This is a genomic window from Cupriavidus sp. D384, from assembly GCF_001652915.1.
GTDB lineage: Bacteria > Pseudomonadota > Gammaproteobacteria > Burkholderiales > Burkholderiaceae > Cupriavidus.
Window position 1 is genome coordinate 1 of record NZ_BBQI01000010.1, and the last position, 56,744, is coordinate 56,744.

Consider the following 56,744-nt stretch of genomic DNA (forward strand, 5'->3'; position numbering starts at 1 on the left):
TTTCGTCAACAGTTTTTGCAGAACTTTTTTCTGCCGGTCAGCGCTGCAAACCCTCGCAACCCCAACCCCCTGCCAACCCCGCAACCCTTGTCGCTGCTGCGTTTGCAGCGCGCTTCGTGTTGCGAGGGGGCGAATATTAGATGGCTTTCGACGGGTGCGCAAGCCCTTTGTCACAAAACCGTTAAATAAGCAGAAAAGATTCGATTAAGGCACTCCGTGCGCAGGCATCGGCGCGCGTGTATAGAATCAGGACTCCCCCGGGCCATAAGGCCTTCCCTTTGACAGGAACCCAGGAACACTAGCGATGACAATCCAAGCCAAATGGCTGGCCGACTCCGGCTCAAGCGTCTGCGAACTCGGCAACGGCACGGCGCAATGGCAGGCTGACCTCGATGCGCCGATGGGCAACCCGTCGATTCCAAACCCGCACGACCTGCTGGACTCCGCCCTGGCTGCCTGTACGACGCTGACGCTTCAGATCTACGCGAAGCGCAAGGGTTACGACCTTCAGGAGATCCAGGTCAGCGTGGCGCACGAAGAGACGCCGGGATCCTACAAACTGATCCGCCATATCGAATTGCGTGGCGACCTGACACCTGACGTACGCGAGGATCTGCTGCGCGTGGCCAACAAGTGCCCGGTTCACAAGTCACTCAGCGCCCAGATCACCATCGACACCACGCTGGCCGCCTGATCTGCTCCCCCTGAAAGGTTGACGACACAAATGATAATGGTTATCATTTGTGCTCTCGGGTTTTGACACGACCTGAGTCAGCAAATGGGTTACCGGACACGTTCGTGTCCGGCCTTTTTTTCTCCCGCCTCAATCCGTTCCCCCCGATTCGACACGCCGCTATCGGCGGCCCGTCATCGTCTTGCCCCGCAGCGCGCGCAACGTTGCCCTGCGGCGCAAGGCAACACCGTTTCCAATTCGCATCCCGCAAACGTGGGGGCATGTTTTCAAACTTTGTTCGATGGCCCACGAAGCCAGCGTTGCAATGAGACGCAATGCGCACTTATGCACTTTGTGGGCGATTCATAGGGGCTTAACATGAACCCAAAAAAGAACATCGGTTGCTCAAGTCAGGGAAGCATCGGGAGCGGGGACATCTTGGCGAATTACCTAGAAGAGTATTGCGCGCGCATCCGCCGTGGCGGCGTTCGCGGGATCGCAGAAAAGCCAGTCGTTGTGGATCAGGACGGAACCTATGTCATGAAGTACGTTCCGTTCGAGCATCGAAACGAGAATGCCAGGCTGGTGCTGGTCAGTACCACGCCAGGGCATGCCCACGTGCAGTTGGCCGCTACGGTGACCGACGAACTGCTGCGTGCGCATACGCCCGGGCGCGTGATCCAGCGCGAGCACAAACGGCGGGTAGAGTTGGGCGGACGCATGGTGCGCCCCAACCTGATCAGAATGCTCGATCACTTCCGGATACCGGAATTGATCGGGCAGCCGCACGCCGCTGCGCTCTGGAACGATGGATTCGAGGCGATCCAGCCACTTGCCTTGTTGCCGCATGCCACCACGCGGCGCGGTCTGGTCTTCGACGGCACGCTCGATGACCTGTTCGATGCCCCCATGCTGCGCATGGTGTTCGACAACCTGTTCCTGGGCGCCCTGCGGCAATACCGGCCCGATGCGGTGTACGTCGCGCTGGGCCGCACGGCCTGGGCTGCGTTGCAGCACGCGGCCCGCCAGGGGATGCTCAAGCACGACCAGTTGCTCGGCATGATGCCGGTGCCGGCACGCGCCGGCAGCATGGTGCGCTACTTCCTGCGCGAAATCAGCGAGCACGACCTCTCGCCCAACGATCCGGTGCGGCATCGCATTGACTGGCTCGATGCCGCGCACGCCGAGGTGGAAGCCGGTGTCCGCCGTCTGCGCGCCTCTGCCGCCCCGGCCAGCCAGCCCGCCCAGCTGATCGCGTAGAACCCTCCGATTTGTGCCGCATGCCCCACCTCGGTGGGGATCAGCATACCTGCGAAGTGTCGATATCCCTTCTTGAGGAATCTGACCTCCTCGCATTCCCGATTTGCGACCCCCCGTAAAACACGGCGGGTCGCTATTTTTTTGGCCGGGACAACGCCTTGCTGCCCGACGCTGCCTGACTCGGCGCAGACTTTCCGCAACTTTCAGACGGGTTGCGGAAATTTCCCACAGCAATTGCGGAAGCGTCGCATTTTCGGCAGCCGGGGCGCTCCTTATACTGACTTGCCATGTGAAACAGCAGGCCCACCGCCATCGGCCATGCGAGCAAGGCATGACAACCATTCTGATCGTCGACGATCACCCGGCGCTGCGACTCGCCCTTCGGGCCCAGGTGTCGCAACTACCAGGCATCCGCCACATATGGGAAGCCGACAACGGCCAGAGCGCCGTCGATATCGTCAGGCAGTTCAGGACCGACCTGGTGATCCTGGATCTGGATATTCCGCGCATGAGCGGCCTGGACGCCGTGCCACGCATGCGCGCCGCGCATCGGGGCGTGCGCGTGCTGGTATTGACTGCCCAGGATGCCGTGCCGTTTGCGGCCCGCGCCATGCAGGCCGGCGCGCAAGGCTTTGTCAGCAAGACACAGGATCTGGAGGCCATCGTGCGGTGCGTGCAGACAGTGCTGGGCGGATTTACGGTGTTCCCTTCGTGTACACCCCGCGACATGCCGCGCGACTTGCCTCGCCACGGACAGTCGCCCACTGACACCGAGGGCCTGGGCAGGCTTACCGACAAGGAGATGGAAATTCTCCGCATGCTGACGCGCGGCATGACCAACAAGGCCATCGGGAAAGCCCTGTTCATCAGCAACAAGACCGTAAGCAGCTACAAGACACGCATCATGAACAAACTCGGCGCCGAATCGCTGGTCGATCTGGTCGACTTCGCGCGCCGATGCCGGCTGGTGCCATGACCCCTGGCGGTGCCTGGATCCATCTTGTCGCCGACGAACGCCATGCCATCGGGATCGCGGTGCGGGGTGCCGCGTGCCACGACGCCACCGTACAGGCCATGCTGGTGGCCCGCCTGCTGGACGGGAATGCCGAAGACCTGAACGCCTTGCGCAAGGCCGTCGCCCTGCGCGACTGGCCCGCCGTGCAACGAAGCCTGCACCGCATCAAGGGCAGCGCGGCGCTGGCGCGCTGCAACACGCTGGTGGCCGCCGGCAAGTCGCTGGAATCCGCGGCGGGCCAGGGCAATGCCGCGGTGATCAACACACTGTTGCCGCGCTACACCGCTATCCTGAAGGAATTCAATGACACACTACTGGCACTGCGCCCGGGCCGCTGCCAGCATGCTGGCGAGCACGATTCGGACGCATCAACTTCAACGAATTTGAAGTAAGCGAGCGCTTCGGCCGCGTGCAAGCGGCGCGGCGCGCTGGCACACTGTAGACCGGCCCGGCGGTGCCCCCTTGCTTCAACGCCGCCGGCAATGACCAAATGCGGGAGACATGTCGTGGGTGATCTGCAGGCCTTGCTCGATGGCCATGGATTGAGTCTGGTATTCCTGAATGTGCTGGCCGAACAGGCAGGTCTGCCGGTGCCGGCCTATCCGATGCTGTTCGTGGCCGGGGCGTTGTCGATGCAGGAAACCGGCCCGTCGATCGGGGCTGTGCTGTTCGCGGTGATCGCCGCCTGCCTGATCGCCGATACCGCCTGGTACTTCGCCGGCAAGCGGCTGGGCCAGCCGATGCTGCGCACGATCTGCCGGGTTTCGCTGTCGCCCGATACCTGCATCCGACAGACCCAGTCGCTGTACCTGCGCGTGGGCCCGCGCTCGCTGGTATTTGCCAAGCTGCTGCCTGGCGCGGGTGCGCTGTCCACCGCCATGGCGGGCATGACGGCCACTCCCTTCCTGACCTTCCTGTTCTACGACGCGCTCGGCGCGCTGGTGTGGGCCGGCGGCGCGCTGCTGGCCGGCGTGGTCTTCAGCGACTTCGTCGACACGATCCTGGCGGCGTTCAGCGCCTACGGCCACATCGCGGTCATGGTGGCGCTGGGCGGATTCGCACTGTTCGTCGTCTGGCGGTTCTGGCAGCGCTGGCGCCTGCTGCGCCGCACGGGACGCATTCCGCGCATGACCGTGATGGAAATGGAACAGCGCCGTGGCGTGACCGAGCGTCCCATGGTGGTGGTCGATGTCCGGGCGCACGGCGCGGCGCCGATCGAGCGCATTCCGGGCGCCCTGGTCATGGAGATGCATGCCCCGTTCAGCGCACTGGCCGACCACGACAAGGGCACCGATATCGTCGTCTACTGTGCCTGCCCCCATGAAATGTCGGCCGCCGTGCTCGCCGAGCGGCTGCGCTCGGCCGGATACCCGAACACCTGGGCCCTGGCTGGCGGCTTTGACGAATGGAAGCGTCTGCAAGGCGCGCTGAATCCGCACGCAACCACAGCCGCCGACGCCCCGACGCAGGCTGCCGCGCACTAGGCGCGGCGTCCGCCACCCGGCTACCGCCGCCGCAGCTTTCCGTTTTACCGCTGGCGTCCAGTTTCTATACTGGCCCCAGACGGTCTGTGCGCGAAAGGGGCGGGCATGCCGGACGTTGACAAAGGCTGGGCCGAGGGCGGCTGGGACGATGAAGCCGCGCGCGTGGCGTATCGTCGTCGCGCGCTGAACCTGCCCGAATCGCAAACCGCTCGCACTCGCGTGGCCCTGGCCCTGTCCGGCGGCGGCTTGCGTGGCGCCGCCTTTGGCCTGGGCGTCATGCAGGCGCTGGCCGACGCCCCCTGCCCCGCAGCGGACTCCGTCACCGAACCCGGCACGCCACCCGCATCGCCAGCCAGCCAATCGCTGCTGGCGCGTGTCGACTATCTGTCCACGGTGGGCGCGGGCAGCTACATTGGCGCGTTCTTTACCAGCCTGTTCGTACCGGGCCGGCTGGAGCCCGGAAGCAGCCCTCGTGAAGCGGCCGAATCGGCCTATCGCACCTTGCAGGACAGCTCGCCCACCCCGTCGGGGCGCAGGGCCACGGCGTGGCTGCGCATGTGCGTGCGCACGCCACATTCGACGAACGCCGCCGAGGGGCTGCTGGCCGCCGCCGTCGTGATACGCAACTGGCTGGCGATGCAATGCATCCTCGGCAGCATGCTGCTGGCGATACTGGCCGTGCTGGCGCTGGGTCTGCATCTGATCATCGGCGCCTGGCCCGGCGTGGGTCGCGACGAGATGGCGCTGCTGTACGCCGCCCGGCGTGCCTTCAACGACAGCCTGCCCGCGATCTGGTGGAGCGAATACCTGTGGCTGCCGATCGTGTCGGCGCTGCTGCTGGCCGTGCCTCCTGCCATGGCCTGCTGGATTGTGTATCCGCGTCCGGACGATGCCCGGCAGCCAGTCCGTGTCCTGGCTCGCGCCGTCCTGCTGACCGGCATCGCCGTGGCCCTGGTGCTGCTGGAAACCTTCAAGACCGCCATCCTGATTTGGCTGGCCGCAGCCACCTGCCTGGTCATACTGCTGCCCGCGCCGCGCACCGTGACCATGTACCGAGCGCGCGCCACGCGCACGTTGCGCGGCGCGGCCACGCTCACCGTCGCGCTGGCGGCGCTGGGCGTGGCCGACACCATCGCCCGCAGCTGGTATCTGTATGGATCGATGGCGGCCCAGCCGTGGAGCGTGGCCGGGCCGGCCCTGGCGGCGGCCGCGCTTGCCTGGTTCGTCCATCACGGGGCCAGCCGACGCGACACCGTCCCGCCTGCCGCCCCCGCCACCGTGACGGGGCCGGCAAGGCGGCAGTTTCCCGCTCCGTCCCTTGCATCGTTGCTGACAGGCGCCGCCGCGGCCACGCTGGCGCTTCTGCTCGTCGCGCTGTGGTCGTGGATTGTGCTGTGGGTGCGCTGGGATGGTGGCGAACCGGTCGACTGGCTGGTCTTCGGCAAGGCATGGACCACGCCGTCACTGATTGCGCTGGTGCTTGCCGCGCTCGCCGTCGCCATTGCCGTGGGGCGCGCCTCCGGTCTGCTGAACCTGTCGACCCTGCAGCCATTCCACGCCGCTCGGGTCTCGCGCGCTTACCTGGGCGCATCGAATGGACGACACCTTGCTGCCATCGATCCTGCGGATTGGACCGCGCTGGCGTCCGATGACGCACTGTCGCTCGACGCCTACTACGATCCACGCGCAGTAGCCCCGCTACATCTGATCAACGTGACGCTGAACGAGACGATCGGCCCTGCCGGGCAACGGATGGCGCGCGGCCACCGGGGCAAGCCGTTTTGCGTCCGGCCCGGCGCCGTCCGGACGCCGGCGCACGCCGGTGCGCCCGTGCCAGTCGACCACCATGTGCGGTTCATGGTGGATGGCAAGCCCTGCCACGCGGCGCCGCAGCCGCCGGACGGCATGGCAGGCAAGACGAGGCTGCACACCATCGGCGACTGGATCGCCATCTCCGGCGGGGCGGCGCCCATCGGACCCGGCAATGCCACCACGCCTGGCGCCTCGCTGCGGGTGGGACTAGCCAATCTGCGGCCTGGCATCTGGTGGAAGGGACGCATGGCGGCCAATGCCGCCAGCGATCCGCCCCATCCCGGCTGGTTCGGCAAACTCTTCCGCACGCAATACCAGCTGCTCTGCGAGTTGACTGCGCGCTTCCACGGCATGCGGGGCGACTGGCAGTACCTGTCGGACGGTGGTCACTTCGACAACACGGCCGTCTACGAACTGCTGCGCCCCGAACGGCTGGTCGGCCTGATCCTGCTATGCGATGGCGGCGGCGATCTGGGCTACCGCTTTGCCGATCTCGCCAACCTCATCAGGCGCGCACGCGAGGATCTTGGGCTGGAGATCGAGGTCGACCACGCTGCCGCACGCGACCCCGTGCTGGGCCGTGTCTTTGGCACGCCAGACGACTTTGCCGACAACGCCACCGGCAATACCGCTGCTGCCCAGAAGTTTGCAGTGCTGCTGAACGTCCATGCAGCGGCATCCTCCGGCTCGGCCACGCGCGTGCCCCTGGCCCGCATCATCGTCATCAAGCCACGCCTGACCGCGTACGCGCCCGACGCCGTGCGCCAGTATGGCGAGCGGCATCCGGCGTTTGCGCAGGCAGACACCACCGAGGCGTTTTTCGGGGAAGCGAGATGGGAAGCCTGTCGTGCGCTGGGGCAGTCACTGGGCCACCGCATCGCCACGGGGCAGGTCGGCGCGCGGCTGTTCGCCCGGGCACAATGAGGCCCCACGGCCAGCATGGCCTCTTGCGCGGCGCCAGCACGATCGTTCAGGTGTGACTACCATAGCCCGTCCCTGAATGAACTGACGTGCGGCATGCGCCGCGCGTGGCAAGCCATGATCCCCTATTCCCTGCTCGATCTTTCGCCAATCGCGGAAGGCAGCACCGCAGCCCAGGCCATGCACAACACGCTGGACCTGGCCCAGCATGCGGAACGCCTGGGCTTCCGCCGCTTCTGGCTCGCGGAGCACCACAACATGCCCGGTATCGCCAGCGCGGCCACGGCCGTACTGATCGGCTACGTGGCGCAAGGTACTTCCACCATTCGCGTCGGCTCGGGCGGCATCATGCTGCCGAACCATTCGCCGCTGGTGGTTGCCGAGCAGTTCGGCACGCTGGCGTCGCTCTATCCGGGCCGCATCGATCTGGGCCTGGGCCGCGCGCCGGGGTCGGACCAGGCCACGGCACGTGCGCTGCGCCGCCATCTCGATCACGACACCGCCGACAGCTTTCCGCAGGATGTGGAGGAACTGCAGGCGTACTTCGAAGACGTGCGCCCGGGCCAGCGCGTGCGCGCCGTGCCGGGCGCCGGCCTGAAGGTGCCGCTGTGGCTGCTGGGCTCCAGCCTGTTCAGCGCCCAGCTGTCTGCCGCGATGGGCTTGCCCTTCGCCTTCGCATCGCATTTCGCCCCGGGCTTCATGCGCCAGGCCGTCGACCTGTACCGCCGCACGTTCCGGCCGTCCGAACAACTCGACCGGCCGCATGTGATGCTGGGGCTGAACGTGTTCGCCGCCGACACCGGCGACGAGGCGCACCGCCTGTTCAGTTCGCTCCAGCAGCAGTTCCTGTCGCTGGTGCGCGGCACGCCCGGCCAGCTCAAGCCGCCCGTGGACGACATCAACCGCCTGTGGGACGCCAGCGAAGCCGACCACATCCGCCGCTCGCTGGCCTGCTCCGTGGTGGGCGATCCGGCGGCAGTGCGCGAAGGCATCCAGCGTTTTGTCGACGACCTGCGCCCCGACGAACTGATGCTGACCGGCCAGATCTACGACCACCAGGCGCGGCTGCATTCGTTCAGGATCGCGGCGGATGCGATGCAGTCGGTGCAGAGGACGGCGGTGATCTGAGCCCGGCGCGCCGGCAACGGTTCGCCCAAGCAAAAACCGCGGCCGAAGCCGCGGTTTTTTGTTGTCCGGATGACGGCGTCTGCCGCGCGTGTTCAGACCCGTGCCAGGCGGAACGTGGACACCGCGCGCATCATCGAGTCGGCTTGCTCCGCCAGCGACTGCGCGGCGGCGGCGGCTTCTTCCACCAGGGCGGCGTTCTGCTGCGTCACGGAGTCCATCTGTGTCACGGCCTGGCCCACCTGTTCGATGCCGGTGCTCTGTTCGGCCGACGCGGCGCTGATTTCGCCCATGATGTCGGTCACCCGGCGGACGGCGCTGACCACTTCGTGCATGGTCTCGCCGGCCTTGGTCACCAGCGTCGAGCCATTGTCCACCTGCGCCACCGAGTTGTCGATCAGCGTCTTGATTTCCTTGGCCGCGTTGGCGCTGCGTTGCGCCAGGCTGCGCACCTCGCCCGCCACCACGGCGAAGCCACGGCCCTGTTCGCCGGCACGCGCCGCTTCCACTGCGGCATTCAACGCCAGGATGTTGGTCTGGAAGGCAATGCCCTCGATCACGCCGATGATGTCGACGATCTGGCGCGATGCCTGGTTGATCTCGCCCATCGTGGCAACCACCTCGCTGACCACCTCGCCACCACGGTTGGCAATCTCCGACGCATTGACCGCCAGCGCGCTGGCCTGGCGGGCGTTGTCGGCGTTCTGGCGCACGATGCCGGTCAGTTCTTCCATGCTCGACGCGGTCTGCTCCAGGGCCGAAGCCTGTTCCTCGGTGCGTTGCGACAGGTCGTGGTTGCCTGCCGAGATCTGGTTGGTCGCCGTGGCGATCGAACCGGCGGCGCCGCGGATATCGCCCAGCGTGGTCGACAGGCGCTGTTGCATCTGCTGCATCGCGGCCAGCACACTGTGGTGGTCGTCGGCGCGCACCTGCACCGGCACGGTCAGGTCGCCACCGGCAATGCGCGCCACGGCCTCCACGGCGTAGGCCGGTTCACCGCCCAGGCTGCGCTTGACGGTACGCATGATCATGCCCATCACCGCGGCGATCAGCGCGCCAATCAGCAGCGTGCTCAGGAACGCGTTGATCAGGTTGGCGCGGAAGGCGTCCTCGATGTCGATCAGGAACACGCCGGTACAGACGAACCAGTCCCAGTCGGCCACGTGGCGGCCGTAGGTCAGCTTGCGCTGCGGATTCTCGGTGCCGGGCAGGCGGCCGCGATAGGTGGAAAAGCCGGCGTCCTCGCCGGTGGTGCGGCGCGCGCCCTCGATGATGGCGCGGTACACGAACACACCGTCCGGGTCCTTGAATTCGCCAACCAAATTGCCTTCGGTCTGCGGCAGGCCCGGGTTCAGGATCACCTGCGGCCTGGAGTCGACAATGAACAGGTAGCCGTTCTGGCCGAAGCGCATGGCGCGCAGGGCGTCCTTGGCGGCTTTCTGGGCGTCTTCCTTCGACATCGTGCCCTTGGCGGCGCGATCGGCATACAGCTTGACGATGCCTTCGCCAGTGGCCACCAGCGACTGCAGGCCGTCGCGGCGCTCGGCCATCATCACGGACTTGGTGTGGAACGCGTTCCAGGCGCCGAGCGCGAGCAGCAGCACCCACATGACGGCGAGTGCCGCCCAGAGTTTGGCATTGAGGGTAAGTCGGTTCATGATGCGACAGGCTGAGGTGTATGGGAGAACTTCGCGGGACCCTTCTCGGGAGGTCTTCGTTTGCCTCAGAGATAACGGCATTTGCGGCGCGGCTTTTTAGCACCAGACTGGCGCATGCCGTAAGCTGCACGTGAACCCCGCAATCAGACCTTGCCAGGCCAACCTTTCGAGCCGCCATGACCTTGATGCACGCCACGACGTTTTCGTTTGTCGATCCGGATCCCGCCGAAACCGATCCGCTGCAGGGCGAACTGGCGCTGCTGGACCACGCCGCCCGCTCGGGGCCGGTGGCGCAGTTGTGGGAAGCCCCGCTGTCGCTGGTGATACCGCGCAGCTACCTGCGCCAGCCCGGCATCGACGCCGCCCGCGCGGACTTTGCCGCCCAGGGGTGTCCGGTCTGGCTGCGCATGTCGGGCGGCGGCCTGGTGCCACAGGGGCCGGGCATCCTCAATGTCAGCCTGGCCTATGCCGTGCCCAAGGGCGCCGCCACGTGGATGGAGCCGGTGTACCTGCACCTGTGCGAGGTAATCGCCGCGGGCCTGCGTCAGGTTGGCGTGGAAACGCACTGGCAGGCGGTGGAGGGATCCTTCTGCGACGGGCGGTACAACCTGGCATGGGGTCCTGGCGACCGGGCACGCAAGATTGCCGGTACCGCGCAGTACTGGCGGCGGGCGCCGGCCGATGTGCAGACGCCCGACGGGCAGCGCCACCTGGTGCTGGCGCACGCCATCCTGCTCGTGGATGCCGATCCGGAAGAGATCAACGCGCGCGCGAATGCGTTCGAAGCGGCGATCGGCAGCGGGCGGCATTATGACCCGGCAAAGGTGGTCAGTGTCAGCGAAGCCGCCGGGCTGGACGACGCCAGCGGGCTCACCGCACGCGTGGCGTCGGCAATACAGGCGGCCATTGCGGCCACCACGCCGCCCGGTAACTAGGGCGCCGGTGCTACTTGCCCGGCTGGAAGCCGATGTCCCCGTACCAGGCCCGCGCCGTGGTGCCGGTGTTGTCGGTATCGGTCAGGATGCCGTAGCCGGTGAGCTTGCCGGGCGCCTCGTGGAACACCTTCTGAAAATCGCTGACCACGTTGCGGCGCAGGCTCTGCCATTTGCCGGGCTCGCCGCCCACCACGATCATCTGCACGCGGCTGGTATGCGGATTGGCGATGATGGTGCCCACCGGCGCGCTATTGGTCCAGATATACATCAGCGTGGCATAGGGCAGCTTCTCGCCTGTCGCGCTGGCGGCCAGCGCCTCGGCGCGGTCGCCGACCGACAGGTTGCTGCTGCGGCCGTCGAAGGAGAACACCAGGCGGGCCGGCGCATCCTCCTTGGCGCCCACGCTGTTGTCGGCCCCCGGAATGGGCGCCGCCACCTTCCAGCGCCATTCCACCACCGGCGTCCGCGACAGATCGACATCGCCTTCATGCACCAGGCCCGACGCGGCGCCATCGGCATCGGCCTGCAGCACCGTGGTACCGTTCGAGGCCACCAGCGTATAACGGGTGAGCTTCTTGCCGGACACCACGGGGCGGTTTTGCCAGCCGTCGGGCAGCGGGCCGCCGGGCTTGCCGGCCGAGAACGACACGCCGGGCCCGTCCGCCATGGCCGGCACGGCGGCGCAGCACAGCAGGACGGACAACAGGACAGCAATGGGGGGGCGCACCATGGGGACTGCCTTCGTATTCAGGGTGAAAGGGGCTCGCGGAAGCTTCGCGAATTCCCAACCATTCTAGGTAGCGGGCCGGGAGCGTGCCGTGAGCCGGCGGCTGATTGCGCGATCGGATGGGCGCTGACACATCCCGGCGACGGGAAACCAAAGGGAAATGCGGGAATGGGACTGCTGATTGAAGCCATCGGCTGGCTGTTCATGGAACTGATCTTCTACGGCGTGTTCTATGCCATCGGCTGGGTCGTGCTGATGACCGTGACCTTCGGACGCTATCCGGGCAGCTGGCGTGGACCCGACAGCTATCACGATGCCGAGTGGACGGCCTTTGCTGGATTTATCGCCACGGTCATCGTCGTGGTCATTGTTGTGAAATCGCTTTGAAGATCACTTTTACCTTGCGCCCTCCTGCCCTGTCCATGTTCCACCCCCTCGTCGCAGCAGCCATGGCGGCCGCCGCGCTGGCCCTGTCGGGCTGCGCGCTGGGACCGGTGACCCCGCTACCACCCGACACCGCCGCCGGCCTGGCGCCGGTGCGCTTCCTGCTGACGTTCGACGATGGTCCGGACACCGGCCCCTACGGCGGCACGCCGCTGATCCTGGGCCAGCTGGCCGACAACCCGGTGACGCCGGGCGTCACGGCAATCTTCTTTGTCCAGACCGAGCATCCGCGTCGCGGCGGCGGGCCCGAGGGCCGCGCACAGATGCACGAAACCTGTGCGCAGGGCCAGTTGATGGCCGTCCACAGCGGCATGGCCGGCGGCCACATTCCCCATACGAAGCTGGCACCCGATGTCCTGGCGGCGTCGCTGCGACGCGGCCAGGCCGACATCGCGGCCCAGTGCGGCCAGGCACTTGCCGTGGTGCGGCCGCCCGACTGGGCGTACAGCGCCGGCACACAGGCCGTGTACGCCCAGGCGGGGCTGGGCATGCTGATGGCCGACGCCAATGCGCGCGACGGCAAGATCTATGGCTGGACCATCAGCCTGCGCCGACGCCCGCACATGCGCCACGAACTGGAGCACGTCGGACAGGCGATGGCAGCCCACCGGTTGCCGGCCGTGGACGGCGTGACGCCGGTGATCGTGGCGTTCCACGATCCCAACGGCTTCACGGCATCGCACATGACGGAATATCTGCGCATCCTGGTGGAGACCGCCCGCGACAACGGCTTGCCACTGGCCGACCCCCCGTTCTATACCGATACACAGGCAGCCGCGCGCGCGGCACTGGCACGCGCGGCCGCAGGCGTCTACGCACGCGAAAGCTGGCCCTGATTTCCCGCTATGCCTTATGCGGCATGGGGAAATACGCGCGTGTCGCGGAAGTGCTACGCTTATCGGCCCGTGGTGCCCATACCAGGAGAAACACCGTGCCCCGCAAGACCCCCATCGAACGCTACCGCAACATTGGCATCAGCGCCCACATCGACGCCGGCAAGACGACGACGACGGAGCGCATCCTCTTCTACACCGGCGTGAATCACAAGCTGGGCGAGGTACATGACGGCGCGGCCACCATGGACTGGATGGAGCAGGAGCAGGAGCGCGGCATCACCATCACGTCGGCCGCCACCACGGCGTTCTGGAAGGGGATGGCGGGCAATTATCCCGAGCATCGCATCAATATCATCGACACGCCGGGCCACGTCGACTTCACGATCGAGGTGGAACGCTCGATGCGCGTGCTCGACGGCGCCTGCATGGTCTACGACGCCGTCGGCGGCGTGCAGCCGCAGTCGGAAACCGTCTGGCGCCAGGCCAACAAGTACAACGTGCCGCGCATCGCGTTCGTCAACAAGATGGACCGTGTGGGCGCCGACTTCCTGCGCGTGCGCGAACAGATCCTGAGCCGTCTCAAGGGCAATCCCGTGCCGATCCAGATTCCGATCGGCGCCGAGGACAACTTCCGCGGCGTGGTCGACCTGGTCAAGATGCAGGCCATCGTCTGGGACGATGCCAGCCAGGGCGTGCGCTTTGAATACACCGACATTCCGGCCGACCTGAGGGACATGGCCCAGGAATGGCACGACAAGATGATCGAGGCCGCCGCCGAGGCCAGCGAGGAACTGCTGGAGAAATATCTGAGTGGCGAGGCGCTGAGCGAGGACGAGATCAAGGCCGCGCTGCGCAAGCGCACCGTGGCCGGCGAGATCCAGCCCATGCTGTGCGGCAGCGCGTTCAAGAACAAGGGCGTACAGGCCATGCTCGACGCCGTGATCGACTACCTGCCGTCGCCGGTGGACGTGCCCGCCATCCTGGGCCACACCGAGGACGACAAGGAGGCGGAACGCCATCCGAGCGACGACGAACCGTTCTCCGCGCTGGCGTTCAAGATCATGACCGACCCGTTTGTCGGCCAGCTGATCTTCTTCCGCGTGTATTCGGGCGTGGTCAATTCGGGCGACACGGTCTACAACCCGGTGAAGGGCAAGCGCGAACGCCTGGGCCGCATCCTGCAGATGCACGCCAACGTCCGCAACGAGATCAAGGAAGTGCGTGCCGGCGATATCGCCGCGGCCGTGGGCCTGAAGGAAGCCACCACGGGCGATACGCTGTGCGACCCCGACAAGGTCATCATCCTGGAGAGGATGTCGTTCCCCGAGCCCGTGATCTCGCAGGCCGTGGAGCCCAAGACCAAGGCCGACCAGGAAAAGATGGGCATCGCGCTGAACCGTCTGGCGCAGGAAGATCCGTCGTTCCGGGTGGCTACCGACGAGGAATCGGGCCAGACCATCATCTCGGGCATGGGCGAGCTGCACCTGGAGATCCTGGTGGACCGCATGAAGCGCGAGTTCGGCGTGGAGGCCTCGGTCGGCAAGCCGCAGGTGGCCTACCGCGAGACGATCAAGAGCGCGGCCAAGGATGTGGAAGGCAAGTTCGTCAAGCAGTCTGGCGGGCGCGGCCAGTACGGCCACGTGGTGCTGAACGTGGAGCCGCTGGCGCAGGGCGGCGGCTACGAGTTCGTTGATGCGATCAAGGGCGGCGTGGTGCCGCGCGAGTTCATCCCTGCGGTGGACAAGGGCATCCGCGAAACGCTGGAGACCGGCGTGCTGGCCGGCTACCCGGTGGTGGACGTCAAGGCGACGCTGGTGTTCGGTTCGTACCACGACGTGGACTCGAACGAAAACGCGTTCCGCATGGCCGGTTCGATGGCCTTCAAGGAAGGCATGCGCCGCGCCAAGCCGGTGCTGCTGGAGCCGATGATGGCCGTCGAGGTGGAGACGCCCGAGGAATTTACCGGTAACGTGATGGGCGACCTGTCGTCACGGCGCGGCATCGTGCATGGCATGGAGGACATCGCGGGCGGCGGCGGCAAGATCGTGCGTGCCGAGGTGCCGCTGGCGACGATGTTCGGCTATTCCACGTCGTTGCGTTCGCTGACGCAAGGCCGTGCCACGTTCACGATGGAATTCAAGCACTATGCCGAAGCACCGGCCAATGTGGCCGAGGCCGTGATCAGTTCACGCAAGACCTGAGCTGCCCCGGGCCTCGGGGCCTGACGGCAGCGCGGCGCGCCGGCCCGCTGGCGCGCCGCCGATGTACCCCGGTTCGTCACATGACGGTGGCACGATGGTCCACCGGTCCCTCTTCGCAACGGAAGGAGCGCATCATGATGGCTTTTCTCGGTACGGTATTCGTTGGCCTGATCGTCGGACTGATTGCACGGGCCATCAAGCCCGGCGACGACAAGATGGGCTGGATCATGACCATCGTCCTCGGCGTGCTGGGTGCGCTGCTGGCCGGCTATGTGGGACGTGCGATGGGTTTCTACCGCGCAGGCGAACCGATAGGCTGGATTGCCTCGATCATCGGCGCGATCGTTCTGCTATTTATTTACGACGCGGTCCGCCGCAAGCATTAGGCTCGACTGTGCCCGGTCATCGGCTGGCGGCGCCACGAGCGCCGTCGATGGCTGGATGGTCATCGTGCTCGTGTCCTGGCAGCGCAGCAGCGTGGCATCGCTGCCCGGCGCGGCCATGGCCGTGATCTGCGGGGCCAGCGCCCGCAACACCCGCACCGCCAGCGCGCTGGTGAACGAGTAACGCGCTGCGTACGGCTCGCGCACGTGCAGCGTGACCGTACCGAAATAGCGGTTGCCCACCAGGAAGACGAACGTCGCCGAGCGGTTCACCGTGCGCGACGAGATCACGCGTCCACCCGGCCCGTAAGTCTGGAAGACCTGCTCGCCCGTGCCGGTCTTGCCGGCAATCTGCAGCGGCGCCCCCTGCGGCTGGCCCTTGCGGTTCAGCGGCACGAATGCGCCGTTGATCGACTTGGCCGTACCCCGCTCCACCACATCCAGCATCGACTGCCGCACCAGCACGGCGATTTCAGGCGCGATCAGCGGCTTGCCGGGGCTGGGCTGCAGGCTGTACGTCGTGGCATACGGCGTGGCCGATGCGAACGCAAACATGCGTACCGTGGACGGCTGTGCATCCACGCCATTGTTCAGGATGATGCCGGCCAGCTCCGCGAGTGCCGATGGCCGGTCGCCCGACGCACCGATCGAGGTGGCGTACGACGGCGTCAGCGAATCGAACGGATACCCCAGCCGCTGCCAGCGCCTGGCAATCTTCTCGAAGGCCTCGCGTTCCAGCAGCGTGCGGATGCGGCCATCCTGACCCAGCTTGCTGCGCGTCTTGAACAGCCACACATACACGGCCTGGCGTTCGGACGCGCTCTGCTGCAGCACATCCTTCAGCGGGGCGTCGGGATGGGTGCCCAGGTATTCCACCATCCAGAGCTCAAGCGGATGGATCCGTGACAGATAGCCACGGTCGTTGAGGTTGAACTTGTCGTGGCCGTACTTGGCGTAGAGCTTCTGCAGGTCATCGTCATCGAACTTCTGCTTGGGCATCCACTGCCGCAGCGTGCGGGCGAAGGTCTCGTAGTCGGTATTGGGGCGCGCGCTCAGCAACGCCACCGACAGCCGCACCGCGCCCAGATGCGGCGTGGGCTGCTTTACGCGGCCAAGCAGCACCTGCAGCCGCTCGTCGTTGGTCTTGCCACGATAGCGCTGCCAGAAATTCACCATGAAGGCGCTGCCTTCCTCGTCGGCGAAACGCTCCAGGTACGGGCGGCGGCCCGGGTCGTTACGATCCTCGATCAGCGAGCTGGCCTCGGGATGCGCCAGGAAGACCTCGTAGCGCACGATATCGCGCATCATGCGGATGAACACGAGATTGACCGAATGCTGGAACGCGACGCGCACGGTCATCTGCCGCTCGCCTTCCCACTTCTCGAAATTCGTGAAGCTTTGCATGCCGCCGCCGGTGTAGAACGCTTCGCCGGGATTGCCCGAGTACTTGCGCTCCATCGCGGCGTCCAGCATGGCGGCCCGTTCGCGATCCGCCGGCTTGGCCTTGATCAGGTAGTCGACGGCCCAGCGCGTCAGCGTGTCCTGGCGCGGCACCTGCACCGCCTTCAACTCGGCCACGCTCATGTCCGCATAGCGGTCGTGCAGCTCGTTGATGATTTCCAGATACGTCACCAGCGTACGCAGCTTGGCGGTGGAACCCAGGTTCAGCCGCGCACCGGCATTGATATCGAACGGCTGGTCGACATTATCGGTCTGCACCCGCACGACGGCTGCGTTGCCGACGCGCTCGAACAGCGTGAAGCTGGCCACGAGCCGCGACGGGTCGTCGCGCTCCTGAAGCAGGTTCTTGCCATACAGCCCCATTTCGTGGGCGCCGTCCTTGGTGCCCACGCGCAGCAGGGTTTCGGTGACCTTGCGCTGGGCCTCGCGGTTGATGGTGCTGTCGACGGTCAGGTCGAGCCGGTCGAGGTCGTAGCGGCTGTCCACATGCAGCATGTGCTGCACATCGTTGCGCACCTGGTTGATGGCCTTGCGCGTGACCCAGGGGTCGGGCACGGGCCGCTGCGGCGGCGCCGACTTGTCCAGCGATTGCGCCAGCGCTGCGTCGCGCAGTTCCGGCGTGATGGCGTTGGCCGATGCCAGCAGGCGCAGGTAGCTGCCCGTCAGCGCGTCCAGGTTGGTATCGTCCCGCCGCAGGTGGTAGGACGGGCGCCGCTGCGAAATGATCAGCGACAGCACCCGCTTGTACACCTGCGCCGCGCGTGGCGACGGATTGCGCGCGTCCATCTCGCGCAGCAACTGGTTGGCTTCGGCGAAGTCCTCGCCATACCAGACGTACAGCGCATCGCCCACGCCCTCGATTTCGCCATGGCCCGAACGCGCCGACAGCGGCACCGTGTTGACGTAGTCAACCACGATATTCTCGCGCGCCCGCTGCGTGTCCGGCCCGTCGTGGTAAGCGCGCAGTGAAGCGGAGGTCATCTGGCGCAGCTTGTCAGCAATCGACTGCGTCTTGCCTTCGGGCGAATGCCGGTATTTCTCGATCTGCGTGGCCAGCGTGCTGCCGCCGGGCTGGCGGTGGCCGCGATCCACCAGGCGGATACCCTGGTCCATCACCGCACGCGAAAACCGACGCCAGTCCAGCGCCGGATTCATCATCGGGTATTCGGGATTGAGCAGGTTCTGGTTCTCGACGAACAACAGCGACGTGACCAGCACCTTCGGAATCGAATCGAAATTCTCGTATTGCCGCTGCGGATAGCGGTCATACGACATCGTCAGCGCGTTGCAGTCGCGAATCAGCAACCCGGCCTGGGTCTTTTCCCGGTATGGCGGAAAAATGCCCTGGTCCATCAGACGGACCATGTCATATGACATACGCGATTGCGATGTCGTGACATAGCCCTCTCGAAGTAGTCGTTCGCCGAATTCGCCCAGGCGCTCGTAGCCAAGGCGCAGATCGTAGGGACCGGAGTGCGGATAGCGGATGCTGTCGCTGGGGCCGGGCAGAATTTCGTAGGTCAATGACTTGCCCAGCCGACTCATGTAGCGAGCCTGCCATTGAGAAGTCTGAGCCTCGTTGGTGACGAGGCTCACGACAATGTACGCGCCGCCGCATACGGCGACTGCCATCCCTGCAAGGATCCAGCCACGACGTGACACGTTTCGCATCCGGTTGCGCCGGGCCCACCGTTTCGGCAGGCGTCGCCGGCTCAAAGCCTGCGCCACATGGCCTTCATCTGAAGGCCACCGCGTGTATTTATATTACGCGTATCGGCTGCGGAATGTGCGACGGAAGTTCGCGCCCGCACGTATTCAAACGCATGGGCGTGCGTGCCGCGCAACAGGCAGCTTGGGCATCACACCCGTATGCATTTCAGGGTGGCGATGCCGGCTGCCTTTGTCGTTTTTACGCGAAGGGGGCTTCGCTCAGGCCGCGGTGACGGGGCGTCCGCCGAACGGATAGTTCGGATCGTTGTAGCCATGGGTGGACGCATGGCCGCGCGGCACGAGGTCGTCGATCATCGACTCTTCCTGCGCCGAGATGGCCGCACCCACTGCACCAAAATAGTCCTCGAACTGTGCCAGCGTGCGCGGGCCGGCGATGACCGAGCTGATGATCGGATTCGCCAGCACCCAGGCAGTGGCAAACTGGCCCGGGGTCAGGCCACGGCCTTCGGCATGCGCCTTCAGCGTCTGCGCGATGACCAGCGACTCTTCGCGGAATTCGGTTTCCATCATGCGGCGGTCGGCGCGGCCGGCGCGCGAGTCAGCCTGCGGCGCCTGGCCCGGCAGGTACTTGCCGGTCAGCACGCCCCGCGCGATCGGGCTGTAGGGCACCACGCCCAGGCCGAAATGCTGGCATGCCGGCAGGATTTCCACCTCGGGCATGCGGTTGAGCAGGTTGTAGTACGGCTGGCATGCCACCGGACGCGGCACGCCCAGCTTGTCGCACAGCGCTGCAATCTCGGCGATACGCCATCCGCGAAAGTTCGACACGGCCCAGTAGCGGATCTTGCCGGCGCGGATCAGGTCGCCCATCACGCGTACCGGCTCTTCCAGGTTCGCGCCGGCGAAGTCGCGATGCAGGTAGAGGATGTCGATAAAGTCGGTGTCCAGGCGGCGCAGGCTTTCTTCCACCTCGCGGACGATCCAGGTGCGCGAGTAATTCTGCTGGTTCGGGCCGCTGCCCATCGGGTTGCCAAGCTTGGTTGCCAGCACCCAGTCATGGCGCTGCGACTGCAGCAGGCGGCCCACCATCGATTCGGATGCGCCCTTGGTGTACACGTCGGCCGTGTCGATGAAGTTGACGCCATGCGCACGGGCGCTGGCGACGATGCGTCCCGCTTCGGCCTCATCGGTCTGGTCGCCGAACATCATCGTGCCAAGGCACAGGGTGGAGACGTTCAGGTTGCTGGCGCCCAGGCGGCGGTATTGCATGGTGAAATCTGGCATGACGAGGTTCCCCGATTAGCGAAGCCGAAGCAGAAAAGGCAAGCGGCCCTGATGACCATCAGGGCCGGCATCGCGCATTGTGCCGTGTTGCGGCGTGGCTTGCAGCGCCTCTCTCGCTTGTCTGCTATGTATCAGCCGGGGCAAAGCCGGGCAGCGCCGGCAGGCGGTCGGCCAGGAACGCCAGCAGTGCGCGCGTGCGGGCCGGCTGGTAGCGACGCGACGGGTAGACCAGGAACGCCTCCTGCGGCGGCCCGTGCCAGCCCGGCAGCACAGGCACCAGATCGCCACGGTCGAGCAGGTCCTGCACCAGCCAGGCCGGTGTCAAACCCAGCCCCGCACCGGCCAGGAAGCTTTCGCGCATTGCCAGCGAGTTGTTGACGCGATACCGGCACGGCGCGTCGACGCTGGCGCTACGGCCGCGTGCGTCGGTCAGCACGATCTCGTCGCCAGCCGCCAGCCACGTGAAGCGCAGCAACTGGTGGTGGGCCAGGTCGGCCGGCTGCCGCACCGGTGGATGACCGGCGAGATAGCCGGGTGCCGCCACCAGCATGCGTGGCGAAACGGCGAGGCGCCGCGCCACCACATTCGGCGGCAGCGACGCGCCGAGGCGCAGCGCCACGTCGACGCCGGCTTCCACCAGATCGACAAAGCGGTCATCGAAACGCAGGTCGACATCGATATCGGGAAAGGCCTGCAGAAATTCCAGCATCAGCGCGTTGAGCCGCAGCACGCCCAGGCTGACCGGCGCACTGACGATGACCCGGCCGGATGGATGATCCGCCAGACCGCGCGCCTCGCCCACGGCTTCGCCGTAGGCATCGATCACGGCCAGCGCGTGGGCGTAGAAACGGCGGCCGGCTTCGGTGGGCGTCAGCCGCGTGGTCGTGCGCTCCATCAGGCGGGCACCGAGTTCAGTTTCCAGTGCGGCCACGGTCTTGCTGACAGTGGGCTGCGACGTGCCGAGTTCACGCGCCACCGCCGAGAGGCTGCCCAGTTCCATCGCCCGTACGAACACGCGCATTGCCTTGAGGGTATCCATGGTCACTCATTCGAAAACGGCATAAGCGATATGCCATTCTGCCAGCTACCCGCGCATTTCGGAATGAACGACATTGAGGCCATCATCATTTCAGGAGTTACCGATGTTCCCGATGTCATGGATGCGCACACTCGCGCTGTCCGGCAGCCTGCTTTCCGGCGCGGGACTGGCCGGGCCGGCCACCAGCCCGGCCACCCACGCCGCCACCAACGCCACCGACGCCACCTTCTGGACCACAACCTGGACTGCCAGCCAGCAACCGGTCTGGGCCTCCGGCGCCCTGCCGCTGCCCACCGGATTGCCCGATGTCATCAGCGACGCCACGGTGTTGCAGCGCGTGCGCATCAGCGTGGGCGGCCGGCGCGTTCGGCTGGTGCTGTCAAACCACTATGGCAAGCAGGCCATCCAAATTGGCGCAGCCGGCATCCGCGGCCTGGCGGGCCGTACCGGTCGCCCTGTCACGTTTGCGGGTCATGCGGCGGTGACCGTGGCCGCCGGCGCCACGGTGACGAGCGATCCGGTGGACCTCGACACGCCGGCGCTGGATACACTGGCCGTCAGTCTCTATTTGCCCCGCCCCACGATGCTGACGTCGTTCCACTGGGATGGCCGGCAGACGGCGTATATCGCGCCGGGGGACCAGGTCGATCACGTCGATCGGCTCGCCCTGGCCGACCAGGAAAGCCACCCGCCGTTGCAACGGGCCCGGACGTTCCAGGCCCGCGTCCTGCTGTCGGCCATCGACGTCGAGACGCCCGCGCCCTGTCCCACCGTCGTAGCCATCGGGGATTCGATCACCGAAGGCAATGGCGCGACACCCGATGCCGACCGCCGATGGCCCGATCAACTGGCGAACCGGCTAGCTCGCCAACATATCGCCGTACTCAATGCCGGCATTTCGGGCGGCCAGCTGCTGCGCGATGGCATGGGCGAATCGGGCCTTGCCCGCTTTGGACATGACGTTCTTGCCGTGCCGCAGGTGCGCAGCGTGGTACTGGCCCTGGGCATCAACGATATCGGCTGGCCGGGATCGACATTTGCACCCGGCCGCGAACTGCCAACCGTGGACGAACTGGCACACGGCTACCGGAAACTGGTCGCGCAGGCTCACGCACGCGGCGTGCGCGTCATCGGCGCCACCATCACGCCGTTCGCGGGTGCGCTCGGCGGCAGCCCGATCCATGGCTATGCGTCGCCAGAGAAAGAGGCGCTGCGGCAACGCATGAATCACTGGATCCGAACCAGCGGCGCGTTCGATGCGGTGGCCGATTTCGACGCCGCCGTACGCGACCCGGCCCACCCCGACCGCCTGCTGCCGGCATTCGACAGCGGCGACCATCTGCACCCCGGCGACCAGGGCTACGCCTCCATGGCGGCAGCCATCGACGCCGCACAGTTGTTCTGAGCCATAAAAAAACCGGCACGATCGCTCGTGCCGGTTTCTTGTTTCAGCGTGCCCTGCAGGCGGCTGCGAATGCTCAGTCTTCGAGCTTGGGCAGCGCGGCGCTGGTCTGCGACGACAGCAGGCCGGTCTTGGCATACGTCTGCAGCTTCTCGCGCGTGTCGACGATGTCGAGCGTACGCATCGTCAGCTGACCGATACGGTCCAGCGGCGTGAACATCGACTCGCCCTTTTCCATCGTCAGGCGCTCGGGCTTGTACGTCAGGTTCGGCGAGGTGGTGTTCAGGATCGAATAGTCGTTGCCACGACGCAGTTCGATGGTCACTTCGCCGGTGATGGCGCCCGCCACCCAGCGCTGGGCGGTTTCGCGCAGCATGATGGCCTGCGGGTCGAACCAGCGGCCCTGGTACAGCAGGCGGCCCAGGCGGCGGCCGTTGTCGCGGTATTGCTCGATGGTGTCTTCGTTGTGGATGCCGGTGATCAGGCGCTCGTAGGCGATGAACAGCAGCGCCAGGCCCGGGGCCTCGTAGATGCCGCGGCTCTTGGCCTCGATGATGCGGTTCTCGATCTGGTCGCTCATGCCCAGGCCATGACGGCCACCAATGACATTGGCTTCCATGAACAGGTCCACGGCGTTGGCGAACGTCTTGCCGTTCAGCGCCACCGGCTGGCCTTCCTCGAAGCGCACGGTCACTTCCTCGCGCTTCACTTCGACTTCATCGCGCCAGAACTGCACGCCCATGATCGGCTGGACGATGCGGATGCCCGAGTCCAGGTGCTCGAGGTCCTTGGCCTCGTGCGTGGCGCCGAGCATGTTCGAATCGGTCGAGTAGGCCTTTTCGGCCGACATCTTGTAGGCATGGCCGTGCTGGCGCATGAACTCCGACATTTCGGCACGACCGCCCAGTTCGTCGATGAACTGCTGGTCCAGCCACGGCTTGTAGATCTGCAGACCCGGGTTGGTCAGCAGGCCGTAGCGGTAGAAGCGCTCGATGTCGTTGCCCTTGAACGTGCTGCCGTCGCCCCAGATGTTGACGCCGTCTTCCTTCATCGCGGCCACCAGCATCGTGCCGGTCACGGCACGGCCAATCGGCGTGGTGTTGAAGTACGTCACGCCGGCGGTGGAGATATGGAATGCACCGCATTGCAGCGCGGCGATGCCTTCGGCCACCAGCTGGGCGCGGCAGTCCACCAGGCGGGCGGCTTCGGCGCCATAGGCCATGGCACGGCGCGGGATGTCGTCGTAGTCCGGCTCGTCCGGCTGGCCCAGGTTGGCGGTGTAGGCGTAGGGAATGGCGCCCTTCTGACGCATCCAGAGGAGCGCGGCGCTGGTGTCCAGGCCGCCCGAGAATGCGATACCGACGCGCTGGCCGGAAGGAATGTGCTGCAGGATGGTAGTCATCGCCAGAAAACCAGGTGAATTTGTCGGCTCTTGGGGCGCCCCCGCACGATCAGACCGCGCGGCGAGCCGGTCCGGCGCCCGAAACTCGTAACCGTGAATTGTGACATGGCACGGCGTCAGCGCCAAACGCGGGGCCGCCGAAAATAAATGTGGACATCGTACAGACCGTCGACTAGTCTATTGTGGACGGCGTACACAAACGCCGCTTCCGCACAACGCCCGGGGCTGCCGGGCCCAACCGAGCAGGAGATGTCGATGTCTTCGAAAGTCCAGTCGTACCTGTTTTTCGATGGTCGCGCAGAGGAAGCGGCCGAGTTCTACAAGACCGCCGTCGGCGCCAAGGTGGAAGGGTTGATGCGTTTCAAGGATGCCCCGCCCGATGCAGGCCCCGGCTGCGGGCCAGCCCCCGGCAGCGGCGACAAGGTCATGCACATGGCCCTGCAGATTGGCGATACCACGATCATGGGGTCTGACGGCGAGAACAAGGGCCAGGCCGAATTCAAGGGTTTTGCGCTGTCGATCACGGTGGCGAGCGCGGCTGAAGTCGACAAGACCCTCGGCGCGCTGTCGCAGGGCGGCCATGTGGTAATGCCGGCCGCGCCCACGTTCTTCAGCGAACGCTTCGGCATGGTGGCCGACAAGTTCGGCATCACCTGGATGGTGCTGGTGGCGCCCAAGGAATAACGGCGTCGCGCAGCGGATCCATCCGCCTCCGGCTGGGCACGGCGTAGCATCCCCTACAATGCCGCACCCAACCGGAGAATCGCTGATGGAATCCCGCCTGACCGATCTCGAAATCAAGGTCGCCTTCCAGGAGGACCTGATCGAGACGCTCAACCTGACCGTTGCCCGCCAGCAGCAACAGCTTGACCTTCTACAGGCCCAGTTCCGCGCGCTCTACCAACAGGTGCGCGCTGCTGCACCCACAGGCGCCGAAGGTAATCCGCAGCACGAGATCCCGCCGCATTACTGAACCGCACGGCGGGCCGATGCGGTGCGGAACACACATATCGGAACGATCACCTGGATGGCCGGGTCACAATGGCTATCCACCGACAGATCCCCGCGACCGTCCCGACACATGCCCCTGACCGTCCAGTCCCGCCAATCCCGGCGCCGCCTTTCCCGATGGCTACCGGCTCTCGCCATCGCCGCCCTTGGCACGGCACACGCCGGCTACAACGTCTGGACCGGCGAGTACACGTTTACCAAGGCCGAACTGCAAAGTGCCGTGGACAAGAAGTTTCCGACCACGCTGCGTTATGGCGAACTGGTCAGCGTGCAGTTGTCCAATCCGCGGCTGGTGCTCGACGAGGCCACCAACCGCGTGACCACGCAGATGGACGCCGCCATGTCCAACACGATCCTGCCGGCGCCGCCGGTCAACGGCACGATGTCGCTCAACAGCGGCGTGAAGTACGACCCCGCGCGCCGCGCCGTGCTGCTGGACAATCCCACCGTCCAGGACGTGCAGGTACAGGGCATGAGCCAGTACAGGCAACAGCTCAACGCCATCGGCGCCGTGGTGGCCGAACAGCTGCTCAAGGACTATCCGCTCTATACGTTCAAGCCCGAGGAACTGCGCTTCAACGGCAAGGACGTGCAGCCGGGCGCCATCACCGTGACGCCCGGCGGCATCAGCGTGAAGGTGGACCTGCGCTAACCCGCACTAGCGCGCGGGCCGGAACACCAGCGCCAGGCCAACCGGTATCGCCACCATGCCAACCAGCGCCAGCGGCGCCGGACGGTTGCCGAGGAACAGGTAATCCAGCAGCACGGTGGCCGGCGGCACCAGATAGAACAGGCTGGTGACGTTGACCAGGTTGCCGCGCTGGATCAGCCGGTAGAACAGCAGCGTTGCCGCCACCGAGATCACGATCCCCATCCAGAGCAGCGGCACGAAAAAGCCTGCCACCGGTTCGAAGCGGAACGGCTGGAACGGCAGGCAGGCCAGGCACATCAGCAGCGCCACCGTGTATTGCAGCGGCAGCACCTCCATCGGCGCCTGCTTCACGCCCTTCTGCCAGACAGCCCCGGTGGTCATGCACGCCAGCGCGCCCAGCGCGCAAACCCAGCCGCCCGCCGACAGCCGCGCCGCCAGCAGGCTGTCGGCCACGATGGTGGCCAGCCCGCCCAGCGCCAGCGCCAGTCCGGCCATCCGCACCAGCGAGACGCGCCGCTCAGACCAAAGCAGCGTCAGGATCGGCTGCACGCCAAGGACCGTCGCCAGCACGCCCGGCGTCATGCCGTGATCGAGCGCCAGCAGGTAGCAGATCGAGTAGCCGCCGATCATCAGCGCGCCCGCCAGGGCCACGCGGCCGCGCGTACCGGCGGCTGGCAGCAGGCGGCGGCGCAGCAGCCCGATCGACGCCAGCACGCCGAGCGCGATGACAAAGCGCAATGTCAGGAAGGCAAAAGGCGAGGCATGCGCCAGGCCCCAGCGGCTGAAGATGGCGCCGCCGCTCCACAGCAGCACGAACAACGGGGTGGCACCATGTGCGGCCAGCAGGCGCGCACGCGTTTGCGTGGCAGCACCTGCCGCCACGGCATTTTTCTGGAAAGTCATTGATTGGTCCTGTCGAAACCACGCAGGCCCCGGCGCGTGCTGACGCGGCAAGCGTCAGCACGTCATCCATCAGGAAAGCCGGGGACAAAAAGCGGCGGAAATCAGCCGCGTGGGGGCGCCGTCGGAGGCGCCATGGGCGGCGCGAACGGGGGAGGCGCGACAGGACCGGCACCGAGCAGACCGCGCTCGCGTGCTGGCAGGCCGCACGGTTCGGCGGCAACGGCAGCAACAGCAAGGGTGGCAATGGCTCGGGGCGTCATGGTGTGATCGGTAGAGCGGGGGGCCCGCAAGGCAAGCGCAACACGCGCGGGCAACGGACAAATCCTAGCCGTGCCGGCCAGCGGGGTCAACCGGCATCGAGCCCGAGCGACGCCGCCAGCGCTGCCAGGGTCGGCCCGATCGGGGCGGAAATCTTGCAGGTCAGCAGCGGATCGGCACGCGTGGTGCCCAGGTTCAGTGCCGCAACCGGCAGGCCACGCTCGGCGGCCCACAGGCAGAAGCGGTAGCCCGAGAACACGGTCAGGGACGAACCGATCACCAGCATGCCATCGGCCGCATCGAGCGCAAGGCGGCCCGCGTCCACGCGGTCACGCGGCACCGATTCGCCAAAGAACACCACATCGGGCTTGAGCACGCCGCCGCAACGCTCGCAGTCGGGCACGGCAAAGTTGTCGAACAGCGGCGACTCCAGGTGCGCATCGCCATCGGCCGCCGGCAGCGCCGAGACATCGCGGAAGTCTGGATTGTGCAGCCAGAGCCAGCGCTGGATATAGGTGCGCGGATACTGCGTGGCGCACGACAGGCACACCACCTGCCCGATGCTGCCGTGCAGTTCGATCACATCGCGGCTGCCGGCGCGCTGGTGCAGGCCATCCACGTTCTGGGTCACCAGGCCCGTGACGCGCCCGGCGTCGCCGAGCCGCGCCACCACGCGGTGACTGATGTTCGGCTGCGCGGCGTCCGCCACGGGCCAGCCCACCATGCTGCGCGCCCAGTAGCGCTGGCGCGCCGGATGCCCGCTCAGGAATGCCGTGATCGTCATCGGCGCGGAACGCTGCCAGCGCCCCTGTTGGTCCCGATAGCCGGGAATGCCGGAATCGGTGCTGATACCGGCGCCGGTCAGCACGAACAGCCGCGAATGACGTTCGACATAGTCGAGCAGCACCGCGCCGGGGCTGTCCAGATCTTCGGGGCCGTCGCGGTCCGCGGCGTGGCTCACGGATCCACCTTGACGCGCCCGACCTGGCGCGCTTCCCAGGCCTTCAGCTCCTGGCGGTAGCGGTCCATCTCGTCGTTGTAGAAGTCGAACACGCACGGGTCGCAGCCGCTCTGGCAGCACTCGTTGTCGCCGGGGCGCTCGGGCGGCTGCGGCTTGGGATCATCGGGCGGCGGGAAGGACTCGGCGGCGGACACGGCTGGGCAGTGGAAGACCAAAACCGCGCCAGTATATGACGCCTGCCCGATCAGGGTCTTTGGTCCAATGCATGCCAAGGCAATCCCTGATATGCAGGAAACCGGGGCGATATTGAATTGTTTCGACAAAGCTGTGCCGGGCTGGACGCTGCTGATAGTGTTGTGGCGCCGAACCGGTACACGGCGGACTGCCTATTGCCATGGTCACTGCCACGCGCGTCACTTCCGCATTGCATCGGTCCGCCGCAGGCCTGGCGGCAATGCTGGCCTGCGCCGCCGCCATCGCGGCCGAAGCGGGCCGCCAGGTATTGCCGCCGCCCAATCCTGCCCCTACCGCCCCGCCGGTACTTGCACCCGCCACGCCCGGCAAGCCCATTGCCACCCCGGCCCTGCCGCCACATCCGGACGGCCGCCCGCGCATCTGCCTGGTGCTTTCGGGGGGCGGTGCGCGCGGCGCGGCGCATATCGGCGTACTGAAGGTGCTGGAATCGCTACGCGTGCCGGTGGACTGCATCGCCGGCACCAGCATGGGATCGCTGGTCGGCGGCGCGTACGCCACGGGCATGAGCACGGCCGATATGGAAAAGCTGGTTGGCGGCCTGTCGACCGACGCGCTGTTCAAGGAACGGCCACCGCGCCAGGACCTGGCCATCCGCCGCAAGATCGAGGATCACACCAACCTGGTGACGCCCGAGATCGGGGTGCGGTCAGACGGGCTGCTGCTGCCGAAGGGCGCGGTGTCGGGCGTGCAGCTTGAAACCGTGCTGCGCCAGCTGGCGAATGCGCCCGGCTATCGCGATTTCGATTCGCTGCCGATTCCCTACCGCGCCGTGGCCACCGACCTGGTGGCCGGTACGCCCGTGGTCTTCAGCGAGGGCGAACTCGCCAATGTCATGCGGGCCAGCATGTCGGTGCCCGGCGCGGTGGCGCCCACCGAGTACGAAGGCAAGCTGCTGGTCGACGGCGGGCTGACCGACAACCTGCCCGTGGATGTGGCGCGGGCCATGGGCGCCGACATCATCATTGCCGTGAACCTGGGCACGCCGCTGATGAAGCGCGAGGAATTGACCTCTCTGATCGGCGTGACCGGGCAAATGCTCAATATCCTGACCGAACAGAACGTGCGCACGTCGCTGGCGTCGCTGAAGCCGACCGACATCCTGATCGAACCCGCCCTGGGCGATTTCTCGGCCGGCGACTTCAACCACCTGCCCAAGACCATCCCGATTGGCGAAGCCGCCGCGCAGCGCGTTGCCGACCGGCTGTCCGCGCTGTCGCTGCCGGAAGATCAGTACGCCACCCTGCGCGTCGCGCAGCGGGCACTGCCGCCGCCCGACCTGCGGCCGGTCGACGAAATCCGCTTCGCGCCGCTGGAGCGTGTCAACCCGGCCTTTGCGTCCGCCACGATGGAAACGCGCCCCGGCGAGCCAATTTCGCAGGCCACGCTGGACCGCGACATGCGGCGCCTGTTCGGCACGGGCGATTTCGAGCACGTGAACTACCGTTTCCTGGAAGAGCCGGGCAAGCGGGTGCTGAACGTGGAGGCCATCGAAAAGAGCTACGGGCCCGACTACCTGCGCTTCGGGCTGGGCCTGAATTCGGACTTCCGTGGCAATGCCTACTTCAACCTGCTCGCCAGCTACCGCCGCACCTGGCTGAATTCGCTGGGCGCGGAATGGCGCAACGACGTGCAGGTGGGCCAGACGTCGAGCCTGGTCAGCGAGTTCTACCAGCCGCTCGATACGCGCCAGCAGTTCTTCGTGGCGCCGCGCATCGAGCTTGAGCGCCGGCCCGTGAACGTCTACAGCGGCGACAGCAAGGTGGCCGAATATGACCTGCGCCGCACCGATATCGCGTTCGACGTGGGCAGCCAGTTCACCAAGTATGGCGAGGCGCGGGTTGGCGTGCTGATCGGGCACCAGAACGTATCGCTGTCCACCGGCCCCGAATCGCTTGCGCCAACCTCCGGCGGCGACGTGCAGCGGCGGGCCATCACCGGCCGGCTGCTGTTCGACCAGCTCGACAGCATCAACTTCCCGCGATTTGGCTATGGCGGATCGGTCAACGTGTTCTCGTCGCAGGCCGGCATGGGGGCGACCGATACCTATACGAAGGGCGAACTGACGGCGACGGGCGCGTATTCATTCGGCAACAGCACGGTGAACCTGGGCATCCGCGCCGGCAGCAACATCGGCGGACCAGGGCTGCCCCGCTACGACCTGTTCCAGTGGGGCGGATTCCTGCAGCAGTCCGGCTACAGCACCGGGCAACTGATCGGCGGCAATATCCAGTTTGCCCGGCTGGTCTACTACAACAAGCTCGTCAAGCAGACGCTGCTGGAAGGGGTTTACGCGGGGGCATCGCTGGAAGCCGGCCGGGTAGGCGCGCCGCTGGTGGCGGGCAGCCCCACCGGGTTGCTGAAGTCGGGATCGCTGTTCCTGGGCGTCGACAGCCCGATCGGGCCGCTGTACGTGGCCTACGGCCGGGCATCCGGCGGACACTATGCCTTCTACCTGTTCCTGGGCAAACCTTAGGCGCGGGTGCCACAAAGTGCGGCACACCGAACCCCCTCGTTAGTTGTATGTAATGTCTCTGTGCGGCTCTCTATACTCGACGATGTCGGTTGGACCCCCGTCCTCCTGACACCCCCTTCCCCGGTCGCCGCCCCAATCGGCGACATTTTTTTGTCCGGAATTCGGCAATCTACGTGCCGGAGCGTTAAGATGCGCGATTATCGAACAGCGCATCGCCCCCTGCCATGGACGCCCCCAATCCCATCCACCTCAAGCCAGCCCAGGCCGACACTGTCCGCGCCGCCCATCCGCCGGCCGACATTCTCAAGAGCTTTGCCGGGGATCCGAACTTCATGCTGTCGCTGGCGCGCGGCCTGACCGTGCTGGAGGCGTTCTCGGAGCGCAAGCGGCCGCTCACTATCTCGCAGGTGGCCCAACGCACGCAGTTGTCGCGCGCATCGGTGCGGCGCTGCCTCTATACGCTGGAGCAGCTCGGTTACGTAAGCCAGCAGGACGGGCACTTTGCCCTGCGGCCGCGCGTGCTGCATCTGGGGCATGCCTATTTCTCGTCGACGTCGCTGGTGTCATCGGCGCAGCCCATCCTCGACACGCTGAGCGCGCGGGTTCACGAGACGTCGGCGCTGGCCATCCTCGATGGCATCGACATCCTGTACCTGGTGCGTTCCGAGGTGCATCGCGTGCTGACCCACGCGCTGGGCATGGGCAGCCGGTTGCCGGCGTATTGCACATCCACGGGCCGGCTGCTGCTGGCCCACCAGCCGGACGCCGTGCTCGAAGCGTTCTTCGAACATGCCGAACTGCGCCCGCGCACGCTGCTGACCAAGGTCTCGCGTCCGGAGCTGGAAACGGCGTTCCAGCGCGCACGCGAACTGGACTATGTGCTGATCGACGAGGAACTGGAGCCGGGCCTGCGGGCGATTGCCGTGCCGGTGCGCGCCCAGACGGGCATGGTGGTGGCGGCCATCAGCGTGAGCGTGAAGGCCAACAAGGTATCGGAATCCGAAATGATCGCGCGGCTGCTCGGCCCCATGCGCGAGGCGGCAGCCGCGATCGGCAAGCTGGTGGGAAGCTGACCCTGTTGAGGTCCGAACCGGGGCTCAGCCCCGGTGCGCCAGTTCCAGCTGGAACACCAGGCGCTGCAGGAAGTTTTCCATGCGTCCATCCGGATTCAGGAACGCGCAGCCGTAGTGGTGGACGGTGTTGTCGTCAAACCCCACCAGCCAGTGGCCCACCACCTGCATGTCCAGCTCAAGCCGGCCCAGCTCGGCAAAATCGAGGCGGCACTTCTTGATGACCGTGCCCACCGGCAGCAGGTCGGCGCCCACCTGGCGCGAGCGCAGGCCCACGCCGGACAGCGAAAGGTCGGCGATATCGAGCTGCAGCGTGGACTTGTCGACCGAATCCGGCAGCACGATCTCGCAGCGATAACCCTTGGTCAGCAGCGTACGGGCGCGGAAGTGGCGGCGGCGCTGGAAGTGGTAGAGCTTTTCGGGGAAGTCGGCGATAAAGGCCGGGCCGCCTTCGAAACGCGTGGCACCGGGCGTGCCCACCACGAAGTTCACCGGCACCCCGCGCAGCAGGCCCGAAAAGGCGTTCATCTCCGAGCCCATCAACGCCTGGCGCTCGGCATCGGCACGGCACCAGTCGAAAATAAATGTCTTGTTGGCCGGGTCGACGTGCAGGATCGACGTCACGATTTCCGAGCCATTGCGCGAGCGCACGTTCAGCAGGCACTTCTGCCAGGCCATGTCGCGCAGCACCGTACCGATCTGCGAACTGTGCGTCAGCCGGTAGCGTTCATCCGACTGCGCAGAGTCCCGCTCGTCGGACTCGCCCTCGAACTGGGACAAGGATTGGCCTTCCTGCGGCCCGCGGGGATCTTGAAGACTCATGGAATACGCTACTTCTAATAGTGGTTGCGCCGCGGGTCGCCGGGGCGGGCGGGCAATGGATCTGTCAGCGCGCGGCGCGCCAGCCGCCGCATGGTAAGCGCGCCACCTTAGCGACGCAAGCATATGCCTTGGCCTTCGGCAAAATACGACGTAACTTTAGAAACCGACTTCGGTGGGGTAGCTTCCGCTGCGCTTTCCGCATCGATCCGTTACCCCATGGACGTGTCCGCCGAACCAGGTGCCGGACCAGGGGCCGGCCGCCCCAGTTCAGCGCGCAACCACTGCAATAGCGCCTCGCGGCGCGGATCCCTGGCAAACGGCACTGGCGATATCAGGTGATACGCCGAGCCATCGGGCACAAACCCGCATGGTGCGGTCAGCCGGCCATCGGCCAGTTCGTCGGCAGCCATCCATTCCGATGCGACGGCCCAGCCCAGGCCGGCGGCCGCGGCCTGCAGACTCAGATAGAAGTGTTCGTACCAGGCGTCGCGCTGTCCGGCCAGGCCACCTTTGGCGCCGTCCGGGCTGCCGGGCTGCGCCGCCCCGGCGCTGCGGGCCCAGCGCTGCCAGGCATCGGGGCGCGTGCGGGTATGCAGCCGCACGGCATCGGCCAGCGCGACCGATGCCTGGTCGGGCCGACAGACCGGCCCCACGCGCTCGGGCGCCAGTTCGCTGGTATGCCAGCGCGGGTCGAACGCGAAATCGTTGCGCCGCAACGCAACGTCGATGCCCTGGGCGGCAAAGTCCACCGGCCCCCCGGCCGCCATCAGATGCAGCGGGATGTCCGGATGGACGGCCGAAAACCGGCTGAGCCGTGGAATCAGCCAGCGCATGGCAATGGTGGGTTCGCACGACAGCACCAGCGCCGCATTCGCGGCCGGCGCGCGGATCCGCTCGGCGGCCGCCGCCAGCAGATCCATCGATTGGGTGGCCGCCGCGTGCAGCGTCTGCCCGGCTTCGGTCAGAAATACGGCCCGGTTGCGCCGCTCGAACAGCGGCACGCCCAGCGCGTCTTCCAGTTGCCGGATCTGGCGGCTGATCGCGCCATGCGTCAGGTGAAGTTCGGCGGCCGCGCGGGCGAAATTCTGGTGCCGCGCCGCGGCCTCGAAAAAGCGGATCCAGCCCAGCCAGTGCATCGAAGCCATGCGATCAGTCAGTTTTACTCACGGAATTGCGCCAGTATAAATCGCTTTCCGTACCCATTTCTGCGAGACAGAATGGCGCCTGCCAGGTCTCTGCCGCCGCCACCTTCCACAACGAAAACTGACCAGAAATGACCCCGCTTGCCGAACTTGCCGCCGTTGCCACGATCACCATCCTTGCCGTTATCAGCCCGGGGCCCGATTTCGCCATGGTCACCCGCAACAGCTACCTGTTCGGGCGGCGCACCGGGCTGCTGTGCGCGCTGGGCATCGCCATGGGCGTGCAGGTGCATGTGGCCTATACGATGTTCGGGGTGTCGCTGCTGATTGCCCATGCCCATGGGGTGCTGTCGATCATCAAGCTGCTGGGTGCGGGTTATCTGGTGTGGATCGGCATCCAGACCCTGCGCAACCGCAAGGCCTTGGCCGTCGACACCACGGCCGCAGCGGCCATTTCCGGCGCGGCGGCCTGCCGCATGGGCTTTCTGACCAACGCGCTGAACCCGAAGACCACACTGTTCGTGGTCAGCACCTACACGCAGGTGGTCAGCCCCCATACGCCGCTGGCGGCGCAGTTCGGCTACGGGTTGTTCATGTCGCTGGCGCACCTGGTGTGGTTCGGCATCGTCGCGTGGTGCTTTGGCTCGCCGGCATTGCGCGCGGCCATGCTGCGGCGCCAGCGGCTGCTGGACCGGGTTATCGGCACCACGCTGTGCGGGCTTGGCGTGGCGCTCGGTGTCAGCAACCTGGGGTAGCTGGCCGATAGGTGTCGCGCACCACGTGCCGCGCGCCTTGCTTGCTCAGAAAACTCTCGTAGAGCAGGAACCGGTCGACGCTCCATGGCGGCGGTGCCAGGTTGTGGAACGCACCAAGCCAGTCGCGCAGCAGCGGCTCGGGTGCGCCCGGACGGCTGCGTGCGAGGGTCAGGTGCGGCCGGAAGCGGCGGGGGTCGGGCGCGACGCCCTGGGTGTCGAGCACCGCGGTCACGGAATCGAACAAATCCTGCAAGGGCGCCGATTCGGCCAGCCCGGCCCACAGGATCGAACCCTGCCGGCCCCGAAAGCGGCCCACCCCGCTAACGTGGAGTTGCATGGGTTTGACGTCCACGGCATGCAGCGCCTGTGCGATCTCTGCCGTGGCCGCCGCATCGCAATCGCCCAGGAAACGCAGCGTCAGGTGCAGCTGCGCGGCTGGCGTGGGCCGGATATCACGATGAGCAGGCAGGGTTTGCAGCAGCCTGTCCGCCAGCGTGGCCGGCGTGTCGATCGCGATAAATAGCCGCGGCACCGTTCAATACAGCGCCAACGCGGCCTGGCCCGCCTGCGCGCGGCCCGGCCCACCTGCGCCGCCGGGCTGCAGCACGCCCTCCAGGCCCAGCAGCGCACGCTTGCGATCGACCCCACCCGCATAGCCGGTCAGCGCCCCCGAGGCGCCCAGGACGCGATGGCATGGCACGATGACCGACAGCGGATTGCGCCCCACGGCCCCGCCCACCGCGCGCGAATGGCTCGGCGGCAGGCCCAGGCCAGCGCCCAATTGTCCGTACGTCGACGTTTCGCCAAATTCGATGTCGCACAGGGCCTGCCAGATCCGTTGCTGGAAGGCGCTGCCGGCAAACCGGATCGGCACCGTGAACGTATGCAGCCGGCCGTCGAAATAGGCGTCGAGTTCGTCCGCCGCCTGCGCCAGCACGCGCGCATCGGCGTCGGACGCCGGCCCCGTGGCACTTGCCTGGCTGGGGTAGTACTTCTGTCCCGCGAAGAACACGCCCGTCAGCAGGCCGTCTTGCGCGCGCAGCAGGATGTTGCCCAGCGGGCTGTCGATGATCTGATAGCTGTTCATGCTGCTTCTTCCTCGCTGTCCTTGATGTTGCTGTTCCGGATGTCATTGCCGCCGACGCCGCCAGCCGGCGCCTGCGCACCATCCTTGATTTCCTCGTAGCGATGCCACAGATGGATCGCCGCATAGGCCCGCCAAGGTGCCCATTGCGCGGTCTTTGCCTGCATCGCCCGCACGGTGCTGACGTCCAGCACCTTGCGCAGTGCGTAGTCGGTGCCGGGGAAGGCATCGGGCCAGCCCAGCGCGCGCATGGCTACGTATTGCGCCGTCCAGTCACCGATGCCTTCGATCGCGCAAAGCCGCGCGACGGTGTCGTCCGGCGCCGCATGCGGATCGAGCCGGATCTCGCCGGCTGCCACCTGCCGTGCCAGCGCCCTGATCGCACGGATCTTCGGCACCGATACCCCGGCCGCCTGGTAATCGGCATCGGGCAGCGCGGCCAGCGCCTGCGCGGTGGGGAAGGCATGGGTCAGCGGCGCCGCCGGATCGGGGCCGCCCGGATGCGCCAGGCCCGCCAGCGCTTGCGCTGGCAACGGTTCGCCAGCGATGCGTACCAGCCGCGCCAGAATGCGGCGCGCCTGCACCACCGAAATCACCTGTCCGACGATGGCCCGCACTGCAATCTCCAGCCCGTCGAACGTGCCCGGCAGGCGCATGCCCGGCGTGCCCGCCGCCAGTTCGCCCAGGTGGGCGTCCACGATATCGGGCCGGCAACCCAGGTCGCACAGGCGGCGCACCTTGCCCAGCGCCTGCGGAATCACGTGCGCCAGCGAGCCGGACAACGTGACCCGCACCACCGTGCGCTTTGGCACGTGTTCCAGCCGCACCCAGCCGAGGTGCCGGTGGCCGCCCGCCTCGATGGCGATGGTGCGCGTGTAGACCTCGCCGTGACACTGGTCGATGCCGTCGACGGCCCGCACTGCCAGGAAGCCCAGCCATTCGGCCCAGGCCAGCGGCGGACGATAGCCGAGCTCGAAAACCAGGCGATCGGCCATGCCGTCGGCAGCCCGCTTGCGCATCGCCAGTGGCGTCAGGCCATAGCGCTCCTTGAGCACGTCGTTGAAGCGGCGCACGCTGCCAAACCCGGCCGCCAGCGCCACTTCGGTCACGGGCAGCGCGGTATCGGTCAGCAGGCGCTTGGCCAGCAGCAGCTTCTGCGTCTGCGCATATTCATGCACCGACACGCCAAACTCGGCATCGAACAACCGGCGCAGGTGACGCTCGGTCACGCCGATCCGCGCGGCCAGCTGTGCCACGCCGGCGCCCGTCATGAAACCTTCGTCGATCAGTGTGGCAGCGGCCTGCGCCAGCCGCCCGGAGATGTCGGCCAGGCCATGGCCCGGGGCCAGTTCCGGACGGCAGCGGAGGCACGGCCGGAAGCCATGCTTTTCCGCTGCCGCGGCGGATTCGTAGAACGTGCAGTTTTCGCGCTTCGGCGTGCGCACCGCGCAGATCGGCCGGCAGTACACGCCCGTTGACGACACGCCTACGAAGAAGCGTCCGTCGAAGCGGCGGTCGTGTGACGCAACGGCCTTGTAGCAGGTGTCGGGATCGAGTTCCATGGCCTGCATCCTACGCCAGGGCGGCGCGCCGGATGCGCTGGAATCGGACATTCTCCTGAAACCGTTCCGGAGGAATGGCGACGTCACTTTGCGCCCGATTCTGAAAGTGCGGTCGACCGCGTTGCACGGCACGCCGCTAAGGCTAGAATCTGCTCACCTGCGGCGTTGCGCGCCGCTTCTGGAGTTTGCATGAATCGTCGTCCCGTTGCCGGCATGACCCGCATGGCCGCCATTGCCGTGACCCTCGTATGCGGCCTGAGCATCCCCGCCGCCCACGCGGCGCGCACCGGGCCGCTGGCGGCACCGCCGCCTGCCGCGCCAGTGGCACGCGCCACGCCCGTCACCACAGTGGAAGGCATCACCGAATACCGGCTGCCCAACGGACTGCGCGTCCTGCTGGCGCCCGACGACGCGCAACCCACCACCACGGTCAACATGACCTACCTGGTGGGCAGCCGCCACGAGAACTACGGCGAAACGGGCATGGCGCACCTGCTTGAACACCTGCTGTTCAAGGGCACGCCGTCGCTGCCGGGCAAGACCATTCCCACCGAGTTTGCGCGGCGCGGCATGCAGTACAACGGCACCACGAACCAGGACCGTACCAATTTCTTCGAGACCTTCGCGGCCAGCGAGGACAACCTCGACTGGGCATTGCGCATGGAGGCCGACCGCATGGTCAACAGCTTCGTCGCGCGCAAGGACCTGGACAGCGAAATGACCGTGGTGCGCAACGAAATGGAGATTGGCGAGAACAATCCCATGCGCATGCTGCAGCAGCAGATGTACGCGGCGGCCTACCGCTGGCACAACTACAGCAAGGCCGTGATCGGCGCGCGCAGCGACGTGGAACGCGTGGGCATCGACAACCTGCAGGCGTTCTATCGCCGTTACTACCAGCCCGACAATGCGGTGCTGGTGGTCACCGGGCAGTTCGACCCCGCACGCACGCTGGCCCGGATCGAACAGGCCTTCGGACCGATTCCGCGTCCGGCGCGCGTACTGCCGACCGAATACACGGTCGAGCCCGCCCAGGAAGGCGCGCGCGAACTGACGCTGGTGCGGCCTGGCGACAGCAGCATCGTGTCCGCGATGTATCACGTGGCGCCCGGCGCCCACCCCGACATCACCGCGCTGGACATGCTGGCGGTCATCCTGGCGGACACGCCGGGCGGCCGGCTGGAGCGCAGCCTCGTGGACACCCGCAAGGCGGCATGGCAGGGGTCGCTCTTCACGTCGATGAAGGATCCGGGGGTGATCCAGTTCGCGGCGGGCACCAGCAAGGATCGTCCGATCGAACCGGTGCGCGATGCGCTGATCGCCACCGTGGAGGGTGTCGCGACGCATCCGGTGACCGACGAGGAAATCGAGCGCGCCCGTGTACGGCTGCGCAACGCCTATGAGAAAACGCTGAACGATCCGGCCGCCTACGGCGTCGCGCTGTCGGGGGCGATTGCCAAGGGCGACTGGCGTCTGTTCTTCATCAACCGCGACCGCGTGGAGACCACGACCCGGGCCGACGTGCAACGGGTGGCGGAAAACTACTTCCGCCCGGCCAATCGCACGGTGGGCGAGTTCGTGCCGGGCGACAAGCCGCAGCTGGCGGCCATCCCGGCCGCGCCCGACCTGGCCGCGCTGACGCAGCATTACACAGGCAAGCCGGCCGCGCAGGCGGTGGCCGCCTTCGATCCAGGCCCAGCCAATATCGATGCGCATACGGTGCGCCAGACGCTGCCCAATGGCATGCAGCTGGCATTGCTGTCCAAGCCCACGCGCGGTGGCGCCGTCAACGGCACGCTGATCCTGCGCATCGGCAACCTCCAGGCGCTGCAGGGCAAGAATTCGGTCGGATCGCTGACCGGTGCGATGCTAGACCGCGGCGCTGGGGCCTTCACGCGGCAACAGATCGCCGACCGCTTCGAGGCCCTGAAGGCCAACGTATCGATCTCCGGCAGCGACGAACGCGTGACCGTCCGCTTCGACACGCGGCGCGAGTACCTGCCCGACGTGCTGGCCTTGCTGCGCACCGTGCTGCGCATGCCGACCTTCCCGGGCAACGAACTGGAGACGTTGCGGGCCAGCAGCATTGCCGGCATCGAGAGCCAGCGCAAGCAGCCCAACGCGCTGGCGCCGAATGCCCTGGGCCGCCACGGCAATCCGTACGCGCCCGGCGACCCGCGCTACACGCCAACGTTCGACGAAAGCGTGGCGCAGTTGCGTACCGTTTCGGTGGCCGACCTGCGGGACTTCCACGCGCGCTTTTACGGCGCGGAGCATGCACAGCTGGCGATTGTTGGCGATTTCGATGCCAACGACGCCGTCCGGCAAGCCGGGTTCCTGTTTGGCGACTGGCGCGCCGAGGTGCCGTTCGAGCGGGTGGACCGGCCTTTCGTGGCAATTCCGGCTACCGATTTCACGCTCGACACACCGGGCAAGGCCAATGCGGTCTACGTGGCCGCGCAGCCCGTGGACCTGGTCAGCGACTCGCCCGACTACCCGCTGATGCTGATCGCGAGCCGCGTGTTCGGCGGTACCGGCATGCGCAGCCGGCTGGCAGACCGCCTGCGCCAGGTGGACGGCATCAGTTATGGGGTGTCCAGCTCGCTGACAATCGGCGCGCTTGATCGCGCGGGACGGTTCGGGCTCTGGGCCGCCTATGCTCCACAGAACCTGCCGCGCCTGCGCAAGGCCGTCGACGAAGAGATGGCACGCTTTGTCCGCGATGGCATCACGGCCAGCGAACTGTCGGAAGCGGCCAGCGGCCTTCTGCAGCAAGGCATGGTCAGCCGCACGCGCGATGGGGCGCTGGCTGGCGCGCTGGCCAACCAGGCGTACCTGGGCCGGACCATGGCCCACACGGCGGCCATCGAGGAAGGCATCCGCACGGCCACGCCGGCAGCCGTCAATGCCGCGATCCGGCGCTATCTGGGCCCGGCCATGCTGACGCAGGCATTCGCTGGCGATTTCGGCGCGGGCAATGGGGTGCCGGCGGCGGTTCCTGCCGAAGCCGGAACACCTGCGGCCGCCGCACCGCCCGACGCCAGCAAGCCTTGAGCCGTCCGGGGACGCGACCCCACGCGGCCCTTGAGACAACCGCCCGATCACTGTATATTTATACAGTCCTTTTTGTGACTTGAGGTATGGATGTCAATTGTGCGAGCTGGCAGCAAGGCGGAAGCGCTCAGGCTTCTGGCCTCGGAGCAGGCGCTTGGGCTTGAGCTGGACTATGAGACCGGATGGCAGGATGCCATCGAGCTCGGCCGGCTGGGCGAGAAGCGCGGCATCAAGGTGCAATATCGCGGACAGGAAAGTATCGCCGTCCGCTCACGTGAAGCCCTGCTTGAAGGGCTGAGCAGGCCCAAGACCACGTTCCGGCAGCGCAACCTGTACTGCCAGTTCGACCTGGGCCTGCTGGCCGATCGGGATTTGCTGGACCTTGAAGCCAAGGCATCGCGCCTTGGCGACTACATCCTGGCGGGCCATCTGCTGCGAGAAGTCGACACGATCTGGGCCTGAGCCCCGATCATCGGCGCGGCGTCAACGCGTCGCGCGGCTTACTGCCAGACGCGCGTGGCGCCGGCCCAGCGCGCGGCCGCCGACACGTGCATCAGCGCGCAGTCGGCCTCGGTGGCGGGCAGGGTGGGCTCGGCAGCGGTTGTCACGTTGGAACACAACACCGCCGTGACCAGCGTCTTGATATGGCCGCGCCCGGTATCGGCAAGCTCGGCCAGGCGATCGTATCCGTCGAGCACGATCAGGCTGTCGCCGGCACGCGAATCAAGATCCAGCGAGTAGAGATGGTCGCATTCGCAGCGCATGGTGCCGCCCGCCACCGCCACGACAATGGCGCTGGGCAGCGCCAGTCCGCAATCGCGCACGGCGTGGCGCAGGCGGTCGAGGTGTGCCTGGGCACGATAGTCGCGTGCCGAATGCGTCGGCTCGGGGCCGTTCGACAGTGCCATCAACGTGTCGGCCGACACCACCAGCGTGTAGGCCTGCAGCGTGGTGCGATACGTCGCCACCACGGCGCGCAGGCGATGCACTGCGCCGTGGTTGTCTGCAGCGGCCATCCCCTGTGGGGCCGCAACCTGGATCTTGCTCATCCTGTCTCCTATCCCCTTGGGTCAGTCCGCTGCGTTCAGCCGGATCAGTCGCGCAGCAGCTGCTTGGCGATGATCAGTTGCTGGATCTGCGTGGTGCCTTCGTACAGGCGCAGCAGGCGCACATCGCGGTAGAACCGCTCGGCCTTGTATTCGGCGATGTAGCCGGCGCCGCCGTGGATCTGCACGGCGCGATCGGCCACGCGGCCCACCATTTCGGTACAGAACATCTTGGTGCAGGACGCCAGCATGCTCACCTCGGGGTCGCTCTGGCCGGCCGGCTTGGCGTCGTAGCGCTGCGCGCAGTCGCGCACCATCGACAGGCCGGCGTACAGTTCGGCCTGGCTGTCGGCCAGCATGGCCTGGATCAGCTGGAAGTCGCCAATCGGCTTGCCGAACTGCTTGCGCTCCTTCGCATAGGCCACGGCATCGGTAATCAGGCGATGTGCCATGCCGCAAGCCAGCGCGGAGATATGCAGGCGGCCACGATCCAGCACCTTCATGGCCGTCTTGAAGCCCACGCCCGGCACGCCACCGATGATGTTCGCGGCCGGCACGCGCACGTTTTCGAGCACCACGTCGCACGTCTTGGTGCCGCGCTGGCCCATCTTCTTGTCGGGCTTGCCCAGCGAGATGCCCGGGGTGTCGGCCGGTACGATGAACGACGAAATGCCCGAGGCACCGGGGCCGCCCGTGCGGGCCATCAGCGTGAAGGCGCCGGCGCGCGGGGCGTTGGTGATGAACCGCTTGGTGCCGTTGATGACGTAGTGGTCGCCATCCAGCTCGGCACGCGTCTGCAGCGATGCGGCGTCCGAACCGGCGTTCGGTTCGGTCAGCGCGAAGGAGATGACCAGTTCGCCGCTGGCGATCTTGGGCAGGTAGGTCTGCTTCTGCTCTTCCGTGCCATCCATCAGGATGCCCTGCGAGCCAATGCCCACGTTGGTGCCGAAGACCGAGCGGAACGCGAAGGCCGTGTGGCCGAGGTCATAGACCACATCGCATTCCTGCGACATCGACAGGCCGATGCCACCGTAGTTTTCCGGGATGGAGATGCCGAACAGGCCCATCTCCTTCATGTCGGCCACGATGTCGGCCGGCACGTCATCGATTTCCTCGAGAGTATCTTCGGCCGGCTTCAGGCGCTCATCGATGAAACGCTGCACGGACGCGCGCAGCAGGGAAAAGGATTCGGCGTCGAGGGCCATGACAGTCTCCGGGTGAGTCGGTACAACAACAATGGCCGCCAATGGTACGCCGACCATCGATTTTGACAATCCACGCCAACTTGGACAGAACCGTCAAGATAATTTGACAATAGCCAGAAAGGCTCTATTGGTCACATTTCTTGCGGGCCAGCGACTCACGCGTATAGCCATGACTCACCCTTAGCTGGTGTTCGATCTCGTCGGCCTGGTCCAGGCAGGCGAACACCAGGTCGTCCCGAAATTTCTGCGTGACACCGCGCAGGCGCGGGGCTTCATAGGAAATCTGCCGCGCGCGGCAGCGCAGGAACAGCAGCGTTTCCTCGGAGGCCGTCCGCAGCTGCGCCTTGTTGATGCGCTGGCACTGCACGAGGTTGGGATCGCCCTCGGCCAGCACGGCCACGGCGGGGAGCCACAGCAACGGGGCCAGCAGGAATGGCAGGAAGCGCAGATTGGACATTGACAAGGGAGTTGAAAGGCACGGCGTTCAGAATCGAACTGCATGATTGCGCAGCCGTGCGGCCCACGCAAGCCGGTGCTGTGACCGATGTCATGGGTCAGGATTTTCGTGCCGCCACGGTGCGTTTTGTAAAAACTCTATTCAGCCCGTCGGACAATGCGGCGCAAAACCCCTGCTGGCAAGGCATTTGCAATACGCAGGCGGCACAATGAAAGCCGCCCCCCTTGGGTGGCCGGCCGTTCCGCGCTACGCTGGGCGGGCACACGGGCCCGACTTGCGACGCCCCAGGCCGGCATGGCGGTTTTGCCGATTCACGTCGCACCTCGCTCTCCTCGTCCGTACCCAGCGGCTCCCCCGCCGCCAAGCCAAGAACAGAAGGTCCTATGACAGACATCGCCTCCTCCGCCGTCAACGGCACGGCACCGTCCCCCGAAGAAACCAGAAAGCGCGTCTTTGCCATCGTGGCCGCGTCGTCGGGCAACCTCGTGGAATGGTTCGACTTCTATATCTACGCATTCAGCGCGATCTATTTCGCGCCGGCCTTCTTCCCGAAGGGCGACCCTACGGCACAGCTGCTGAACACCGCCGGCGTGTTTGCGGCGGGCTTCCTGATGCGGCCGATCGGCGGCTGGCTGTTTGGCCGCATCGCCGACCGCAACGGCCGCAAGAACTCGCTGCTGATCTCGGTGGTCATGATGTGCTTCGGCTCGCTGCTGATTGCCTGCCTGCCCACCTACGCGTCCATCGGCAACTGGGCGCCAGCGCTGCTGCTGGTGGCGCGGCTGCTGCAGGGCCTGTCGGTCGGCGGCGAATACGGCACCACCGCCACCTACATGAGCGAAGTGGCGCTCAAGGGCAGGCGCGGGTTCTTCTCGTCGTTCCAGTACGTGACCCTGATCGGCGGCCAGTTGCTGGCGGTGCTGGTCATCGTGCTTCTGGAACAGTTGCTGACCGAAGCCGAACTGAAATCCTACGGCTGGCGCATTCCGTTCGTGGTGGGCGCCGTCACGGCCGTCGTGGCGTTGTTGCTGCGCCGCACGCTGCATGAGACCACCACCGCGCAGCAGCGCAACAGCAAGGAAGCGGGCACCGTGAGCGAGATCTTCCGCCATCACAAGGCCGCGTTCTTCACCGTGCTCGGCTATACGGCCGGCGGGTCGCTGATCTTCTACACGTTCACCACGTACATGCAGAAGTTCCTGGTCAACACGGCCCACCTGCCGATCAAGACCACCAGCTACGTGATGACGGTCTGCCTGTTCCTCTACATGTGCATGCAGCCGTTCTTCGGCGCGCTGTCCGACCGCATCGGCCGCCGCCACAACATGATGCTGTTTGGCGCGCTGGGCACCATCGCCACGGTGCCGATCCTGACCGCGCTGAAGACGGTTTCCAGCCCGGAACTGGCCGGCCTGCTGATCTGCGTGGCGCTGGCCATCGTCAGCTTCTATACGTCGATCAGCGGCATCGTGAAGGCCGAGATGTTCCCGCCCGAAGTGCGCGCGCTGGGCGTGGGCCTGGCCTACGCCATCGCCAATGCGCTGTTCGGCGGCACGGCCGAATACGTGGCACTGGGCCTGAAGTCGGTGGGCCACGAGACGGCGTTCTACTGGTATGTCACCGTCATGATGGCCATCGCCTTCCTGGTCAGCCTGCGGCTGCCGCGCCAGGCGAAGTACCTGCATCACGAGCACTGAGACACCCGCCGAGACGCGCACGCCTGGCGTCATGGCAAACTGAGGGGCCTTCGGGCCCCTTTTTCATTTCCGCGCCAGCTTCGTCATGGACCTCAACGCCCTGCGCCTGTTCGTCGATATCGTCGACGCCGGCAACCTCAGCGCCGCCGCGCGCAAGCTCAAGATGACGCGCGCCAATGTCAGCTACCACCTCAAGGCGCTGGAAGAAGAACTGGGCGTGCAGTTGCTGCGCCGGACCACGCGCCACGTGGAACCCACGCCGGTGGGCGCTGGCCTCTACGAGCACGGCAGGAACATCCTGGGCGAAGTGGCGGCCGCCAATGCGCTGATCAGCAGCATGGGCAAGAGCCTGCAGGGCCATGTGCGGCTGTCGGTACCTACCGGCCTGGGGCACGCCATGCTGTCGCCGCTGCTGGTGCAGTTCAAGCAGCGCTATCCAGACATCACGCTCGACGTGGTGTTCGACAACCGCATCCACAACCTGGTCTCCGAAGATGTCGAGGTGGCGCTGCGCATCATCTCGACGCCGCCCGATTCGGTCGTGGCGACCGAGATCGGCGCGGTCGACTGGATTGTCTGCGGCGCACCGGCCTATCTGGCCGGCAGGCCGAAGCCGGCGGTGCTGGCCGACCTTGGCGCCCATGCCATCGTTTGCGCATCGCCAATCGGCCAGAAACTCAAGGCCTCGGGTATCCGCCACGCCACCGGCGAGCGCGAACAGGTGGTGCTGGCGCCCACGCTGAGTTCCGAAAACTTCGCGTTCCTGAAGGATGCGGTGGTCAGCGGCCTGGGCATCGGCATCTTTCCGCTCTATGCGGTGGGCAAGGATCTGGAAGACGGCACGTTGGTGCCGCTGCTGCCCGACTACCGCATCAGCGTGTTCGGCAGCAAGCTCTACATGCTGACGATGCCCAATCGCTACCAGACCATGGCTACGCGCTACCTGCTGACGTTCCTGAAGACCGAGCTGCAGGCAATCTGGCCTCGCATGCGCGGCGACAGTGCCTATAGTGAGAACACTCAGGACTAAACCACGCCCAAGCGCGCGGGAAGGAAGACGATCATGGCAATGGCAGGCACCCTGGCTGGCCGGCTCAGCCGCATGAACAGCCGGTTCGACATTATTCGTCACCCCTACAGTCTCAGCAGCATGGCCACGGCGCACGCGGCACATGTACCGGGGCATCGGCTCGCCAAGACGTTGCTGCTCGAGGATGAAGGCGGCTACGTGGCCGCCGTGATCCCGTCGAACCACCATCTGCAGCTGTCGACGCTCTGCGACATGACGGGCCGCAAGCTGGTACTGGCGCACGAGGACGAGATCCGCGAAGTCTTCAAGGATTGCGATCTCGGCGCCATCCCGCCGTGCGCGATGTCGTACGGCATGCAGACCTACGTCGACGAAAGCCTGTTCGAGGAACCCGAAGTCTGGTTCGAGGCGGGCGACCACCTGGAACTGGTCCACATGGACCGCGACCAGTTCATGATGCTGATGGAAGACGCGCAGCGCGGCAAGTTCTCGCGCGTGATGATGTCGTAGCCTTCTCCTGGCGTTTCACGCCCCTGGCAGCGTCGCCGCACTGGCGACGCTGTCGTCTTTCAGGTCCACGCCGGATCGCCCCAGCGCCACCGCGCCCCTTAGCAAGAACGCCAATCTGTCAGCCGCCTGCGAATAGGGCAGCCCTTCCGGCCGCACGTTCGAAATACAGTTCCGCTGCGCGTCGGTACGCCCCACACGCGGATCGTAGGTCAGGTAGATCCCGAGGCTGTCGGGCGAACTGAGCCCCGGCCGCTCGCCGATCAGCATCACCACCTGGCGCGCCTGCAGCCGTTCGCCGATCTCGTCGCCCAGCGCCACGCGCGCCTGGCGGGCCACCACCACCGGGCCGATGCGCCATGGCGGCAGCCGCGCCAGCACGGCCTGCAGCAGCGGCAGCGCGTGGCGTTGCGCGGCCAGCGCGGACAGGCCATCGGCAATCACAAAGACCACATCGTATGGCTGGGGATCGGGGGCCAGCGCTGCGCGGCTGTCGTCGTCCAGCCGGCGGCCCAGGTCGGGGCGGCGCAGGTATTCCTGGCGGTCGTGCGCGGCACTGTGGGCATGCACCACGTCCAGCCCGGCGGCCTGCAGCGCGGCGCCGATGGCCTGGGCGTCCAGTGGCAGGTGTACCGCATCGCGCGCCTGCGCATGGGCCAGCCCGAATGCCAGCACCGTGTCCGTGGTCTGGGCGTGACCTGTGCGGCCGATCGCCACGCGGGCACGCGTGAACTGGCGCAGCCGGCGCCAGGGATCTGCGGACTGCCCGGGGGGCTCCGGAGGCTTGGTGGGTGCGGGGCGGTTCGGCATCGGCATCTCCTGGATCGGGGTCAGAGCGATTCGGCCATCGTCAGCAACGGCTGCCGCGCGGAGGGCGCCAACAGCCGGCCGGCGCTGTCCAGCATGCCCATGCGCTGCAGCCAGGCCTCGAACTCGGGAGCGGGCCGCAGGCCCAGCACCTCGCGCAGGTACAGCGCATCGTGGAACGACGTGCTCTGGTAGTTCAGCATGATGTCGTCGGCGCCGGGCACGCCCATGATGAAGTTGATGCCGGCCACGCCAAACAGCGTCAGCAGCGTGTCCATGTCGTCCTGGTCGGCTTCGGCGTGGTTCGTGTAGCAGACGTCGCAGCCCATCGGCACGCCCAGCAGCTTGCCGCAGAAATGATCTTCCAGGCCGGCCCGGATGATCTGCTTGCCATCGTAGAGGTACTCGGGGCCGATAAAGCCCACCACCGTGTTGACCAGCAACGGCTCGAAGCACCGTGCCACGGCATAGGCGCGGGCCTCCATGGTCTGCTGGTCCACGCCATGGTGGGCGTTGGCCGACAGCGCGCTGCCCTGGCCGGTCTCGAAGTACATGACATTGTTGCCCACCGTGCCGCGCGCCAGCGACAACGCCGCCTGCCGCGCCTCGTCGAGCAGCGCCAGCGAGACGCCGAACGCCGCGTTGGCGGCCTGGCTGCCGGCCACGGACTGGAACACCAGGTCGACCGGCGCGCCCTGCTCCATGGCGCGCAGCGTATTCGTGACATGAGTCAGCACGCACGATTGGGTGGGCACGTCGTAGCGGGCCCGGATGTCGTCGATCAGCTTCAGCAGCGTGACGATGGCGCCAAGGTTGTCGCTGGCCGGATTGACGCCAATCGTGGCGTCGCCGCAACCATAAAGCAGCCCGTCGACGATGGACGCCGCAATGCCGCGCGGGTCGTCGGTCGGATGATTGGGCTGCAGCCGCACGGCCAGCCGGCCGGGCAGCCCGATGGTGCCGCGAAAACGGGTCACCACCCGGCACTTGCGCGCCACGGCCACCAGGTCCTGGTTGCGCATCAGCTTGCTGACGGCGGCCGCCATTTCCGGGGTGATGCCGGGCGCCACCCGGGCCAGCGCGGCGGCATCGGTCTCGTGGCGCAGCAGCCAGTTGCGGAAATCGCCCACGGTCAGGCTGGCGATTTCCGCAAAAGCCGCCGCATCGTGGCTGTCGACGATCAGCCGCGTGACCTCGTCGTCCTCGTAGGGCACCAGCGCTTCGGTCAAGCAGCGGGCCAGCGGCATGTCGGCCAGGGCCATGCGGGCCGCCATGCGCGCTTCCTCGCTGTCGGCGGCAATGCCGGCAAGCGCGTCGCCCGAGCGCGCCGGACTGGCGCGGGCCAGCAGCGTGCGCAGGTCGGCAAACACGTGCCGGCGGACGCCGACGGTATGGGTAAAGGCCATGGCAGGCGGTCTCCTGGCGCGGCTGCGCCGTCTTCTGCTCCCAAATATAGGCCACCGCGGGGACGCAAGTTCCGCGCCCGGCGGGGCAAGATCGCTTGTCTGCTCAAGCTGTCTTGCCATTGTTACGCGCCACGTCGACAATCCGCCTACTCATTCCAATTCAATCGTCCTCAGCCGTAACATGCCGCAGCTGGAAAACCCGGAAGACCGCGCCGACAACGGCGCCATGAACGACGCCCCGCCCTCATCGTCCCGCCCCACGTCATCCGGCTGCGCGCGCCTGTCGCCCGGCAACTGGTTCAGCGTCACGGCGGTGTCATATGCACTCACCGCCGGGGCGCTGCTGCTGGTCATGCATGCCAACCTGGTGGCGGCGCTGCTGGCCGGGCTGCTGCTGTATTCGCTGGTCGACGTGCTGGCGCCCCGCCTGACCCATTCCCGGCGCGACGCGTTGGCCGTGGCGATCCTGTCCGCCATCATCCTGCTGGCCCTGACCGGCGGCATCTGGGCGCTGGTGCATTTCCTCAATGTGGATAGCGCCACCCTCGACCGCCTGCTCGACCACGCCTCCGACATCATCGACCAGTCCCGCGCCCAGCTGCCGTCCTGGCTAAGCGACTATCTGCCAAGCGGTACCGAAGAACTGGTTACCACGCTGCTTGCGGCCATGAAGGAACACGCCCAGATGGCGCAACGGCTGGGCACCGACATCCTGCGCACCCTGCTGCATATCGTGCTGGGACTGATCATCGGCGCCATGGTGGCGCTGTACCGCGCCATTTCGCGGCCCAACCGCCGGCCCCTGGCCAACGCGCTGGTCAACCGCGCCCGTACGCTGCAGCAGTCGTTCGCGCAGTTCATCTTCGCCCAGATCCAGATCTCGTCGATCAACACGATCCTGACGTCGATCTACCTGCTGGTGGCGCTGCCACTGTTCGGCCAGCACCTGCCGCTGTCCAAGACGCTGGTCGCCATCACCTTTATCGCCGGGCTGCTGCCGGTGCTGGGCAACCTGATCTCGAACACGGCCATCGTGATCGCTTCGCTGTCGGTGTCGCTGCCGATTGCCATCGTGTCGCTGTTCTTTCTCGTGGTGATCCACAAGCTCGAATACTTCCTGAATGCGCGCATCATCGGCGCGCGTATACAGGCCGCCGCGTGGGAGCTGCTGACGGTGATGCTGGTGATGGAAACGCTGTACGGCATCCCCGGCGTGATTGCCGGGCCGATCTTCTACGCCTACGTCAAGCGCGAGCTGACCACCTCCGAGCTGGTGTAGCCCGCCGCGCCAAGTCACTGATTCCATTGGGAACGGGTACGCAGCAACTGGTACGACCAATTACGGGCCAGTTGCTGCCGGTGCGGTACGCGGCCTCTTCCCCGGCGGCGCCGTTCAGGCGCTTTCGCCTTCCACCTTGCTGCGCACGAAGTCGATATGGGTCTGCATGGCCGTGCGCGCTTCTTCGGGCCGGCGTGCCAGGATGGCCTCGCACAGCGTGCGGTGCTGGCGCAGCAGCAGGTCCGACGATTCGTCGTCCGCCTCGCGCAGGCCGGTACCGTTGATCGTGATGTGTTCGCGCAACATGCCGATCACGCTCGTATGCAGGTGCAGGAACATGGTGTTGTGCGACGCCTGCGCAATCGCGTCGTGCAGCTTCGCGTCGGCATCGGCCTCGGCGGCCTTGTCATCGGTCTCGCGCGAACGCTCCAGCGTCTTCAGCAGGGTACGTATACGTTTCAGGTCGGCGGCATCGGCACGCAGCGCAGCAAAATAGGCGGTGGCGCCCTCCAGCACGCGGCGGAACTCCAGGATGTCGTCGCGCAGCGCGGGGTGGTCGGCCACCAGCTGGCCCCACGGCGACGCAATGCCTGTGCGTAGCTGATCGGTGACGTATACGCCGGCCCCGCGCCGGCTCTGCAGCAGCCCACGGGCCGCCAGCCGCTGGATCGCCTCGCGGATCGTGTTGCGCGCCACGGCGTACTGCTCGGCCAGCACGCGTTCGGCCGGCAACCGGGTGCCGACGGGCCATGTGCCGTCCAGCAGCGCGGTCTCCATCCTGCGCATGATGTCTTCCACGCGGTTGCGTGCGCTGCCCCCCATCGATCCCTTTCCAGTCCCCTGTCATCGGCCCCGCGCGCCTGATTGGTCCAACCAATTTGTACTCCGGCGCGGGAGCGGGAATTATGCGCCCAAAAATGCCGCGACGCGTGTCACCCGCAGCGGCGCCATACCGGAGGCAGACAATGCAATCCAGGCAATACCCCACGACCCTCCCGCAACAGGTCTACCTGTTCGGCACCTGTCTCGTCGACCTGTTCGTCCCGCAAGCCGGCCTCGACGCCGTGCGCCTGCTGGAGCGCGAAGGCCTGACCGTCCACTTTCCACGCGGCCAGAGCTGCTGCGGGCAGCCCGCCTACAGCAGCGGCAACCCCGAGCAGGCCCGCAAGGTGGCCCGCGCCCAGCTGGAACTGTTCCGCGAGCCCTGGCCGATCATCGTGCCGTCGGGCTCGTGCGGCGGCATGATGCGCCACCACTGGCCCGCGCTGTTCGCCGACGACCCGGAGGCTGGGAAGCTGGCCAGCGACATCGCCGGCCGCGTCTACGAGCTGGCCGAATTCCTGCTCAATGTGCTGCATGTGCGCTTTGACGACATGCCAGCCGGCGACCACGAACGCGTGGTGCTGCACACCTCGTGCGCCGCTCGCCGGGAAATGGGGACGCGAGCCCATGGCGTGGCGCTGGTCGATGCGCTGCCGGGCGTGACCCGCGTGGAGCATGTGCGGGAATCGGAGTGTTGCGGCTTTGGCGGCACGTTCTCGCTCAAGCATGCCGATATCTCGGGCGCCATGGTGCGCGACAAGGTGGCCTCCGCATGTGCCACCGGCTGCGACCGGCTGGTGTCCGCCGACTGCGGCTGCCTGCTCAATATCGGCCACGCCGCCGCCCATGCGGGCGCGCCGCTGCCGGTGGAGCACCTGGCATCGTTCCTCTGGCGCCGTACCGGGGGTGCCGCATGACCGCCATGACCGCCCGCGAGCGCATGCTGGGCCGTCTGCGCGCCGCCGTTCCCACCTCCGGATCGACCCTTGCCGCGGACACCGCCGCCGTGGATCGCCGCATCGACGAACATTTCGACACCCGGCGCGGCGAGCGCCCGGCGGTGGCAGCCATGGTCGCGTCGATGCAGGCCGCGCTGAGCGCGTCGCATGCCGAGGTGGTCTGCACCGGCACCGCAGCCTGGCCCGCCTGGGTCGCCACACGGCTGGCCGCCGAAGGCGTGCGCCGGCTGCTGCTGGACACCGCCCGCCCCGAAGGCGCCGCGCTGGCGCAGGCCCTGCCGGCGGGCATCGCCACCCAGGATTTCGACCGCCCGATCGAGGCGTGGAAGGCCGAGCTGTTCGATACCGTCGATGCGGGCTTCACGGTGGCCCGATCCGGCCTGGCCGCCACCGGCACGCTGGTGCTCGCGCCCGATGCCGGGTCGCCGCGCACGATGTCGCTGGTGCCGCCGATCCATATCGCGCTGGTGTACGCCTCGACGCTGCATCCCGACCTGCACAGCGCCGTGCGCGCCGAACGCTGGACCGATGGCATGCCCACCAACCTGGTGATGGTGTCTGGCCCGTCCAAGACCTCGGACATCCAGCAGACACTGGCCTACGGCGCGCATGGTCCGCGCCAGCTGTGGGTCGTCATCGTCAACGACCATGCGGGAGGCGCCGCGCAATGAGCCAGCAGACCCTTCACTTCGTCCCCACCGCCGACTTCCGCGCCCGGGCGCGCGAGGCGCTTGACGATCCCAAGCTGCGCCAGAGCTTTCGCGGCGCGATGGATTTCCTGCAGCAAAAGCGCGCCGTGCAGTTTCCCGACGGCGACGAGCTGGAACACCTGCGGGATCTGGGCGAAGCGGTGCGCCAGCACGCGCTGGCCAATCTGCCCGACCTGCTCACGCAGCTCGAAGCCAACCTCACGCAGGCCGGGGTGCAGGTCCATTGGGCCGAGACGGCCGAAGAGGCCAACGCGATCATCCATCGCATCGCCCAGACCCATGCCGCAAAACGCGTGATCAAGGGCAAGTCGATGGCCAGCGAGGAAATGGAGCTGAACCATTACCTGGCGGAGCGCGGCATCGATTGCATCGAATCGGACATGGGCGAGTACATCGTGCAGATGGCCGGCGAAAAGCCGTCGCACATCGTGATGCCGGCGATCCACAAGACCAAGGCCGACATCGCCACGCTGTTCGAGCAGAACATCCCCGACACGCCCTACACCGAAGATGTCGACGCACTGATCCAGACTGGCCGGCGCGCGCTGCGCCAGGCGTTCGTGGAAGCCGATATCGGCCTGTCGGGCGTCAACTTCGCGGCCGCCGATACCGGCACGCTGTGGCTGGTCGAGAACGAGGGCAACGGGCGGCTTTCCACAACCGTGCCCAACGTGCACGTGGCCGTCATGGGCATGGAAAAGGTGGTGGCAAGCCTGGCGCATATCGTGCCGCTGTCGAGCCTGCTGACGCGCTCGGCCACGGGCCAGCCCATCACCACCTACTTCAACCTGATCTCGGGCCCGCGCCAGCCCGGCCAGCAGGACGGCCCGCGCGAAGTGCACCTGGTGCTGCTCGACAACGGCCGCAGCCAGGCCTATGCCGACGCCCAATTGCGCGCAACGCTGCAATGCATCCGCTGCGGCGCCTGCATGAACCACTGCCCGGTGTACACGCGTATCGGCGGCCACGCGTATGGCACGACCTATCCGGGCCCCATCGGCAAGATCATCTCGCCCCACCTGCTCGGCCTCGATGCCACGGCCGACCTGGCTACCGCATCGAGCCTGTGCGGCGCCTGCGGCGAGGTGTGCCCGGTGCGCATTCCGATTCCGCAGTTGCTGGTGCGCCTGCGTACCGAGGCCAACCGCGATCCCGGCGAGGCCGTGCCGCATCCGCTGAAGGGCCAGGGCGCGAAGTACAGCAAGCGCGAACACCTGGTGTGGCGCTTCTGGAGCGGTGCGTTCGCGCATCCGGCCGCCTATCGCGTGTTCCGCTGGGCCGCCACGCGGCTGCGCGCCTTCACGCCGGCTTCGCAGATGGGCTGGACCCGGCATCGCCAGCCACTGACGCCCGCGCCCAAAAGCCTGTCGGACCTGCTGGCCGAGCGAAACCAGCCCGGGTAGCCACGCCGGCCCCTGCGCCGCTGCTCACAAGAATTCAAGAATCCAAACACCACCGAGGAGACATTCCATGCAACCCTGGACCCAGCTATACACGCCGCTGGGCAGCCTCTGGCTGTCCGCGCTCGCAGCGGCGGTACCCATTTTGTTCTTCTTCGTCGCGCTGGCCGTGCTGCGCATGAAGGGCCATGTGGCGGCCGCCGTCACCCTGGCGCTGGCGCTGGCCGTGGCGATCTTCGCCTATGGCATGCCCGCGCAGCAGGCGTTCGCCGCCGCCGGCTTCGGCTTTGCCTACGGGCTCTGGCCGATTGCCTGGATCATCGTCACGGCGGTGTTCCTGTACAAGATCGTCGTGAAAACGGGCCAGTTCGACGTGATTCGCGCATCGGTGCTGTCGATCACCGACGACCAGCGCCTGCAGATGCTGCTGATCGGCTTTGCGTTCGGCGCGTTCCTGGAAGGCGCAGCCGGATTCGGCGCGCCGGTGGCGATTACCGCCGCGCTGCTGGTGGGCCTGGGCTTCAATCCGCTGTACGCGGCCGGGTTGTGCCTGATCGCCAACACGGCGCCGGTGGCCTTTGGTGCGATGGGTATTCCGATCATCGTGGCCGGTCAGGTCACGGGCATCGACCCGATGCACATCGGCGCAATGGCCGGACGCCAGCTGCCGCTGCTGTCGCTGGCCGTGCCGTTCTGGCTGGTGTTCATGATGGACGGCTGGAAGGGCGTGCGCGAGACATGGCCCGCCGCGTTTGTGGTGGGCAGCAGCTTCGCGGTGACGCAGTACTTCACGTCGAACCATATCGGGCCCGAGCTGCCGGACATCACGTCGGCACTGGTCAGCCTGATCGCGCTGGCGTCGTTCCTGCGCGTGTGGCAGCCGCGCTCGGCATCGCAGGCGGCGGGTGGTTCGGTATCGGGCGGCGCGATAACCATGGCCGGCTTTGGCGGCGGCATGGGCGCGCCTTCGCGCCGCAAGGCATCGCCGTACACGTTTGGGCAGACCGTGCGCGCCTGGGCGCCGTTCGGCATCCTGACGGCCATTGTCACGGTGTGGAGCCTGCCGTCGTTCAAGGCGCTGTTTGCCGCCAACGGGGCGCTGGCCGGCTCGGTGCTCAAGTTCAAGGTGCCGATGCTGGACCAGCTCGTCATCAAGGCCGCACCGATCGTGGCGTCGCCCAAGCCCTATGAAGCGGTGCTGAAGCTCGACCTGCTGTCGGCCGTGGGCACGGCGATCCTGCTGACGGCGATCATCTCGGTGGTGCTGCTGCGCATGAAGCCACGCGACGCCATCACGACCTTCGTCGAGACGATGCTGGAACTGCGCCGACCGGTGCTGTCGATCGGCCTGGTGCTGGCTTTCGCGTTCGTGGCGAACTACTCGGGCATGTCGTCCACGCTGGCGCTGCTGCTGGCCGGTACCGGCGCCGCGTTCCCGTTCTTCTCGCCGCTGCTGGGCTGGCTGGGCGTGTTCCTGACCGGTTCGGATACGTCGTCGAACGCACTGTTCTGCTCGCTGCAGCACACCACGGCACACCAGATCGGCGTGTCGGACACGCTGCTGGTGGCCGCCAACACCACGGGCGGCGTGACGGGCAAGATGATCTCGCCGCAGTCGATTGCCGTGGCCTGCGCGGCCACGGGCCTGGTGGGCAAGGAATCGGAGCTGTTCCGCTTCACGGTCAAGCACAGCCTGCTGTTCGCGTTCATCGTGGGCGTGATCACGATGGTGCAGGCGTACTGGCTGACGGGGATGATTCCGGGCTGATGCAGTGCCTTCGGTGCGCTCCCCTCTCCGGCCGTGCGGGAGAGGGGCACGCATAACCGCGGTTGGCCTTGCTTCAATCGTTCGCCGCGTCCCTCGGCAGGAACGCATTGCCCTCCGTCAGCGGCGCATACCGGTAGGTCGCCGGCGTGCGGCTCAGCTTGACCGGGGCGCCCAGGCCCTTGTAGCCACCGGGCATCTCCACCACCATCTCGCGGTGCGCGGTATGCGGATGCGTCAGCGCGTCGGGCACCGACAGCACGGGCGCGCACGGCACGCCGGCCGCTGACAGTTCGTCGGCCAGCGCCTTGCCGTCCCACGCCGCCAGCCTTGATTCCAGCGTGCCTTTCAGCTGCGCCCGGTTGACCGAGCGCGCGCCAGCCGTGGCAAAGCGCTCGTCGTCGGCCAGTTCGGCCACGCCGATGTGCTCGCAGAAGATGCGGAACTGCCGGTCGTTGCCCACCGCCAGGAAGATCGGGTCGGTGGCCGTGGCCACCGTGTCGTACGGATAGATGTTCGGGTGCGCGTTGCCGGTGCGGCCCGGCGTCTTGCCGCTCATGAACCAGTTGGCCGCGTGCGGATGCAGCAGCGACAGGCCCGAGTCATACAGCGCCGCCTCGACAAACTGCCCACGCCCGCTGCGCTCGCGCTCCTGCAGCGCCAGCAGCACGCCCAGCGCGGCGTTCAGACCCGTCACCATGTCCACCACCGGCAAACCCACGCGCAGCGGGTCGCGGTCAGGTTCGCCGTTGATGCTCATGATGCCGGCCATCGCCTGGATGGCGGCGTCATAGCCGGGCAGGCCGCCCAGCGGGCCGTCGGCGCCGAAGCCCGACACGCGGCAATGCACCAGCCGCGGAAAGCGCTGCGACAGCGCGTCGTAGCCCAGGCCCCATTTCTCCATGGTGCCGGTCTTGAAGTTCTCCACCAGCACGTCGGCGTCGGCCAGCAGGGCCAGCAGCACCGCGCGGTCGGCGTCGGCGGTCAGGTCCAGCTTCATCACGCGCTTGTTGCGGTTCAGGCCGAAGTAGTACGACGCCACGCCGTCACGGAACGGCGGGCCCCAGGTGCGCGTGTCGTCGCCCTGCGGCGGTTCGATCTTGAGCACGTCGGCCCCGTGGTCGCCCAGGATCTGCCCGCAGAACGGGCCGCCCAGGATGCGTGACAAATCCACTACGCGGATGCCGGCCAGCGCGCCGCTCTTGCCGGTTTGGGATGGCGTCATGTCTCTTCCTTGTGATGCTGCTTGTCGTTATGTCAGTCCAGCTGTGCGCCGGATTTCTGCACGACGGCACGCCACTTGCCGACCTCGGCCTTCACGAAATTGCCCAGCTGTTCCGGCGACGTGGACGGCGCCAGTTCCAGCCCCTGCGCCAGCAGCGTCTTGCGGACTTCGGGCTGCTGCAGCGCGTCGGCGAACGCATGGTTCAGCTTGCCGATGACGGCGGGCGGCGTTCCCGCCGGTGCCACCACGCCAAAGAATACCGAAACATCGAACCCGGCAACACCCTGCTCGGCCACGGTGGGCACATCGGGCAGCGCCTGCGAGCGGCCCTTGGTGGTCACGCCCAGTGCGCGCACCTTGCCACTCTTGATGAATGGCAGCGCGGTCAGCACGTCGGTAAAGGTCATGCTGACCTGGCCGCCCAGCAGGTCGTTCAGCGCCGGGCCGGTACCCTTGTAGGGCACGTGCTGGAAGTCGGTGCCGGCCAGGTTGTTGAACAGCACCCCGGCCAGGTGCGACGATGCGCCATTGCCCGACGACGCGTAGCTGAGCTTGCCCGGATGCGCCTTGCCATAGGCGATCAGCTCCTGCACGTTCTTTGCGGGCACGGCCGGATTCACCACCAGCACATTGGGCAACTGGCCGATCTGGATCACCGGCGCAAAGCTCTTGACCGGGTCGTAGTTGATCTTGC

53 protein-coding genes (1 of these 53 running past the window's edge) are annotated in these 56,744 nt (G+C 66.7%); 31 read left to right on the plus strand and 22 right to left on the minus strand.

The features are described 5' to 3' along the window. From A9J21_RS32200 to A9J21_RS05010, 8 genes are all read left to right on the plus strand, one after another. A partial coding sequence (locus A9J21_RS32200; protein WP_231906806.1) for a hypothetical protein occupies positions 1-189 on the plus strand: 189 nt, incomplete at its 5' end. Between the two features lie 115 nt (positions 190-304). Next, entirely contained in the window at positions 305-694 is a 390-nt protein-coding gene (locus A9J21_RS04980) for an OsmC family protein (RefSeq protein WP_066732527.1), read from the plus strand. Between the two features lie 417 nt (positions 695-1,111). Continuing rightward, positions 1,112-1,933 (plus strand): hypothetical protein, encoded by an 822-nt coding sequence (locus A9J21_RS04985; RefSeq protein ID WP_066732528.1) that lies wholly within the window; start codon positions 1,112-1,114, stop codon positions 1,931-1,933. Between the two features lie 331 nt (positions 1,934-2,264). Further along, positions 2,265-2,909 (plus strand): response regulator transcription factor, encoded by a 645-nt coding sequence (locus tag A9J21_RS04990; protein ID WP_066732529.1) that lies wholly within the window; start codon positions 2,265-2,267, stop codon positions 2,907-2,909. Then, positions 2,906-3,340 carry an Hpt domain-containing protein gene (locus tag A9J21_RS04995; RefSeq protein WP_082926233.1) on the plus strand — a complete coding sequence of 145 codons (435 nt, stop codon included), beginning with the start codon at positions 2,906-2,908 and terminating at the stop codon, positions 3,338-3,340. The genes A9J21_RS04990 and A9J21_RS04995 overlap by 4 nt, the downstream gene beginning before the upstream one ends. Positions 3,341-3,454: 114 nt before the next feature. Next, a complete protein-coding gene (locus tag A9J21_RS05000) occupies positions 3,455-4,432 on the plus strand; it encodes a DedA family protein/thiosulfate sulfurtransferase GlpE (RefSeq protein WP_066732533.1) in 978 nt (325 codons plus the stop codon). A gap of 105 nt (positions 4,433-4,537) precedes the next feature. Next, a complete protein-coding gene (locus A9J21_RS05005; RefSeq protein ID WP_066732535.1) occupies positions 4,538-7,168 on the plus strand; it encodes a hypothetical protein in 2,631 nt (876 codons plus the stop codon). Positions 7,169-7,282: 114 nt separating this feature from the next. Next, positions 7,283-8,293, plus strand: coding sequence for an LLM class flavin-dependent oxidoreductase (locus A9J21_RS05010; RefSeq protein WP_066732537.1), 1,011 nt, complete (start codon positions 7,283-7,285; stop codon positions 8,291-8,293). Positions 8,294-8,385: 92 nt separating this feature from the next. Here the strand turns inward: A9J21_RS05010 and A9J21_RS05015 are convergent, their stop codons facing one another. Further along, positions 8,386-9,948, minus strand: a complete 1,563-nt coding sequence (locus A9J21_RS05015) for a methyl-accepting chemotaxis protein (RefSeq protein ID WP_066732539.1) — start codon at positions 9,946-9,948, stop codon at positions 8,386-8,388. 185 nt (positions 9,949-10,133) lie between these two features. On the opposite strand from A9J21_RS05015, the gene A9J21_RS05020 reads away from it, so the two are divergent. Next, entirely contained in the window at positions 10,134-10,883 is a 750-nt protein-coding gene (locus A9J21_RS05020) for a lipoate--protein ligase family protein (RefSeq protein WP_066732643.1), read from the plus strand. A gap of 10 nt (positions 10,884-10,893) precedes the next feature. Here A9J21_RS05020 and A9J21_RS05025 read toward each other — a convergent pair whose 3' ends face one another. Then, positions 10,894-11,613, minus strand: coding sequence for a DUF3047 domain-containing protein (locus A9J21_RS05025; RefSeq protein ID WP_066732541.1), 720 nt, complete (start codon positions 11,611-11,613; stop codon positions 10,894-10,896). A 165-nt stretch (positions 11,614-11,778) separates the two neighbouring features. Here A9J21_RS05025 and A9J21_RS05030 point away from each other — a divergent pair, with 165 nt between their 5' ends. From A9J21_RS05030 to A9J21_RS05045, 4 genes are all read left to right on the plus strand, one after another. Further along, complete coding sequence (locus A9J21_RS05030) at positions 11,779-11,997, plus strand: hypothetical protein (protein WP_066732543.1); 219 nt, start codon at positions 11,779-11,781, stop codon at positions 11,995-11,997. 35 nt (positions 11,998-12,032) lie between these two features. Beyond that, positions 12,033-12,890: a polysaccharide deacetylase family protein gene (locus A9J21_RS05035; protein WP_231906807.1), complete on the plus strand. Its 858-nt coding sequence runs from the start codon at positions 12,033-12,035 to the stop codon at positions 12,888-12,890. Positions 12,891-12,985: 95 nt separating this feature from the next. Beyond that, positions 12,986-15,091: an elongation factor G gene (fusA, locus tag A9J21_RS05040; protein ID WP_066732546.1), complete on the plus strand. Its 2,106-nt coding sequence runs from the start codon at positions 12,986-12,988 to the stop codon at positions 15,089-15,091. 134 nt (positions 15,092-15,225) lie between these two features. After that, the gene (locus A9J21_RS05045) at positions 15,226-15,477 is read left to right on the plus strand and encodes a GlsB/YeaQ/YmgE family stress response membrane protein (protein ID WP_066732548.1); all 252 of its coding nucleotides are present in this window, start codon (positions 15,226-15,228) and stop codon (positions 15,475-15,477) included. Here the strand turns inward: A9J21_RS05045 and A9J21_RS05050 are convergent. The 3 genes from A9J21_RS05050 to A9J21_RS05060 form a co-directional block, all read right to left on the minus strand. Then, positions 15,442-18,597, minus strand: a complete 3,156-nt coding sequence (locus A9J21_RS05050; RefSeq protein WP_082926234.1) for a transglycosylase domain-containing protein — start codon at positions 18,595-18,597, stop codon at positions 15,442-15,444. The two genes, A9J21_RS05045 and A9J21_RS05050, sit on opposite strands and share 36 nt — an antisense overlap. 267 nt (positions 18,598-18,864) lie before the next feature. Beyond that, positions 18,865-19,890 (minus strand): aldo/keto reductase, encoded by a 1,026-nt coding sequence (locus tag A9J21_RS05055; protein ID WP_066732550.1) that lies wholly within the window; start codon positions 19,888-19,890, stop codon positions 18,865-18,867. Between the two features lie 124 nt (positions 19,891-20,014). Continuing rightward, positions 20,015-20,929, minus strand: coding sequence for a LysR family transcriptional regulator (locus A9J21_RS05060; protein ID WP_066732552.1), 915 nt, complete (start codon positions 20,927-20,929; stop codon positions 20,015-20,017). Between the two features lie 103 nt (positions 20,930-21,032). On the opposite strand from A9J21_RS05060, the gene A9J21_RS05065 reads away from it, so the two are divergent. Continuing rightward, complete coding sequence (locus A9J21_RS05065; protein ID WP_066732554.1) at positions 21,033-22,334, plus strand: SGNH/GDSL hydrolase family protein; 1,302 nt, start codon at positions 21,033-21,035, stop codon at positions 22,332-22,334. Between the two features lie 73 nt (positions 22,335-22,407). Here A9J21_RS05065 and argG read toward each other — a convergent pair whose 3' ends face one another. Further along, the gene (gene argG, locus A9J21_RS05070; RefSeq protein ID WP_029051041.1) at positions 22,408-23,733 is read right to left on the minus strand and encodes an argininosuccinate synthase; all 1,326 of its coding nucleotides are present in this window, start codon (positions 23,731-23,733) and stop codon (positions 22,408-22,410) included. A 255-nt stretch (positions 23,734-23,988) separates the two neighbouring features. Between argG and A9J21_RS05075 the strand changes: the two genes are divergently transcribed. From A9J21_RS05075 to A9J21_RS05085, 3 genes are all read left to right on the plus strand, one after another. Beyond that, the gene (locus A9J21_RS05075; protein ID WP_066732645.1) at positions 23,989-24,417 is read left to right on the plus strand and encodes a VOC family protein; all 429 of its coding nucleotides are present in this window, start codon (positions 23,989-23,991) and stop codon (positions 24,415-24,417) included. A gap of 85 nt (positions 24,418-24,502) precedes the next feature. Then, positions 24,503-24,706 (plus strand): SlyX family protein, encoded by a 204-nt coding sequence (locus A9J21_RS05080; protein ID WP_066732556.1) that lies wholly within the window; start codon positions 24,503-24,505, stop codon positions 24,704-24,706. A gap of 108 nt (positions 24,707-24,814) precedes the next feature. After that, entirely contained in the window at positions 24,815-25,396 is a 582-nt protein-coding gene (locus A9J21_RS05085; protein WP_066732558.1) for a DUF1439 domain-containing protein, read from the plus strand. 6 nt (positions 25,397-25,402) lie between these two features. Here the strand turns inward: A9J21_RS05085 and A9J21_RS05090 are convergent, their stop codons facing one another. The 3 genes from A9J21_RS05090 to A9J21_RS05100 form a co-directional block, all read right to left on the minus strand. Further along, positions 25,403-26,299: a DMT family transporter gene (locus tag A9J21_RS05090; protein ID WP_066732560.1), complete on the minus strand. Its 897-nt coding sequence runs from the start codon at positions 26,297-26,299 to the stop codon at positions 25,403-25,405. Positions 26,300-26,645: 346 nt separating this feature from the next. Beyond that, positions 26,646-27,518, minus strand: coding sequence for an NAD-dependent protein deacetylase (locus A9J21_RS05095; protein WP_404851346.1), 873 nt, complete (start codon positions 27,516-27,518; stop codon positions 26,646-26,648). Next, complete coding sequence (locus A9J21_RS05100; RefSeq protein WP_231906808.1) at positions 27,515-27,733, minus strand: oxidoreductase-like domain-containing protein; 219 nt, start codon at positions 27,731-27,733, stop codon at positions 27,515-27,517. The genes A9J21_RS05095 and A9J21_RS05100 overlap by 4 nt, the downstream gene beginning before the upstream one ends. A 179-nt stretch (positions 27,734-27,912) precedes the next feature. Here A9J21_RS05100 and A9J21_RS05105 point away from each other — a divergent pair, with 179 nt between their 5' ends. Continuing rightward, a complete protein-coding gene (locus A9J21_RS05105) occupies positions 27,913-30,246 on the plus strand; it encodes a patatin-like phospholipase family protein (protein WP_231906809.1) in 2,334 nt (777 codons plus the stop codon). A gap of 224 nt (positions 30,247-30,470) precedes the next feature. Next, positions 30,471-31,319, plus strand: coding sequence for an IclR family transcriptional regulator C-terminal domain-containing protein (locus A9J21_RS05110; protein ID WP_066732564.1), 849 nt, complete (start codon positions 30,471-30,473; stop codon positions 31,317-31,319). A 24-nt stretch (positions 31,320-31,343) separates the two neighbouring features. On the opposite strand, the gene A9J21_RS05115 is transcribed toward A9J21_RS05110, so the two are convergent. Next, positions 31,344-32,138: a flagellar brake protein gene (locus A9J21_RS05115; RefSeq protein WP_066732566.1), complete on the minus strand. Its 795-nt coding sequence runs from the start codon at positions 32,136-32,138 to the stop codon at positions 31,344-31,346. 209 nt (positions 32,139-32,347) lie between these two features. Continuing rightward, a complete protein-coding gene (locus A9J21_RS05120; protein ID WP_066732651.1) occupies positions 32,348-33,274 on the minus strand; it encodes a LysR substrate-binding domain-containing protein in 927 nt (308 codons plus the stop codon). 137 nt (positions 33,275-33,411) lie between these two features. Between A9J21_RS05120 and A9J21_RS05125 the strand changes: the two genes are divergently transcribed. Continuing rightward, the gene (locus tag A9J21_RS05125) at positions 33,412-34,035 is read left to right on the plus strand and encodes a LysE family translocator (protein WP_066732568.1); all 624 of its coding nucleotides are present in this window, start codon (positions 33,412-33,414) and stop codon (positions 34,033-34,035) included. Here the strand turns inward: A9J21_RS05125 and thpR are convergent. Genes thpR through A9J21_RS05140 form a run of 3 tightly spaced genes read right to left on the minus strand, consistent with a single transcriptional unit; the run spans position 34,019 to position 36,681 of the window. After that, on the minus strand, positions 34,019-34,567 hold the full coding sequence (thpR, locus tag A9J21_RS05130; RefSeq protein ID WP_066732570.1) for an RNA 2',3'-cyclic phosphodiesterase: 549 nt from the start codon (positions 34,565-34,567) through the stop codon (positions 34,019-34,021). The genes A9J21_RS05125 and thpR overlap by 17 nt on opposite strands. A 3-nt stretch (positions 34,568-34,570) precedes the next feature. Then, on the minus strand, positions 34,571-35,122 hold the full coding sequence (locus A9J21_RS05135) for a methylated-DNA--[protein]-cysteine S-methyltransferase (RefSeq protein ID WP_066732572.1): 552 nt from the start codon (positions 35,120-35,122) through the stop codon (positions 34,571-34,573). Beyond that, positions 35,119-36,681: a DNA-3-methyladenine glycosylase 2 family protein gene (locus A9J21_RS05140; protein WP_082926236.1), complete on the minus strand. Its 1,563-nt coding sequence runs from the start codon at positions 36,679-36,681 to the stop codon at positions 35,119-35,121. The genes A9J21_RS05135 and A9J21_RS05140 overlap by 4 nt, the downstream gene beginning before the upstream one ends. 189 nt (positions 36,682-36,870) lie before the next feature. On the opposite strand from A9J21_RS05140, the gene A9J21_RS05145 reads away from it, so the two are divergent. Both A9J21_RS05145 and A9J21_RS05150 read left to right on the plus strand, forming a co-directional pair. Further along, on the plus strand, positions 36,871-39,735 hold the full coding sequence (locus A9J21_RS05145; protein WP_066732574.1) for a pitrilysin family protein: 2,865 nt from the start codon (positions 36,871-36,873) through the stop codon (positions 39,733-39,735). A 90-nt stretch (positions 39,736-39,825) separates the two neighbouring features. Beyond that, positions 39,826-40,197 (plus strand): PHA-granule associated protein 4, encoded by a 372-nt coding sequence (locus A9J21_RS05150; RefSeq protein WP_066732576.1) that lies wholly within the window; start codon positions 39,826-39,828, stop codon positions 40,195-40,197. A gap of 38 nt (positions 40,198-40,235) precedes the next feature. On the opposite strand, the gene A9J21_RS05155 is transcribed toward A9J21_RS05150, so the two are convergent. The 3 genes from A9J21_RS05155 to A9J21_RS05165 form a co-directional block, all read right to left on the minus strand. Next, on the minus strand, positions 40,236-40,784 hold the full coding sequence (locus A9J21_RS05155; RefSeq protein ID WP_066732578.1) for a hypothetical protein: 549 nt from the start codon (positions 40,782-40,784) through the stop codon (positions 40,236-40,238). A 44-nt stretch (positions 40,785-40,828) separates the two neighbouring features. Further along, on the minus strand, positions 40,829-41,986 hold the full coding sequence (locus tag A9J21_RS05160; protein WP_066732580.1) for an acyl-CoA dehydrogenase family protein: 1,158 nt from the start codon (positions 41,984-41,986) through the stop codon (positions 40,829-40,831). A gap of 124 nt (positions 41,987-42,110) precedes the next feature. After that, the gene (locus tag A9J21_RS05165) at positions 42,111-42,443 is read right to left on the minus strand and encodes a hypothetical protein (RefSeq protein WP_066732583.1); all 333 of its coding nucleotides are present in this window, start codon (positions 42,441-42,443) and stop codon (positions 42,111-42,113) included. Here A9J21_RS05165 and A9J21_RS31370 point away from each other — a divergent pair. From A9J21_RS31370 to A9J21_RS05180, 4 genes are all read left to right on the plus strand, one after another. Further along, positions 42,443-42,655 (plus strand): hypothetical protein, encoded by a 213-nt coding sequence (locus A9J21_RS31370; protein ID WP_156545671.1) that lies wholly within the window; start codon positions 42,443-42,445, stop codon positions 42,653-42,655. The two genes, A9J21_RS05165 and A9J21_RS31370, sit on opposite strands and share 1 nt — an antisense overlap. 171 nt (positions 42,656-42,826) lie before the next feature. Beyond that, positions 42,827-44,140: an MFS family transporter gene (locus A9J21_RS05170; RefSeq protein ID WP_066732585.1), complete on the plus strand. Its 1,314-nt coding sequence runs from the start codon at positions 42,827-42,829 to the stop codon at positions 44,138-44,140. A gap of 85 nt (positions 44,141-44,225) precedes the next feature. After that, the gene (locus A9J21_RS05175) at positions 44,226-45,170 is read left to right on the plus strand and encodes a LysR family transcriptional regulator (protein ID WP_066732587.1); all 945 of its coding nucleotides are present in this window, start codon (positions 44,226-44,228) and stop codon (positions 45,168-45,170) included. Positions 45,171-45,203: 33 nt separating this feature from the next. Continuing rightward, complete coding sequence (locus A9J21_RS05180; protein ID WP_066732591.1) at positions 45,204-45,680, plus strand: aminoacyl-tRNA deacylase; 477 nt, start codon at positions 45,204-45,206, stop codon at positions 45,678-45,680. Positions 45,681-45,695: 15 nt separating this feature from the next. Here A9J21_RS05180 and eutC read toward each other — a convergent pair whose 3' ends face one another. Then, positions 45,696-46,487, minus strand: a complete 792-nt coding sequence (gene eutC / locus A9J21_RS05185) for an ethanolamine ammonia-lyase subunit EutC (RefSeq protein ID WP_066732654.1) — start codon at positions 46,485-46,487, stop codon at positions 45,696-45,698. A gap of 20 nt (positions 46,488-46,507) precedes the next feature. After that, positions 46,508-47,890 (minus strand): ethanolamine ammonia-lyase subunit EutB, encoded by a 1,383-nt coding sequence (locus tag A9J21_RS05190; RefSeq protein WP_066732594.1) that lies wholly within the window; start codon positions 47,888-47,890, stop codon positions 46,508-46,510. A gap of 181 nt (positions 47,891-48,071) precedes the next feature. On the opposite strand from A9J21_RS05190, the gene A9J21_RS05195 reads away from it, so the two are divergent. Further along, positions 48,072-49,169: a hypothetical protein gene (locus A9J21_RS05195; protein ID WP_082926231.1), complete on the plus strand. Its 1,098-nt coding sequence runs from the start codon at positions 48,072-48,074 to the stop codon at positions 49,167-49,169. 114 nt (positions 49,170-49,283) lie between these two features. Here the strand turns inward: A9J21_RS05195 and A9J21_RS05200 are convergent, their stop codons facing one another. Next, entirely contained in the window at positions 49,284-49,991 is a 708-nt protein-coding gene (locus A9J21_RS05200) for a FadR/GntR family transcriptional regulator (protein WP_066732595.1), read from the minus strand. Positions 49,992-50,134: 143 nt separating this feature from the next. On the opposite strand from A9J21_RS05200, the gene A9J21_RS05205 reads away from it, so the two are divergent. From A9J21_RS05205 to A9J21_RS05220, 4 genes are all read left to right on the plus strand, one after another. Then, a complete protein-coding gene (locus tag A9J21_RS05205; protein WP_066732597.1) occupies positions 50,135-50,908 on the plus strand; it encodes a (Fe-S)-binding protein in 774 nt (257 codons plus the stop codon). Beyond that, entirely contained in the window at positions 50,905-51,621 is a 717-nt protein-coding gene (locus A9J21_RS05210; protein WP_066732601.1) for a lactate utilization protein, read from the plus strand. Before A9J21_RS05205 ends, A9J21_RS05210 begins: the two co-directional genes overlap by 4 nt. Then, positions 51,618-53,063, plus strand: coding sequence for a LutB/LldF family L-lactate oxidation iron-sulfur protein (locus tag A9J21_RS05215; protein WP_066732603.1), 1,446 nt, complete (start codon positions 51,618-51,620; stop codon positions 53,061-53,063). Before A9J21_RS05210 ends, A9J21_RS05215 begins: the two co-directional genes overlap by 4 nt. 67 nt (positions 53,064-53,130) lie before the next feature. Next, positions 53,131-54,828 (plus strand): lactate permease LctP family transporter, encoded by a 1,698-nt coding sequence (locus tag A9J21_RS05220; RefSeq protein WP_066732604.1) that lies wholly within the window; start codon positions 53,131-53,133, stop codon positions 54,826-54,828. Positions 54,829-54,901: 73 nt separating this feature from the next. On the opposite strand, the gene A9J21_RS05225 is transcribed toward A9J21_RS05220, so the two are convergent. Continuing rightward, the gene (locus tag A9J21_RS05225; protein WP_066732606.1) at positions 54,902-56,050 is read right to left on the minus strand and encodes a CaiB/BaiF CoA-transferase family protein; all 1,149 of its coding nucleotides are present in this window, start codon (positions 56,048-56,050) and stop codon (positions 54,902-54,904) included. A 32-nt stretch (positions 56,051-56,082) separates the two neighbouring features. Continuing rightward, positions 56,083-56,744 carry the 3' portion of a tripartite tricarboxylate transporter substrate binding protein gene (locus A9J21_RS05230; RefSeq protein ID WP_066732608.1) on the minus strand. The gene runs 337 nt beyond the window's last position, so the window shows 662 of its 999 coding nt (coding positions 338-999); its start codon lies off the right edge, out of view; its stop codon occupies positions 56,083-56,085.

Bases quoted from the DNA above. Each gene is read 5' to 3' on its own strand.
- A9J21_RS04980 (WP_066732527.1), top strand. From the start codon at position 305: ATGACAATCCAAGCCAAATGGCTGGCCGACTCCGGCTCAAGCGTCTGC.
- A9J21_RS04990 (WP_066732529.1), top strand. From the start codon at position 2,265: ATGACAACCATTCTGATCGTCGACGATCACCCGGCGCTGCGACTCGCC.
- A9J21_RS04995 (WP_082926233.1), top strand. From the start codon at position 2,906: ATGACCCCTGGCGGTGCCTGGATCCATCTTGTCGCCGACGAACGCCAT.
- A9J21_RS05005 (WP_066732535.1), top strand. From the start codon at position 4,538: ATGCCGGACGTTGACAAAGGCTGGGCCGAGGGCGGCTGGGACGATGAA.
- A9J21_RS05010 (WP_066732537.1), top strand. From the start codon at position 7,283: ATGATCCCCTATTCCCTGCTCGATCTTTCGCCAATCGCGGAAGGCAGC.
- A9J21_RS05015 (WP_066732539.1), bottom strand. From the start codon at position 9,948: ATGAACCGACTTACCCTCAATGCCAAACTCTGGGCGGCACTCGCCGTC.
- A9J21_RS05020 (WP_066732643.1), top strand. From the start codon at position 10,134: ATGCACGCCACGACGTTTTCGTTTGTCGATCCGGATCCCGCCGAAACC.
- A9J21_RS05025 (WP_066732541.1), bottom strand. From the start codon at position 11,613: ATGGTGCGCCCCCCCATTGCTGTCCTGTTGTCCGTCCTGCTGTGCTGC.
- A9J21_RS05030 (WP_066732543.1), top strand. From the start codon at position 11,779: ATGGGACTGCTGATTGAAGCCATCGGCTGGCTGTTCATGGAACTGATC.
- A9J21_RS05035 (WP_231906807.1), top strand. From the start codon at position 12,033: ATGTTCCACCCCCTCGTCGCAGCAGCCATGGCGGCCGCCGCGCTGGCC.
- A9J21_RS05045 (WP_066732548.1), top strand. From the start codon at position 15,226: ATGATGGCTTTTCTCGGTACGGTATTCGTTGGCCTGATCGTCGGACTG.
- A9J21_RS05055 (WP_066732550.1), bottom strand. From the start codon at position 19,890: ATGCCAGATTTCACCATGCAATACCGCCGCCTGGGCGCCAGCAACCTG.
- A9J21_RS05060 (WP_066732552.1), bottom strand. From the start codon at position 20,929: ATGGATACCCTCAAGGCAATGCGCGTGTTCGTACGGGCGATGGAACTG.
- A9J21_RS05065 (WP_066732554.1), top strand. From the start codon at position 21,033: ATGTTCCCGATGTCATGGATGCGCACACTCGCGCTGTCCGGCAGCCTG.
- argG (WP_029051041.1), bottom strand. From the start codon at position 23,733: ATGACTACCATCCTGCAGCACATTCCTTCCGGCCAGCGCGTCGGTATC.
- A9J21_RS05075 (WP_066732645.1), top strand. From the start codon at position 23,989: ATGTCTTCGAAAGTCCAGTCGTACCTGTTTTTCGATGGTCGCGCAGAG.
- A9J21_RS05080 (WP_066732556.1), top strand. From the start codon at position 24,503: ATGGAATCCCGCCTGACCGATCTCGAAATCAAGGTCGCCTTCCAGGAG.
- A9J21_RS05085 (WP_066732558.1), top strand. From the start codon at position 24,815: ATGCCCCTGACCGTCCAGTCCCGCCAATCCCGGCGCCGCCTTTCCCGA.
- A9J21_RS05090 (WP_066732560.1), bottom strand. From the start codon at position 26,299: ATGACTTTCCAGAAAAATGCCGTGGCGGCAGGTGCTGCCACGCAAACG.
- A9J21_RS05105 (WP_231906809.1), top strand. From the start codon at position 27,913: ATGGTCACTGCCACGCGCGTCACTTCCGCATTGCATCGGTCCGCCGCA.
- A9J21_RS05110 (WP_066732564.1), top strand. From the start codon at position 30,471: ATGGACGCCCCCAATCCCATCCACCTCAAGCCAGCCCAGGCCGACACT.
- A9J21_RS05115 (WP_066732566.1), bottom strand. From the start codon at position 32,138: ATGAGTCTTCAAGATCCCCGCGGGCCGCAGGAAGGCCAATCCTTGTCC.
- A9J21_RS05120 (WP_066732651.1), bottom strand. From the start codon at position 33,274: ATGCACTGGCTGGGCTGGATCCGCTTTTTCGAGGCCGCGGCGCGGCAC.
- A9J21_RS05125 (WP_066732568.1), top strand. From the start codon at position 33,412: ATGACCCCGCTTGCCGAACTTGCCGCCGTTGCCACGATCACCATCCTT.
- A9J21_RS05135 (WP_066732572.1), bottom strand. From the start codon at position 35,122: ATGAACAGCTATCAGATCATCGACAGCCCGCTGGGCAACATCCTGCTG.
- A9J21_RS05140 (WP_082926236.1), bottom strand. From the start codon at position 36,681: ATGGAACTCGATCCCGACACCTGCTACAAGGCCGTTGCGTCACACGAC.
- A9J21_RS05145 (WP_066732574.1), top strand. From the start codon at position 36,871: ATGAATCGTCGTCCCGTTGCCGGCATGACCCGCATGGCCGCCATTGCC.
- A9J21_RS05150 (WP_066732576.1), top strand. From the start codon at position 39,826: ATGTCAATTGTGCGAGCTGGCAGCAAGGCGGAAGCGCTCAGGCTTCTG.
- A9J21_RS05155 (WP_066732578.1), bottom strand. From the start codon at position 40,784: ATGAGCAAGATCCAGGTTGCGGCCCCACAGGGGATGGCCGCTGCAGAC.
- A9J21_RS05160 (WP_066732580.1), bottom strand. From the start codon at position 41,986: ATGGCCCTCGACGCCGAATCCTTTTCCCTGCTGCGCGCGTCCGTGCAG.
- A9J21_RS05165 (WP_066732583.1), bottom strand. From the start codon at position 42,443: ATGTCCAATCTGCGCTTCCTGCCATTCCTGCTGGCCCCGTTGCTGTGG.
- A9J21_RS05170 (WP_066732585.1), top strand. From the start codon at position 42,827: ATGACAGACATCGCCTCCTCCGCCGTCAACGGCACGGCACCGTCCCCC.
- A9J21_RS05175 (WP_066732587.1), top strand. From the start codon at position 44,226: ATGGACCTCAACGCCCTGCGCCTGTTCGTCGATATCGTCGACGCCGGC.
- A9J21_RS05180 (WP_066732591.1), top strand. From the start codon at position 45,204: ATGGCAATGGCAGGCACCCTGGCTGGCCGGCTCAGCCGCATGAACAGC.
- eutC (WP_066732654.1), bottom strand. From the start codon at position 46,487: ATGCCGAACCGCCCCGCACCCACCAAGCCTCCGGAGCCCCCCGGGCAG.
- A9J21_RS05190 (WP_066732594.1), bottom strand. From the start codon at position 47,890: ATGGCCTTTACCCATACCGTCGGCGTCCGCCGGCACGTGTTTGCCGAC.
- A9J21_RS05195 (WP_082926231.1), top strand. From the start codon at position 48,072: ATGCCGCAGCTGGAAAACCCGGAAGACCGCGCCGACAACGGCGCCATG.
- A9J21_RS05200 (WP_066732595.1), bottom strand. From the start codon at position 49,991: ATGGGGGGCAGCGCACGCAACCGCGTGGAAGACATCATGCGCAGGATG.
- A9J21_RS05205 (WP_066732597.1), top strand. From the start codon at position 50,135: ATGCAATCCAGGCAATACCCCACGACCCTCCCGCAACAGGTCTACCTG.
- A9J21_RS05210 (WP_066732601.1), top strand. From the start codon at position 50,905: ATGACCGCCATGACCGCCCGCGAGCGCATGCTGGGCCGTCTGCGCGCC.
- A9J21_RS05215 (WP_066732603.1), top strand. From the start codon at position 51,618: ATGAGCCAGCAGACCCTTCACTTCGTCCCCACCGCCGACTTCCGCGCC.
- A9J21_RS05220 (WP_066732604.1), top strand. From the start codon at position 53,131: ATGCAACCCTGGACCCAGCTATACACGCCGCTGGGCAGCCTCTGGCTG.
- A9J21_RS05225 (WP_066732606.1), bottom strand. From the start codon at position 56,050: ATGACGCCATCCCAAACCGGCAAGAGCGGCGCGCTGGCCGGCATCCGC.